Source organism: Algoriphagus yeomjeoni, assembly GCF_049821175.1.
In the GTDB taxonomy this organism is placed as follows: domain Bacteria; phylum Bacteroidota; class Bacteroidia; order Cytophagales; family Cyclobacteriaceae; genus Algoriphagus; species Algoriphagus yeomjeoni_A.
In genome coordinates, this window is the sequence record NZ_CP187512.1 from 4,106,049 (window position 1) to 4,163,719 (window position 57,671).

Consider the following 57,671-nt stretch of genomic DNA (forward strand, 5'->3'; position numbering starts at 1 on the left):
GTCGAATGTGTTGATCCCAAAAGGATCCATAATCTCCACCAGATTTTTATTTTCGATATCCTGAGCTAGGAAATTTGCCAGCAAGTAAATGATAAATACCACTATTCCACCGGAATAAATGGATTTGATATTTCTGGTAAAAACGATGAGCGCAAAGAACAAAGAACCAGCTAACCATAAGTTTGGAAGGGAAAGTGTAATCCAAGGATGTAGGTAATTGATGAGCAAATTTGGGCCATAGCGAAGCTCATCTGTGCCGAATAAAGGACCTAAAAGCGTACCTAAATAAAACCCGACAAGGCTACCTAATGAAATAAATATCAAAGTCACAAAAGAGCCCCAGAATCTCCCCATGAAATAGGCAAATTTGGAGATAGGGTAACTAAAGAGGAACGTGCCAGTTTTATGCTCCAGGTCACGATAGATGGGTACTCCCATCACAGCAGAGGCAATCAATATCCCGAAAATCGAAATCAATAACTGAAGATTTGCAATCACAATTGGCGCATTATGATATACTTTCTCAGAAGCGGGAGTATTCCCAAATCCCACCAAAAGTAATGGGACCACTAGTAGCATCAAGAAATAGATATAGGTCGCTGGGCGACTGAATCTGTATTTCAGTTCAAAAATGAAAATATCCAAAAACATAGCTAGAGATTATATCGTGATTGGATCCACCTTTTTTGAAATATGACTGAAGTAAACATCTTCCAAATCAGCTGGAACGGCTTCGAATCCATTTCCAGGATTTTCATCACTTTCAATACGTAAGCTCAATTTTCCTTCAAGAAGTTTGGTAGAGATCACGGAATAGTTCTCACGATATTCTCCCAGATCAGATTTCTCTATGGATTTCTTATAGATTTTTCCATTTACAGCTGCAATTCCCTCAGCAGGTTTTCCTTGCATCAGTACCTCTCCCTGACAGATGATGGCCATATTTGAGCAGAGCGTATTCACATCTTCAACAATGTGGGTTGACAAAATCACCACTGTGTTTTCACCGATTTCCGAAAGTAGGTTATAGAAACGATTTCGCTCAGAAGGGTCTAGTCCCGCAGTAGGCTCATCGACGATAATGAGGGAAGGACTGCCAACCAGGGCTTGAGCGATTCCAAATCGCTGACGCATACCACCAGAATAGGTTCCAAGCCCTTTTTTCCGATGGGTAAAAAGATTTACCTTTTGAAGTAAGCTTTCCACAAGTGCTTTTCTCTCCGATTTTTTTCCAATACCCTTCATTTGAGCGATGTGATCAAGCATTACTTCCGCGCTGATTCTAGGGTAAAGCCCAAAATCCTGTGGCAAATAACCTAATCGCTCGCGGACGGCTTGTTTTTCTTCTAATACATTAATGTTGTCGAGCATAACGCTACCAGAATCTGGATCCTGAAGTGTTGCTATGGTACGCATCAGGGTAGATTTTCCTGCTCCATTCGGACCAAGTAGTCCAAACATCCCTTGTGGGATGGTCAAAGAAATGTTGTTCAAAGCCTTAACTCCATTCGGATAAGTCTTTGAAAGATTAATGATGGTTAATTCCATAGTAAATGGGGTTTATGGGGTTGCTTATTCTAGGGCTGAAAAGTGGCCTCAATCAGAAAGAGCAATGGTTAAAAATTAATTAAGTAAATCACCTGTCTTAGACTTTCAAGAATATGCTGTTTGGATCAATTTATGAAAAGTCTAAACTCTTGATCTGCTTCAATATAAGTAATTGACTACAAATAATTTGTGGGTTTAAGTTAAAAATCAATTTTACCGCTGATCAAAGAGTTCCTTGTTGTGGGCTTTAATGGAGATGTGATTTTGAGGATTTAGGATCAAAAGATTTAATTTAAGGATTCACATTTCCTTTGAGTTATGAAATCGAGCCTGCCTGAAGTAGACAGGCATGACCCAAGCCGTACAAGTGGGTTGAAAGTTAACTATGCCAAATCCCATGTGACCTTTGAAAAGCAAATTATATGCAGCCGAAATCGAGCATGTCGAAAATGACACACCGAGGAATGATTATCTACGGTGCGAGATTCCATGTGACCATTAATAAACAATTATAAATACATGAAAAAAATTTATCTACTCCTGATTTTCTGCTTACTAGCAACTTTAGGCTTTTCAACCGAATTAGCCCAAACGATTCAGACCTATCAAGCCGATTATGGGGCATTGCGGAGGCTATATTCTAACTCACTGTCTGATGAATACTTCTCAAGAATACAGGAATTCAATCAAGAGTATTTGACAAATTTGGGTAAGGTGAATTACAATTCTCTTTCTGAAGATGGCAAAATAGATTTTGTGCTTTTCAGGAATTATTTGGAAAAGGAACTGGCAGAACTAGCCATAGAAAAAGGTTCTTTTGATGAAATAGCTGGGGTTTTGGCATTTTCCAAGCCACTTGAAGAATTCTATCAAGGAAGAAGGAGAGCGGAAAAGCCTGAGCCTCAAAAACTGGCTGCTTCTTGGAATGAAGTGTCAAAACAGGTAGATGACCAACTTAAGAATCTTGCTTCAACTCCCAAATACAACAGCTGGCAGAAAGCAGATCTAGCGGCTAGTGCTATAGAAGCGATGAATAGAGCGACTGGGGAAGCGTATAATTATTACTTCGACTATGACCCAATGTTCACCTGGTGGATGCCGGAGCCTTGGAAGAAGCTTGATGCGAGTATGAAAGCCTATGCAAAAGGCTTGCGTGAGCATTATACTAATTCGGTGAAAGATGATGGAAGTGGAATTATCGGGAGACCAATTGGTAGGGATGCTTTGGAAAAGCAGTTGGCATTCGAGATGATCGCTTATAGCCCCGAGGAGTTGATCGCCGAGGCTGAGAAGCAATTTGCTTGGTGTGAGAAAGAAATGCTGAAAGCATCCAATGAACTGGGTTTTGGTGATGACTGGAAGGCAGCGCTGGAAATGGTGAAAGAAGCGTATTTCCCGGCTGGAGAATGGCCGGCAGAAGTGATTCGCTTAGCTGAGGAAGCTACTGAATATGTTGAATCGAATGACTTGGTGACTGTACCTCCTTTGGCAAAGGAGACTTGGAGAACAGTGATGATCTCTGCTGAGCGTCAGCGGATAAGCCCATTCTTTTTGGGAGGAGAATCCATTCAGATTGCCTATCCAACTTCGGAAATGAGTCATGCCGATAAAATGATGAGTATGCGTGGAAATAACCCGCATTTTTCCAGAGCCACCGTGCAGCATGAGCTGATTCCGGGACATCATTTGCAGCAATTTATGAATCAGCGGAATATGACGCATAGAAGGATGTTTGGAACGCCGTTTTGGACGGAAGGCTGGGCGCTGTATTGGGAATTTGTGCTTTGGGATAAGGATTTTCCTCGCGATGCGAAAGATAAAGTAGGAATGCTTTTCTGGAGAATGCATCGTTGTGCACGAATTATTTTCTCCCTGAATTACCACCTGGAAAAGATGAGTCCACAAGAATGCATTGATCTTTTGGTAGACAAAGTAGGTCATGAGCGTGCCAATGCAGAGGCTGAAGTGAGAAGATCATTTGAAGGAAACTATGGTCCTTTATACCAAATAGCCTATATGATTGGTGCGTTGGAATTTTATGCGATGCGGGGAGAAATGGTAGATTCAGGCAAGATGACAGAGATGGAATTCCACGATTTGATCCTGAGCCAAAATGCGATGCCTGTAGAAATACTTAGAGCAAAAGTCACTGGAAATCCTCTGAAAAAAGAACATAAGGCGAGCTGGAGGTTTTTGGATTGAGCGGGTTTCAAGCATACAGAGATTTTAATATTTTTAGTAAAGTTTTAAAATAGTGAGATTTATGAAAAAGGACAAAGCCATAGAAGTCTTAAATGAGTTGCCTGGAGAGTTTGACATAGAGGTATTGATTGAGCGACTTATTTTTATTGAGAAGGTTGAAGCAGGCCTAGAGCAGATCAAGGAAGGCAAAATTATACTTCATGAGGCTGTCAAGGATATTTCCCAAAAGTGGTAAAGCTTATTTGGACTGAGCTTGCTATGGAGATAGCAAGAGACTCTGAAAAGTATGCTAAAAGACAGGTTGCAAAAATCATTAAAAAATCGGAGTAAGCCCAAAACCAACCCTTTTCTGGCAAGGTTGTGCCAGAATTCTCAGATCAAACTATACTAGAGTTACTTGAAGGTAATTGTAGGATTGTTTACAGGATTGCTGAAGAGGTAGTTTATATAGTCCGAATTCACCATTCAGCACGACTGTTACTAGAAATATAGGCAAAAAAGGAGCCTGAAACCGGACTCCTTTTTTCAAATATAAAACCATTAATCTTACTTTTTAGGGTCTTCTTTTAGCTTAATGACGATCACTCCATTTTTCCCTTTTTCTCCGAAGGTGTCGATGGCTGCTTTGTCTTTCAGCACGTTGATGCTCTCAATATCATTTGGATTGATGTTTTTGAAATCGGTGAATTCCTTCATTCCATCTTTTGTGTCCAGCATATAGAGTGGTGCGTTTTTTTGACTGGAGCCTACCGCCTTTAATACGATCTGAGGAGAAGGATTCGAGCTGCTTGATACTGATCCATAAAGAGGCTTGCCTACTCTATAATTGGGGGTAAATCTTGTTTTAGGATTTGTAGAACTGACTGAATTAACACCATACCCTACAATATTCACCCCATTTACTGTTTGCACCCGCTGGCCTTGCAGTATTTCTTGTTGCTCTAAATTCAATTCGTTTTTGATAGAGACCATCGTGCTTAGCTGTTGCTTTTTCAGGGAGTTCTCCAAAGCCAGCACTTTGTCCATTTGCTTTTGGATAGCCACTTCATCGATCTTGGTTTGATCCAGAAGTTCTTTGAGTTTCAGTGTGGCATCATCGAGATCCCATTTCATTGAGCTGAACTTACCGGCGTTTTCACTGTGAATTTTTTTGATCGTGGTGGCTTGCGCATCGGTCAATTCCAATTCTTTTCGTAGCTCCATCACTCTATCCGCGGAGTAGATGTTCTTTTGAAATAAATCCTGTGCATTTACAAAACCGGCATGTAGTATCAAGTATAAGATAAGTATGTTTTTCATTTTAGGGTAGTTTAATATTCTGTCAACAAGGAAGCAGTGGGCGATTCCCAGGTATCCAGGAATGTGCTTTCTTCAATGGTGAAATGTTGATTTTGATTTTCATCCTCAACTAGCGTTATAATTACTACTTCAGGAGTTGAACTTTCTATAGGTACTGGTTTTGGGATAAATAGAAATGCAAAAATGATAGACGCAGCTATCCCTGCTGGAATCCAAAAACTGAATTTACCTGTTTTGACTTCTGGGAAAGCTGGGGTTTCGATTTGCTCATCCTGCTTTTTCATCTGGTCAAAAAACCGTTCTAATTGTCCGTTATTTTCCATATTCTTCCTGGATTTGAACTTTAGTAATTAATTCCTTGAGTTTCTTTTTCCCGCGATCATAATGAGTTCTCGCAGTTCCTAAGCCGATTTGTAGGATTTCGGCACTTTGCGCGATGGTCAACTGATGATAGAAAACCATCAAAATCACTTCCCGCTGCATCTCTGGTAAGCGCTTGATTATCCCCTCATAATCAGTTGAGTCCACCTCTTCATGAATCTCTACCGGGTCATATGAATCAGCAAGAGAAACGATTTTTCCAGATTTCCTGTGTTCATCGATCGCCGTATATCTGATAATAGAAAAAAGCCATGTTTTAGCTTTTGATGCATCCTTTAGCTTTGCTTGTCCCTCCAGAATCTTCAAATACGTCTGCTGAAGCACATCCTTTGCCATCTCATCCTCAAAAGAGCAACATTGCCTAGCCCAGAGGTATGCATCCCTATGGTGGGCTTTTAAGATATGATCTAGCTGGTTGCGATTCATTTACATCCGTTAGTCGGGGGATGGGGGTAATATATGACAAGAGAGTTGGAAAGTTTTTAGTGGTAAGGTTGAAAAGTTGCGAACCTTACAACTTTGCTACTTTACAACACTCGAACTTTTCGAATCTTTAATTCTAAACAAATACGCTAACGTAAACTCCAGGTTGGTGGAGCTCATATCAAAAATCCTATTTTGACCTTCTGGATTGGTAAAGTCATAGGCAAATCGCACTTCTCCAGCCAAGGTGCTTTTACCGAAAAGTTTGGAAATTCCTGCACCTGCAGTTAGTCCATACATGATTTTTCGAGGTTTGTCATCTACATCTCCATAGGTTGGGATTTCCGGCGGACTAGCATCAGCATATTCTCTTCTGATGTCATTTGCTTGAAGCATGTAGCCAAGATGTGGACCTGCTTTGATCTGAAATCTTCCAGATCTGCCAATGAAAAAGCTGGAAAGAATAGGGATTTTCAGGTAATCAAACTGAGTTTCATTGACTAATGCAGGCTCTATATCTTCATCTGAAATCTGCGCGAATCCTAAGCGCAAAAACTGAAGATTGACTTCGATTCCTGCGTTTTTTGCGTTGAAATGTTCAAAAACCAAGGCAAAAGTAGTTGCTCCGATTCCTTCAACTGAAATCCCACGGGTGCTGGGGGTAGGCCGATAAGAATAGGTGGAAGTGGTATATCCACCACGGATGCCAACACTTGTCTGGCCTAGCGCTACAAAACTTGCAAAAATGAAAATGCCCGTGAGCAAAATTCTGTCCATGTCCAAAAGTAAGTAATTATAGATTTTGTCGGATTTTATTTAACGTTTTCTGAGATAATCATTCTTCATCAATGGTGTACTTACGAAAAGAGCTCCACAGGGGAGCTCTTTTAAATGAATAAGATCCTAAATCAGGAAGTTTTATTCTTTCTTATCAGATTTCAAATCATCTCTATCTTTTAGCTTTTTGTCTTCCACATTCTTGTTGAGAAACTCGTTGATTTTGTCAATAGAAAAGGAAGAGGAGATCTCGCCAAAGGAATTTATGTTCATTTTGAAGCCGTTTAAGTCTTCATGAACTTTAGGGTCTTCGTTTTTCTTTTTCTTCTTAGTCATAGCTTAGGTGTTTAGCTTATTACATCTAATGTTGCTAACGCAAATCTAATTCGCTTAGCCACATCTTCAGTCCCTAAAATAGCAAAAATCTCCATCAAATCCGGTCCTGCGCCTACTCCAGTTACAGCCAGACGGACGGCTTGCATGGATTTTCCTAATTTTAATTCCTTCGCTTCAGCAGTTTCTCCAAGCAAAGCTTTAGCTTTTTCGGCATCGAAATCACCAGTAAAACCTTCAAGCCTCTCTGCATACGCAGTAAGTATGGTCACGGCATCTGCATTCCATCTTTTACCCGCAATATCCTGGTCAAATTCCGTGGGAGCTTCGACCACAAATCTACTTCCTTGCCAAATTTCAGCAGGGAAAGTCACACGCTCTTTCATCAAAGATACTAGGGCTTCTGCTGTGTCCTGAATAATAGTCACTCCTTCGTTAGCCGCATCGGCGATCACATAAGGAGCTAATTCTGCATTTGATTTTGCTCTCAAATACTGCTCGTTGAACCACTTTGCTTTTGCGATATCAAACTTAGTTCCTGACTTGCCGATTCGCTCCATAGAGAATGCTTCGATCAATTCTTTCAATGAAAAAATTTCTCGATCATCACCAGGATTCCAGCCTAGGAATGCCAAGAAATTCAAAAAGGCATCTGACAAATAACCTTGCTCACGGAAGCCAGCTGCCGTATCGCCATCTACCTTGTTTTCCCAATTCAAAGGAAAAACCGGAAAGCCCAGCTTATCTCCGTCACGCTTAGAAAGCTTCCCGTTGCCGTCAGGCTTGAGTAAAAGTGGCAAATGCGCAAACTCAGGCATGGTATCTTCCCAGCCAAAGAATTTATACAGCAACACATGCAAAGGTGCTGAAGGAAGCCATTCCTCTCCACGGATCACGTGTGTAATATTCATCAGATGATCATCGACGATATTTGCCAGGTGGTAAGTTGGCATCCCGTCAGATTTCATTAATACTTTGTCATCTAGCGTAGCAGACTGCACCATCACCCAGCCACGGATCATGTCATTGAGTCGAACTTCCTCTTTACGTGGGATTTTCACCCGGATTACATAGGGCTCACCAGATTCCAGTCTTTCCTTCACTTCTTCTTCAGGAAGTGTCAGCGAGTTTTTCATCTGAGTTCTGGTGATGCTGTTGTATTGTGGCTGAACCACTCGCGCGGCAGTTAAGCGCTCACGCATGGCTTCCAGTTCTTCAGAAGTGTCAAAAGCATAGTATGCATGTCCAGCTTCTACCAAATCAAGTGCGTATTGCATATAGCTAGGCTTGCGCTCAGACTGGCGGTAAGGACCGCAGTCACCAGGATTCCATGGGCTTTCGTCTGGGGAAATGCCTAGCCAAGCCAAAGATTCCTGAATATAAGCTTCCGCTCCAGGCACGAAACGATTTTGGTCAGTATCCTCTATTCTTAGAAGGAATTTACCACCCATTTTGCGGGCAAAAAGGTAATTATAAAGCGCTGTACGCACACCGCCGATATGCAATGGCCCCGTCGGTGACGGAGCGAATCTTACGCGAACTTCTCTACTCATAGAATTATATGTCAATACCCTCCCTTTAAAGTTGAGGGCGTATTTTGATTTAATGATCGGGGCGCAAAGATAAGGAAATGTTTGTGTATGAAGGGAAGGGTTAAATGACCTATTAAACTATGCATGAAGGAAATTGAAGAGGATGCTTTTCTTAAATTTCGTGAATAACTTTCAGCTTAGCCGGGGAAATCTGCATATTAGATCAGTTAGAATTATTTGACTTACGGGTTTTTGAGGTGCGGCAAAGTGAGTTTTATAAGAATATATTTTGGAGTGGGTTTAACAATACTTTTGCTCAGATGAAGGCAATCAAGACAAATTTTCCAATTGCTTCGCCATATGATAAATATTACAAGGATTTTAAGTTAGCAGAATTATTAACTAAGAAATGTGGAAATTAATTTTATTCATGCCGCTGTGGTTTCTGCCTCAATCGCCTACTTCTGATTATGTAGTGTTGATTGTAAATGATTGCCAGCTTGCCGAAGCTGTAGAGAGAGGTGAAAATCCAAAAAGATTCTTTATTGCGCTGCATTATAAAGATGAAAGAGGCTTGGTTACTCTTGGTCATAACTATATATATCCTGAAGATAAGCCTGCCACTATGACTATGAGCTATCCCGAAATACTGCAGAGTAATCCGATATTTACTTCAGACATCAATGATTTATTATCATGGGCAAAACTGGCAATAAATCAAAGAAAGATATTTATCCTTCTCTCAAGTGACTATTGCTCCGGAATGCGTTTTGTATCAAATCAATCATTTACACTGTATGAAGTAAAGATTGGGCTAGAGCTTAATGAGTGATATTTGCAAAATCTCTTTTAATCTATGATTCGATTTCCCTTAGTATTGTTTGTGTTACTCTTTTCTTCCAGTGGGTATAGAAGGGCTGATGAAAGCAATGAAATGTCGGGTCAGCGATCAGCCGAAATATATATCGTTTTTAACCGATATCAAGCTGATACTGAGTTTATAGATAGATCTACACCTGAAAAGGAAAGTTTTCAATATTTGAGAGAGGGGTTTTATGATCCTAATCTACATATCAGAGTTTCTCATGATATTGACTTCCAAAAAAAGGTGATTACCCGTAAGGGTTTAGATAGCAAGGTCGTCTGGTTCGATCAAGAGATGGAATATACTGATTGGTTTCACCTAAGTAGTCTTGAGACTTACTATGTTATTTTTGAAGATGATTATCTAGTAAAAGGTTCATTGGATCCAGATCATGAATTTGAAGTTTATGAAGTTGGCATAAGTACTGGTGGAATAGAGTGATTACAAATAAATTTATTGTATGTCTAGTTTTGCAGCGATAAGTACATTGATTTTACTTCTAATTTCCTCATTGTTTTTCAAGGCAGAAAAAGAGAAGGTTTTTGTTATCATCGACGATTGTCAACAATGGGAAAAGCGTAGACCAATTGACGAGCAGTACTTCTCTATAACCAATAATAAAGTATGGCTTTCTTCTTCCTATTATTCTTATGATGAACAGGATACTTTGGCATCGGTTCACCTCTTTAATGGAAATATAGACCTGAATCCTCCTGAACTTTTGGAAATGTCTCTTGCTGAAATGTTAAATTCCGGTGTTCAGTTTTCGTCTGAAATTGGCGTCGAAGATTGGTGTACTTTTAATTCTGAAGGCTCAGAGCTTTATATTATTCTACCGGAGGATTTTTGTTCTGAAAAGGAATTCTTGCATTCCACTAATTTTACCCTTTATAAAACCAGAGTTAGAGTAGATTATCCCGGTCCTGAATGTGTTTTTATTGATGACCCCATGCGGTTTTTCCCTACAGATACAAGTCGGAGAAATAGGGGCTCTGACAAATGATTGGGTGCCTTTTCTGTACCAAAGCATTCATTCTGAACTCTTATTGACTTCAGATGTTAATTAGCAGGGAAAAGCAGCTAGAATCAATCGTTGGAATTCATAAAGCGCTAACTTTACCCCACCAACCTAGTATTAAAATCACAAGCTTTTGGATCGTCCCGATTTTCTTTCCATTTACCAATCAGACCCTATTTTTCAAACTATCGCTCATGAGATATCAAGTGGCGAAAAACTTACCTATCAGATAAAAGGGCTATCTGGAAGTTTGGATATGGTGTTGTTTTCTGCACTTTTTCAGGCTAAAGGAGGATTTCATCTTATCGTTGCGCAAGACAAAGAAGAGGCGGCTTATCTCAACTCAGATCTTCAGAATCTGATGAACAGCGAGGAGCATATGATCTTCCCTTCCAGTTTTAAGCGTGCATATCAGTACGAGGAAATAGACAATGCCAACGTTCTGATGAGATCGGAAATTCTAAATCTTGTATTAGAGGAGAAGGGAAAGTCACGAATTATCATCACTTATCCAGAAGCAATTTATGAGCGGGTGATCAATAAAAGATCACTTCTGGAGAACACCTTTTCTGCGAAAGTTGGGGAGCAAGTGGATATGGAGTTTGTCTCTGAAATCCTGGCTAGCTATGATTTTGAGCGTACAGAGTTTGTTTACGAGCCTGGTCAATATGCCATTCGAGGAGGAATTTTGGATGTTTTTTCATTTTCCAATGAGAACCCTTATCGATTGGAGCTTTTTGGTAAAGAGATAGAAAGCATCCGGACTTTTGATCCAGAAAGCCAACTTTCCATTGCAAGTGTAGATCAAATCTCATTGATTCCAAATGTCCAAACCAAGCTTTTACAAGAAGTGAGACAGTCATTTCTGGGCTTTTTGCCAGAGCAAACTATCGTATGGATCAAAGATTATCAGCTGACACTGGATGTGATGGACGAGTGCTTCCACAAGGCTTCACTTGCTTTTGACCAAATCGTCAAAAAGAGCAATAATACAAAAACAGTACTCGGCCCTTCTGATTTATTTGATAAAGGAGCTGACTTTGCGACTATGTCGGCTAATTTCTCTCGAGTGGAATTTGGTAAGCAGTTTTACCTGAAGAATGCCAAACAATCCACTTGGGAATCTCAGCCTCAAGCATCTTTCAATAAGAATTTTGACTTATTGGTTGCCCAGCTTTCGGAAAATGAAAAGAAGGGATTTGTCAATATTTTGACCGCAGAAAATGCGAAGCAAATCGATAGGCTACTGGGGATTTTCAAAGAATTAGACCCGACTTTGCAGGTGCAAAGTATGCTTCTTGGCTTGCGTGAGGGATTTGATGATAAGCAATCAAAAATAGCCTGCTTCACAGATCATCAGCTATTCGAGCGTTTTCATCGCTATAAAACCCGCGATAAAGCCAGTAAATCCAAAGCGCTGACGATCAAAGAACTGAAAGCTTTGCACCCAGGAGACTACATCGTCCACGTGGATTATGGCGTGGGTCGTTTTGCAGGATTGGAGAAAGTAGATGTGGCTGGCAAAATGCAAGAGGCTGTCAGATTGGTGTTTAGAGATGATGATTTGCTCTATGTGAACATTCACTCTCTGCACAAGATTTCGAAGTTTTCAGGCCAGGAAGGAACCGTTCCGTCTATGTCCAAACTGGGTTCTCCAGAATGGGAAAACAAGAAATCCAGAGCCAAGAAGCAGGTAAAAGACATTGCCAAAGATTTGATCGCGCTTTATGCAAAGCGAAGATCTGCTGCGGGTTTTGCTTTCAATCAGGATTCGGTACTGCAAATTGAGTTGGAGTCTTCCTTTATTTATGAGGATACACCGGATCAAGCTATAGCCACTCAGGATGTGAAATCTGATATGGAAAAGTCTTATCCTATGGATCGATTGGTCTGTGGTGATGTAGGCTTTGGAAAAACCGAAGTAGCAATCCGTGCAGCTTTCAAAGCGGTAAATGACAGAAAGCAAGTTGCCATATTGGTTCCGACGACCATTCTGGCTATGCAGCATTTTCATACTTTTAGTGAGCGATTGGAAAATTTTCCAGTGAAAGTCGAGTATATCAACCGTTTTCGCACTGCGAAAGAGATAAAGGAAATCATCGCTCAGGTGAAGACTGGAGAAATAGACATCCTCGTAGGTACACATAGAATTGTCAATAAGGACATTGAGTTTAGAGACTTAGGCTTATTGGTGATAGATGAGGAGCAGAAGTTTGGGGTGAAAGTGAAAGATCAGTTGAAGAATTTGCGTTTGAATGTGGATGTCTTGACGTTAACTGCCACGCCGATACCGAGGACCTTGCACTTTTCCCTAATGGGAGCAAGAGATTTGTCCGTGATAGCTACTCCTCCGCCAAACCGACAGCCGGTTACTACTGAAGTTCAGACCTTCCAAGAAGAAGTGATTCGGGATGCGGTTTCGTATGAGCTAAGAAGAGGAGGTCAAGTTTTCTTCGTTCATAATAGAGTGGGAGAAATTGACTCCATCGCCAATTTGATAATGAAATTGGTTCCAGACGCTCGTGTAGTAGGAGCTCATGGTCAGATGGATGGTAAAAAACTGGAGAAAGTCATGGTGGATTTTATCCATCACGAATACGATGTACTGGTTTCAACCAATATCATCGAATCTGGACTTGATATTCCAAATGCCAATACGATTATTATCAACCGAGCTCATATGTTTGGTATGAGTGATTTGCACCAGATGCGAGGTCGAGTTGGTAGAAGTAATAAGAAGGCATTTTGTTATTTGCTTACTCAGCCAATGTCTGGTTTGACAGCAGAAGCTAGAAAACGTATGCAGACACTTGAAGAATTCTCCGATTTGGGAGATGGTTTCAAAGTGGCTATGAAGGACTTGGATATTAGAGGAGCTGGTAACTTATTAGGTGCGGAGCAGAGCGGCTTCATCACAGATCTTGGTTTTGAGATGTATCACAAAATACTTGACGAAGCTGTTCAGGAATTGAAGGAAAACGAGTTTGCAGCTTTATTTGAAACCGATTTGACCGAGAAAGTCAAGGTGTTGGTTCAAGATTGTACAATAGAGACTGATTTGGAATTATTGATTCCTGAGGAATACGTAGGAAACATAAGCGAAAGGCTGGGGCTTTACTCTAAACTTGACGCTATTAAGAATGAAGAAGAGTTGACCAATTTTTCTCATATGCTATTGGACCGATTTGGGCCTTTACCTGAGTCTGTGGAAGACTTGATGGAAACTGTACGTCTGAGATGGAAAGCCGAAAAACTTGGCATTGAGAAACTTGTGTTGAAAGGGAACCTAATGAAGTGTCACTTACTCCCATCCACTCGTGATGATTATTATTCTTCAGATATTTTCCAAAAAGTGATGCGATTTGCGCAAATGAATAGTAAACTTTGCAAAATAAAGGAGTACAAGAATCGTTTGATTCTTACATTATCGAATGTTTCTACAATTTCTAAGGCCCAGATTAAGCTAAAAGAGATGAATGAAGCATGATTTTAAAAATAATTTAGTGGCATAAAAATTGCAGATTTGCATATCGATTTTGTTGAATTTCCGGGATTTTGGCTGTTTTTTGCCAAAAGGATTCCAAGGACTTCATCTTAAATCATTGCATGTGCTTGACATTGCAATTATATTAGCACATTGAAAAAGACCTTAAACAATTACAAATATGCGTCTGAGTAACAAATCTTGGGGAATGTGGGTAGCGGCTTTGGCGATAGTCGGAAGCTCTATTTTAACCTCTTGTAACAAAACTCCTGGCTATGGCAGAAGAACTGCAGAAAAGCCTGGTAAAAAAAGTGCTACGACCGGAGCAGAATTCAGTTTTGATGAAAATGATTCTACTAATTTTTTTGTAGCTAAAAATGCCGAGCAAATTCCAGGACCAAACTTGAAATTTATCCAAGGTGGTAGAGCTGTTCTAGGCTCTCAGGAAGAGGATGTAATGGCTTTCCGTGATAATCAGGAAAGAACTGTTACACTTTCAAACTTCTACCTCGATGAAACGGAAGTCACAAATAATGATTTTAGAGAATTTCTTTTCGATATGAAGAAAAAAGTGAGTGCAGATTCACTTCTGAAACTAGAACCAAAGGATAATGTATGGGCAGGTGGAGAGATGTCATTCAATGACATGTATCAGTCATACTACTTTAGATTCCCAGGTTTCAACTTCTATCCAGTTGCAGGTGTTTCTTGGGTTCAAGCTAATGCCTACTCCAAGTGGAGAACTGATTACGTTCAGGAGATTATTAGAAAAGAAAGAGAAATAGACTCAACTTTCACTAAAACTCAACTGATAGAAAGAGGAGTTGCTCTTGCAGATTATAGACTACCAACAGAAGCTGAGTGGGAATATGCGGCCAAAGCAATGATCGGAACGCAATACCTAGATGAAAATCAGGAATACGGTCGAATCTATCCTTGGGATGGAAGAGGAGTTCGTAACCCTTACAACGTAAAAAGGAAAGGTAAACAAGGTGATTTCCTTGCCAACTTCAAAAGAGGTAGAGGTGATTACGGTGGAATCTCAGGTGGTCAGAGAAATGATGGGGATATCATTCCTACAAACGTTTATGATATGGCTCCAAATGATTTTGGCCTGTATCACATGGCAGGAAACATGAACGAATGGACTCAGGATATTTACCGACCACTTTCTTACCAAGACTTTGATGACCTCAACCCAGTTAGAAGTAACGGGACAGGAGATGAAGAAGATACTTATATGACTTCTATGCTTACAGATGAGCTTAGAGTTTATAAAGGAGGTTCTTGGAGAGATGTAGCTTATTGGCTTGCTCCAGGTACAAGAAGATTTATGCATCAGGATTCTGCGACCAATCATATTGGTTTCAGATGTGCAATGATATCTATCGGAGAAAAGGGAAATTAAGAAACACTCAATCGTATTGAAGCCCCATCAAGTCATTTGTTGGGGCTTTTTTGTGTCAAATAGTTTCGTGCAGTGATTAAGTACAAAAAAAATATCAGGCTATAATTACTTCCTTTTCAAGTAATTACCCCCGGTTTTTTGTAACTTATAAGAGTACTTAAACCCAAAATGACATGAATACTTTATCAAAAATTGAATCGTGGGCAGATAGACATCATCCTCAATGGATCGATTTCCTCCGCATTGTGCTAGGACTATTTATTATGTACAAAGGAGTACTTTTTATTTCCGATACAGGTGCTCTGATGGATCTTATGAAAAATAAGGATCTTCAATTTTTTAACCTCGGATTAGCGCATTACGTTGCTTTTGCACATCTAGTTGGAGGTTTTCTTATTGCTTTAGGGTTAGTTACCCGATTTGCTATCCTATTTCAAATCCCAATCCTTTTGGTAGCTGTTTTCTTTGTAAATCTCGATTCAGGTTTTCTCTCTGTTTCGAATAATCTTGAATTCGAATTATCTCTTCTTGTGTTGATTTTATTAACTGTTTTCTTGATTTATGGATCAGGGAAATTTTCCTTGGATAATTACATGAAGGAGCACCCTAAGTGGTGATTTAATAGGAATGAATATGGGTGGAAATATTTTTCCGCCCATGTTTGTACTATTTACTTCATCATCACGCCTGCTTCTATTTCCAGAGGCAAATCATTTTCCTTGGGAGGAATTGGGCAGGCATATCCAGCTGAATAGGCGCAGAATGGATTGTAGGCTTTATTGAAGTCTAGCTCAATTGTATTTCCAGCTGGGATCCTTAAGTCCATATATCTTCCGCCTCCATAGGTTTCTTTTCCATTGGTAGGATCTGTAAAGGGAAGGAAAAGATAATCCTTGTATTTTTCTTCCGTTCTCAACTGATGACTTTGGTATATATTCAGTTGGTATTCTGCCCCATCCAGCGTGAACGTAGCAATACCATATATGTCATAGTCTTTGATAGAATTTGCCGTTGTCTTCATTTGAAAAAAGCTTTGTGGAGGCAGCTTTTCGAATTTGGCTATTACATGATATTTTTCATCTATTGGATAATAATCATGTCCTCTAAAGGTTATTTGTTCCTCTGGAGATAATGGAGATTCATCAGGATTTTTAAATTCTTCATTTAGTTTCTGCTGAAATTCTAAAATAGAGGCTTTATAATCATTTTGGGCATAAAGGTCATTTGAAAACCCAATAAGTGCTAATGAGAAAATAAGAAGTGCTTTCATAGGAGTTAAAATTGCTGAATTGAAATTAGTCAAAATTCTTTTTTAACTAATAACTCTTAAATCGTGGAAATCAGAATCTAAATTTTAGAAGAATTTTTTACTCTATCCGAATAAAAGCAATGTAAAATTATAATCTCTTCATTTTCAATGCTTAGGCAAATCTCATTAAATTGATAATCTGAATTTTAACTTTTAACCTATATAAATCATGGAAAGCAAAAATGGATTTTTGAAAATGAGCATTGCTGAATTTATCCCTTGGATTCATTCCCAGCGAATTGCTCGAACCATTATCACTATTCAACAGCATCATACCTGGAGTCCAAACTACACACACTTCAATGGTAGAAATCATTTTGACAGGCAATTAGCCATGAAAAACCATCATGTACGAAATAATGGTTGGAGTGATATTGGACAGCATTTTACGACTTTTCCAGATGGCACTATTGTTACCGGAAGGTCCTTGGAAGCCACTCCAGCATGTATTTTTGGAGCTAATCGTGATTCCATTTGTATCGAACACCTTGGCAATTTTGATAAAGATGGTGATGCCATGACAAATGAGCACAGAGACGCTATAATACAGATGACTGCAGTTCTTTGCGATAAATTTAGATTGCCTGTAAATACATTTAGTATCATTTATCATCACTGGTTTGAACTTAGTACTGGGAAAAGGAATAATGGAACCGGTGGCAATAAGTCTTGTCCGGGTTCAAATTTCTTTGGTGGAAATAAAGTAGAAGACTGTACGTCTTTTTTCCTTCCATTTGTAGAACAGGCGATTCAAGGGTCCCACCAAACCATTGCTCCACCTGCTATTGAAAAATATGTAGCAGTGACAGCTAATCTACTTAATGTACGAACCGCGCCAAATGGTTCTTCTTCCAAGGCTCCAGATCGAGAAGCTGCTCAACTTGGCTCTATTCTAAGAATATATGAGGAGTCAAATGGATGGCTAAAAATCTCAAATAGTCAGTCTCATTGGGTCTTTGGAAGATACACTTCTGAAGTAAAAAGAGCTACCGTCAATGCGAACGTACTTCGTGTGAGAAGTGGACCAGGAACTGAGTTTCATAGTGTAGATAATCTTATGAAATCTGAGGAAGTCTTCATTTCCAAGGAATTGAATGGTTGGTGCAAGATGAGTTTGGAGGAAAAATGGTTAAGCAAAAGTTATTTGGATTTCCAATAATCAGATGTAATCCTATGTCTGATTCTTCCCGATATGTGCGTTCATTTCTCATATCGTGGAACTTTCCCAATTGCTATTTATAGGAAAACCCGTCTATCTTACTCATAGACGGGTTTCTCTTTTTTGGAACATTGTTGGTTCTTATATAAGTGCTTCCAAACCGAAGCTACTTTCTATAAGAGGAAGTAATTGTCAACTTAACCAACTAGCATAATGAGTTTATTAAAAGATATAAGAGTAGCTATACTTGCTACAAATGGATTTGAAGAATCAGAACTGATGGAACCAAAGCGAACGCTTGAAAAAGAAGGTGCCGAGGTCTTAATAATATCTCCAGAGAATGACGAAATCAAAGGCTGGAAAAATGGAAACTGGAGTGAAGCAATAAAAGTTGATGCTCGGGTAGATCAAGTGAGTGCCACTGATTTTGATTCCTTACTAATTCCTGGTGGCGTGATCAATCCTGACTTGTTGAGGAGGGATATGACTTCAGTGAATTTTGTCAAGAGCTTTTTTGCAGATCACAAGCCGGTAGCAGCAATCTGCCATGGACCACAAATGCTCATAGAAGCTGAAGTAACCAATGGTCGTACGTTGACATCATTTGCATCGATAAGAAAAGACTTAGAAAATTCAGGAGCCCAATGGGTAGATGAAGAAGTGGTCGTGGATAGCGGCTTAGTCACATCAAGAAGCCCGAAAGATCTGCCTGCATTTAATAAAAAAATAGTAGAGGAATTCCGAGAAGGAAAACATGCTGGACAAACAGCTTAATAAGCATGAAGCCCGATTAATTAAATTAGTCGGGTTTTTTTTATGGTATTTTTTTATTTAACAAGAGCTACGTTGATTGTAGAATCTCGTTATTTTGAAATCTTAACTTTTGATAGTTGAACCCTGAATTTTATTTACCGTTAAATTTTTACTTATTTAATAGTTCGACCCTACAATTCATGCAAAGACTTCCGTTTATACTCACATTTTGTCTATTCTCCTTTTTTAGCTTTTCTCAAGAAATCAAAGAATCGACCTTTAAGTCAGAAATCAAAGAAGTTACGGTCTTCCTTTCAGGGGCGCAGATTTTTGAGACAGCCTCTGGGCAGCTTTCGGCTGGGGAGTCATTTATATTGATCAAGGGACTTTCTCCCTACGTGGATGAAAAAAGTATTCAGGTCAAAGGAATGGGAGATTTTACCATTCAGGCTGTAAATAAGCGCTTGGATTACCTCTCTGAGCAAAAAACTGGGGAGAAAGTGAAAATGCTACAGGATTCTATTTTGGCAATCCAAAGAAACCAAAGTATAGAAATGGGGCGCCTGGAAGTGCTAAAGGAAAAAACCAGTTTGCTAAATGCAAATAAGAATATCGGTGGAACTCAGAATGGAGCTAGTCTGACAGAATTGAAGCAGGCCATGGATTTTTATGATGCTGAGCTGATGAAAATCAAAGCTGAGGAATTGAAAATACAAGCGAATCTTCAGAAGGAAAATGAGGAGATGAATAAGCTCAGGAATCAAATTGCAGCAATGCAGGAATCCGGTAATGAATCAACCTCCGAAATCAGAATTAGAGTGAAAGCAGATCGAGCAGGAGCTGCCAATTTTGAAATCAATTACCTGGTTGCTAATGCTGGCTGGTACCCAAAATACGATGTGCGTGTAAAAGATGTGAGTTCTCCACTTTCCTTGACGTATAAGGCAGAAGTTTATCAAAATACCGGAGTTGACTGGAAGGAAGTGAAACTTAGATTTTCCAACGGTAACCCAAACCAAGGCGGACAAATCCCTGATTTAGAAAAATGGGAATTGAATTTTGCCAGATTGACCACTTTCAATCCTAGGACTCAAAACTTCGGGTCAGTTTCTGGGAAAGTTGTTGATGCAGGTGACGGAGAAGGGATTCCGGGTGCAACTGTGATGGTGCGGGGCACAACCATTGGAACAGTAACGGATATAGATGGCAATTACTCCCTAACCTTACCTTCTGGAGCTAGTCAATTAAGTGTTTCCTTTATTGGCTATCAGCCTAGGGATATAGCGATTAATTCCTCCAGAGTGAATGTATCACTTCAAGAAGATATTATGGCTTTGGAAGAGGTAGTTGTTACTGCATATGGAACTGCCAATAGGAAGGCCTTACAAGGCAGGGCACCAGGTATTACTATTAGAGGTAATAATTCCCTGCAGGCTGCACCAGCTCCAGTATTACAGACTACTGTAGTAGAAAACCAAACCACAGTAGAAATCGAAGTTGCTGAGCCTTATTCTATCAAATCAAATGGAGAGAAAACCTTGGTGGATTTGAAAAACTACGAAGTTGATGCTAACTACAGGTATTCGGTTGTCCCTAAACTTGATAATGATGCCTTCTTGATTGCTGAGATTGCCGATTGGAGTCAATACAGTTTGCTTGAAGGAGAAAGCAATCTATACTTCGAAGATGGTTTTGTAGGCAGGTCAATATTGAATGGATCTTCATTGCAAGATACCTTGGAAATTTCAATGGGGCGGGATAGAAGCATTGTCATTCAGCGTGAGAAAAATGATGAATTCTCCAAAAAGCGAGCTATTGGGTCAAATATCACCGAGAGTCGTGAGTATATCACAACCGTGAAAAATAATAAGTCTCAGGCAGTGACGATCAATGTAGAAGATCAGATTCCTGTCTCAGTGAATTCCGATATTTCTGTAGAAGCGTTGAATATTTCTGGAGGGAAATTGGATCCTGATACAGGAACAGTGATTTGGACGATTTCGTTGGCGCCTGGTGCTCAGCAAGAGCTCAATCTCCAATACGAAGTGAAATATCCAAAGCGGGAAAAAGTGATTTTGGATTAAGGTTGATGCTATGGTAAATAGCTAAAAAGAGGTTAAACATACTTGTTTAACCCCTTTTTTATGGTTAGAAATGAATGAGCACCTTATTTCACGAGCCAATAGTTCAGATAGCCAGAGGGAGTTTCCAGTACCACTTTGAATATATCCGACTGAGTTCCATTGAGGGAAAATGTTTTTTTCTCATCGTTTAAATCCACATCCCCAACTAACCAATAATTATCCAATTCGCCAGTCTTGAAATTGTTGGTTGTCGATACCCATACTCTTCCTTTTTCGCTGTCGGAAAGAGATTTCCAGCTCATTGAGATCTCGCCATTTTTCAATTCAGCTTTTAGGTCACTGGCATCCACCGGACCTATGAAAGGAGTGCCATCCAATTCCATTGCTATTTTCTTTGGAATGCTGAGCTCTAGATGGCTTGCCATAGAAGGTAGGATATCCACCATTTCTGGTGTTTCCTGGAAGTGTGAATTGGTGTTTTTTGAATTGGTGACTATCCATGTAGCACGCTCTCTGGCACTATGGCCGCCATGACCAAACCCATCATCAGTTCTACCGTGATCTGTGGTGATGACTATCAGCCAATCTTCGCCGAAGGTATCCTCTCTATATTGAATAGCGTCCCATACGCGTCCGATTTGAACATCCGCTTTTTTGACTCCGTCGATCATTTCAGGACTATTGCCAAAGCCATGTCCCATATCATCGGAATATTCCAGGTACATCCATGATAAATCTGGAGCTTCCGCAGAGATGTAACGGGCAGCTTCTTTGGATACTGCTTCATCGATTTTATGGATATAGATTCTGTCATCACCATGTGGGAAATTCAAGGTGTCCAGTTCCATACCATCAAAATAATAGTCGAAAACAAAGCTTTCAGTTTCCGGTAAATTTGCTCCAACCAGCTTTGTCCTATTGTCTAACCAGGTAGAGAAAATTGCCGTTTTTTTTGTTGGGTCAGCCTCTTTTAGCATCCTAAAAATAGTCCAGTAGTTATAATTCGGCGCCTTAATACTATTTCCCCAGACATTATGTTTGTTTGCCCAGACGCCTGTTAATAGTGAGTTATATCCAACTGCTGAAATAGTAGGCGTCTGCGAGTATCCACCTACTTCGCCTCCCATACTTGCTTTGGTGAACCCACCTATAGCGCTAATCTTATCTATATTTGGCGTAGGTACTGTGTCTAGCACATCTGCGGGAATTCCATCCAATATGACGAATAGTACCTTTTTGGTGTTTTTTTGAGTACATCCTTGAGCCACCAGTAGAATCAGTGAAGCGACGATTAGAATTCTTTTCATTCTTGATTTATATTTTTAATATATGTTTCCTACATATGAAAGTGGCCTGACTGTTAGAGTCAAGCCACCTTCGAATTTCAGAGTTGTAATTTAATTCCAGCCAAAAATCTGATTCAAATTTGGATTCAAAGTCACTTGCTGAATCGGAATTGGACGATAATAGTATTTTGGTTCCTCAAAAGTTCTGGCTTTTGTTTCAGTCACCATCATTCCGCCAGCTTCTCCATTCTCCAAGAACACATCAACATTCTCATCGATAGTACCTGCTTTGTAATAAACCAGAGTTACTCCGAGGCTATTTTTCTCCTTTTCATCTCCCACAGGGATATTCGTGTCTTTACTTACCAAGATCACATCTTCAATGCCATCGCCTGTCAAATCATACTTACCTAAGCCTGCGAAGTACATGCCCTGAGGAATATTTTCGAATAATTTGCCAGCTGACCATCTCATCAAGTCATCGTATCTATATCCTTCCACTGCAAACTCAATTCTTCTTTCTCTTCTAATTTCCAAAAGAACTCCAAGATTGGATCCTCCTACATTTGGATACTTTTGTACAAGAAATGGATCAGGAGACATATTTGCATCAGTCATAATCAAATCAGGCATTCCGGCTCTTTGTCTTAATACATTGACTGTCATATCGAGGTCAGCTTGAGTTAACTCATTCATCTCGACTTTAGCCTCTGCGTATGTTAGCAAAACTTCCGCATACCGATAAACAGGGAAATCTGCGCTTGATATCGCAATGTTGTCCGTTGTGTTTTGGTATCCTTTAATCTGGTGATATCCAGTAAAGTTCTTATTCAAATTTTGAATATAGGGAGTTGAATTTGGCTCACGAATCCAACCTGGATACACCAAAGTCTGCATCATTCGTGGATCTCGATCTTTAAATTCCTCTACAAACCCAAGCTGCATGTGATTAGGTACTGAGGAATAATACGAACCATCTTTCATCAAATAACTCATAACCAAATCTCTAGATGGAGATTGCTCATAGTCACCGAATACTCCTGTATTGACATTCGACCCACGATCTTTGTTTGCGTCATAAGGATTTACAAGTATCACTTCTGGGTTACCCATTAGATCCTGACTGGTGAACAATTTAGCGTAATCGTTTTCTGGGTTCCCCGTGGAGTAAATAGAAAACTTACCAGAATCCATCAGTTCCTTGGCGAGATCTCTGGCTTTTTGCAATAATGTAGAGGAAGAGGCTTCTAACCCTAACTCACTGTGATATTTTCTATAGGTTCCTTCGTAAAGTGCCAGACGAGAATAAAAGGCTTTTACTGCCGATAGGCTAGGTGTTCCTGTAGGGACAGACTCCCTTACATGGCTTACTGCATAATCCAAATCTGCCATTACATTTGTCATCACCATTTCTCTGGAATCACGACCCTTGTAAAGTTGCTCTTGGTCACTTGGATCCAGGGTATTCTCATACCATGGTACATCAGAGTACCTTTTTACCATACCGAAGTAAAACATAGCTCGGTAATATCTGGCTAAGCCTACGTAGTGTGCAATAGCCTCTTCAGAAGCCTGTGCTTTCTCATAATTATCAAGGAAATAATTGATGTTTCTCAATGTGCCCCAATTCCATCCCCCCGTAATTGTTTGGGAGGTTGGATTTCCAGTAATGATGTTTTTGATTTCCACGGCGCCGGTAGTTGCCATGTTATCACTGCTTTGATCACTCTGGTAGCTGCCAGGTCCAGGCATGCTAAGCAGACCATTTACATAGAGTTCAAGATCTTCTTCAGACTTGAAAAACTCTTCAGGGGCCACGGATGTCTGTGGATATCTATCTAGAAAATCATCGTTGCAGGATGACAAAGCCATGACTGCACCTATTAAAACGATATATTTTTTCATGTGTTTATTATTGAATTTTTTGATCACATGAAATCTCGCATAGTTGACAATCAGGTCTCTGTGAGATGTTTTTGTCGTGCTTGATTTCATGATTCTCTTCATTTCTTAATTACAAATCAACATTAACTCCAAATGAGAATTTTCTCTGGAATGGGTAAGCCCATCCGTATCCGTCATTGATTGCTTCAGGATCTACAAAATTCTTGATTGGTGAGAATTCAAAAATATTCTCACCAGATACGAATAGTCTGATTCTGCTAACCTTCAATTTTTCCAATACAGGAGCAGGGAAAGTGTAGCCCAGGGTGATGTTTTTTACTCGCAGGTAAGCTGCATTCTGAAGGTATCTTGTCTGGGAAATATCCAAACCTGAACCGTAGTTGTTGTCTGCAAGCCAAGCCTGAAGAACAGGGTACTCGGCATCTAGATTTTGTTCAGCTAATCCAGCATCAATATAAGACTGGGAATGCTGAGCCATCAATGCATCGCTATCGGCTGAGCCTCTATAGAAGTCCAGGTTCCAAGGATAGACGTTAGCATAAGGTTGTTGATAAGGTCCCCAGAAGAGGTAGTGTCTTGGGTAATAATCTCGTTTGCCCACACCTTGAAGGAATACTGAAAGGTCAAAGCCACTGAAGCTCATATCAAGATTGAAACCATAGCGGTATCTCGCACTGGTGTTGCCTATCAGAGTCAAATCTTTTGGGTCCTCAGCAGTTTGTCCACGCTCTATTTTACCATCTCCATTAAGATCTTTATACTTTGGCCAGCCTGGAACTACGGAAATTGCTCCCCAGGGAACAATTGCTGACTGGTCCAAGGCAGCGATTTGATCTTCGTTTTCCATGATCCCATCATTTACTAGTCCCCAAATCTCACCGATTTGCTGACCAACTCTGTAATTTGAGAACAGTTGGTTTTCGTTTTGGAAACTGGTGATGAAAGATTTGGAGTCAGAAAGGATTGCTCTTATTCCAAACTTCACTGGATTCGATGCGTTTCCAATTTGGTCTCTGTATCCCAAAGAAAGCTCAAAGCCTTTTGTTCTCAGATCAGCTGCATTTTGCTTTGGAGGGCTGGTTCCAAGTACAGCCGGCAATTCCACTGGATCAGTTAGCATCCCTTTAGTATCTCTAATGAAATAATCTACAGTTCCGCTCACTCGATCCCCTAGCATCCCGAAATCCAAACCGACATTGTTTGTAATTACTTTTTCCCAGGTATAATTAGTAGGATCAACTGCCAAAGAAGGTGATGAGGTGATTACTGTTTGTCGGTTTCCATTGATCAGGTAGCTAGAAAGTCCTGTCGGCAGACTCTGGATGTAGCCAAAATTGGATACATTTTGGTTTCCTAGGCTACCGTAGGATGCCCTAACTTTAAACGTAGAAACCACACTGGTCAAACCTGAGAAAAAATCCTCATCCATTACCAGCCATGAGCCTGATACAGATGGAAAGAAGCCCCAGCGATTATCACTTGGGAATCTTGAAGAGCCGTCATATCTACCGTTGATTTCAAGAATATATCGGTTTTTGAATGAGTAATTAATTCTTCCAAAACCACTTCGTAAAGCGTATGTGCTATAAGATGGAGTGACAAACGCGTCTCCTGTTGTCAAGCCAATGTAAGGGAGAGAGGATGAAATGAGGACTCTTCTTTCCGCCTGAATGGTTGAGTATTCATAATTTTCCTGATTAAAACCTGCCAGTAGATCAAATTTATGATCTCCTAGAGTTTTGGAATACTTACCGAAAAGATCGAAAATCGTACCGATAAGTGTTCCATTTCTTTCGATCACAGAGCCTGCTCCTCCTTCAGTTCTGACGTCATCTGGTCCAAATCCAATATTAAATTTTCTCTGATCCCAGTGATACTTCCACTGCTCTCTTTTGAAACTACCTCGACCTGTAAAAGTCAAGTCACCATCCATAAAGGAGGCTGTTGCCTGAATGATATTCTGAAAACCAATCATGTCTTCCTGATTTCTACCTCCGTCTACTAGTCTAGCCGCCAATCGTCCTGCACTAGTGTTTGCCCAAGTTTCATCTGGGTTGACAGCAACATCAGTAGGTTGTAAATAATAGATGTCTGTAATATCTGTAGAAGGATCCGCACGTTCGGTTTGGTAGATATTCAAGTTGTTGTCAACAGTCAGCCATGGCATTGGCTTCATATTTATCTTTGCTCGGAGGGAATAGCGATCCCAGTAATCAGGAGCAAGTTTATTCAGGCCATTTTCTTTGGTGTAATCGCCAGAAACATAATATCCAATTGGCATTTTACCAGAAGATTTACCACTGATAGAAAGACTTTGATTAGTCGAAAAACTAGAAGGGTTGAAAAAGTATTCATTCCAATTGTTGCTACCCATGTAAGCCCACAGATCAGGGTTGATAGGGTCTAGCCTAGTGTCTTCGATACTTGGATCTTCTGAGCGTTCTTTAGCCCATTGGTATTGCGCATCTGTGTAGTTCACGTAGTCCCAAGGAGTGTTGTTGGTAGATGTTTCCAGCACTCGTGAATAAATGTATGGATCAGTCACTGGCTCAGGTAGAACGGAAGGTTTTCCCCAAGCAAAAAAGCTATTGTAGGAAATTTTTTGATTGCCTTCAGTACCATTCTTTGTTGTGATCAGTATCACACCAAAGGCAGCTCTTGCTCCGTAGATAGCTGCAGATGCTGCATCTCTCAATACGGAGTAAGACTCTATATCAGAAGGGCTTAGTCTTAATAAATCGCTTTCATTTCCTGGAATCCCATCGATGACAATTAGTGGTCCACCACCATTGATGGAAGTAAAACCTCTAATATTAATATTTGGGACTGTACCGGGCTTTCCTCCTTGATAGGTGATATTCAGGCCTGGGCTCATGCCCTGAAGACCCTGGACTACATTTGCAATTGGACGCTTAGCAATATCTTCTCCTGCTAGTTGATCTACAGCCCCAGTGACGTTTACTTTTTTCTGAGTACCATATCCGACGACTACGACCTGCTCAAGTAGTGTGTCCGATTCTTTCATCTCTATATCTATTACTGATAATCCAGCAACAGGTCTTTCTATGGATTCGTATCCGATGAATGAATAAACTAAAACGGCGTCTTCAGAAGTAACAACTATGCTATAAGATCCATCCAGATCTGTAATAGTTCCTTTTTGTGTTCCCTTTACCAGTACTGAAACTCCGGGCATGCCCAGACCTGACCTGTCGGTCACTTTTCCTTTCACTTCCCCTTGAGCAAGTGATTCAAAACAGATGGCAAAGACCATCAGAACTAGCAGTCCTAACCCTTTGCTTAGCCTGTTCCAAAATGCAGACGTTTGTAAAATTTCTCTCATAAAATAGTGAATTGAGTAAGGTTTATTCAGTTATAATTCTCTTTCAAAATCAATTGAAAGTACAAAATTTTATTGAACATTCATTCAATATTAAATATTGATTTCTTTCAATCAAAGGAATTTTATTCCTAATAATCATATTATAATACTTGATTAACACTGAAACCCTAATATTCACATTTACGAAAAGCTACAATAACACGAAGAGTGATTTGGAATTGGAGAGGATTATAGCATGATGTTGGGCCGCATATAGTTATATATTATCTACCCAAAACACTATATTTTGGTATGCACACATTGAGAGTTCTTCAAATTATGTAGATGGTTATTTTTGGCATGCAAAGGATAGAAAGGAAAAGCCACCATAAAGTTGGTGGCTCTTGGCAGACATAGAAATACATAGGTGTTACACCATCGGGAAATATTTATTTTCTATAGTTCCATCCGAATAAAGTTTGAGAATAGCGAAACCCGGAGGAGTCTCCAAATAGTATTGCTTTCCAGCAGACTGATCATCTCCGTCACCCCACCAAAAACCACTCAAAGCACCATTGCAGAAATAGTGTACGTCGTTGTACCAGGCCCTGTCTAACAGGTGCTGATGACCGCTAAGGCAGACACGTACTTTGTCTTTGTGCTTGTAGAAAAGAGTTTTCAATTCCTTATGGTCACTATGCTGCCCGCCTACCAAAGCATTGGTAATAGACGTAATGGGGAAATGCGACATGATAAGCGTCGGGGTATTGCTAGGCAAACTGGCAAGGTCATCTTCTAACCATTTCATCTGCACTCCACCCAAGCTAATCCCTTCATGATTACCATCCAGGATAATAAAATGCCAGCCTTTTTCATCAAAACTGTAATAGGGAGCAGGTATATTCAACCGCTTTACTACATAGGGTTTACCATACATTTCATCTTCTTTTGCCGGAGCATCCCACCAGGGATCATGATTTCCGATGCAGCTATAGACTTTCGAATCTTTGATCTCCGCTCTAAACTGATCCCATGCTTCCCATTGCTCTAGTGTCCGCTCGCGCGATACCTCGTCATACGATGCATCGTGTATGCTATCACCACCATTTAAATAAAAATCTGGCTTATGGTTCTTAACTACCCTGAGCCAATCAATTGCTCTGTTGGGAATATTTTCTTCTGGTCGGATGTGAACGTCTGTGATATGCGCAATCGTGAGTATTGGAGATCTTGAAGTGGCTTTTTCGGAGGCTTTCGCTGCTGCTATTGGAGCGGTGACTCCTATAGCAAGAGTGGCTCCACGGGCTAAAAACTTTCTTCTTTTCATTTGAGTGCTTTATTTGGAACGGATATTTGGGGGCTTTAAGCTGCCTCCAAATTTTAACTCGAGCTATTAAACATTTAAAAGATTATTTTTACAATTGATTTTAAAAGCATAAATTGAACGCTCATTCAATATTATATATTGATTTTTGGGTTTCCAACGAATTTTACAACTATATTAGTCCTATTAACTTTCTTTTAACACTTTATTAATATGAGTAACAAGATTTCGGATGAAAGAAAGAAAGAGATAATTGGTGGGTTTTATGAGTTATCAAAACAAAATGGGCTGGAAAACACGTCGATTGCTAAAATAGGAAAGCACCTCGGCATGCCACCTAGTTTGATCATGCATTACTTTCCTACTCGTGAGATTCTGATTTCAAATTTGATTTCATTCATCTTGGAACAAATGCTGATGATCTATCAGCCCATGCTTGAGGAACTTGAAATTCAAAATTATGCTGATCCACACACCTTTGTCGATCGGCTTTTCTCCAGAGATTGGAATTTGCTTTTAGACGATGGTGTCTTCTACAGTTGTTTCAGCTTGATCTTTAGAAATAAGAGAATCAAAGATGAGTATCGTGTCCTGCATGAAAAATTGAGAGAAAATCTGAAAGCCATACTCGATAGAGACGAAACTTTACACGGGAAGGATACCGAACTTCTAGCCGAGCAGATTTTCGTGGTTGTAGAGGGGGCATATTATTACCTCTCCATGTTTGATGATCCAGAAGTGTACGAGGAGAAAGTAACAATATTCAAGAATCAGGTTTATGATTTGCTAAGGAAATACGAAGTCCAGCATTTGTAACCTTCTTAATTTCAATCCTTAGAAAGCTTAGTTTATTTGCCTAACGGGATAGAGATTAAAATGAATTTATAAAGCCATCTTGAACAATAAAAGGGAGCCTTTTCGATGGACAATAATTATGTGGCATCATTCAAGACCAAAAAAAGGGAGTACTCATAGGGTTCATTTTAAATGCTTTACAAAGTCTTCGAACTAATGATCTCTTATCTCACCATTTAACAAACGTACCCGAGCTCGGTATTCGAGTTAGGGGCACAATCTATTAGAATAAATTTACATTTGGAGCTGAGTTGATTTCTTCTGAAGTGATGCCCGCAAGATACATTTGGGATACTTATTCACTCCTCCATTCTAATCCATAGACCTTATTCATGCATAGCATTCCATTATTTATTGGCAACACGCCATTTCCAGGTTCAGGCAAAAAGTTTAATAACTACAATCCCGCTACTGGGAAAGTTCTAAATGAAGTGAGCAGTGCCTCTGCTGAGGATTTTGAGAAAACTATAGAATCCGCTAAGCAAGGATTTGAGGTTTGGTCTGTCATGTCCCCAACCGAGCGCGGAAGGATTTTACATAAGGCTTCTCGCCTTTTACGTGAAAAAAATGATGAATTGGCCCTACTTGAATCACAGGATGCAGGTAAGCCGATTCGTGAAGCGCTAGAAGTAGATGTGGTTTCAGGGGCAGATTGTCTGGAATATTATGCAGGAATAGCCTCTTCCATGCACGGTGAGCATATAGAATTGGGGGGTGATTTTGCGTACACCCGTAGAGAGCCGCTGGGTATTTGTGCAGGCATCGGAGCTTGGAATTACCCACTTCAGATTGCTTGTTGGAAATCTGCCCCTGCCTTAGCTTGTGGAAATGTGATGATATTCAAGCCTGCAGAACTTACACCAGTCACTGCATATAAGTTGGCTGAAGTTTTCAAAGAAGCTGGATTGCCTGATGGTGTTTTCAATGTTGTGCAAGGTGACGGTGAGGTAGGGCAAATGATGACCTCACATCCTGATATTGCTAAAGTATCCATTACTGGAGAAGTAGGAACTGGCAAGAAAGTGATGGCGGCTGCGGCAGCTACTCTAAAGCATGTCACGTTGGAGCTAGGTGGCAAATCCCCAATAATTGTATTTGAAGATGCAGATCTTGAGGAAGCAGTAAATGGCGTTTTACTGGGTAATTTTTATACACAGGGTGAGATTTGCAGTAATGGAACCCGCGTATTTGTGCATTCTTCCATTCGTGAAAAATTCCTTGAAATACTGGTAGCACGGACCAAAAAACTAAAAGTTGGAGATACAGCTGATCCTGCTACGCATATAGGTGCGATGATCAATAAGAATCATTTTGAGAAAGTAATGAGTTATATCTCATTAGGAAAGGAACAAGGAGCGGAGCTGATTTGCGGTGGGAATCAAGTTGAGGTTGCAGGTTGTGAAGGTGGCTATTTTATAGCGCCTACTATTTTTGCCAGCCCAAAAGATGAGTTAAGAATAGTGGAGGAAGAAATCTTCGGTCCTGTGATGTCTATTTTGACTTTTTCAGATGAAAAAGATGTTTTAGCACGTGCTAATAATACGCCTTTCGGTCTTGCGGCAGGCGTTTATACAAATGATTTGAGAAGGGCTCATCGAATGGTGGCGAAATTGCAGGCAGGGATATGTTGGGTAAATACATTTAATATCACTCCTGTGGAAATTCCCTTTGGCGGATATAAACAATCAGGAATTGGTCGTGAAAATGGATTGGCGGCAATCGAACATTATTCCCAACTCAAAACAGTTTATATCGCCATGAAAGACTTGGGAAACCCTTTCTAATTGCATTTCTAAGACAAGTAATTGTCTGAAAATCAACATTTAAAATTTAATTATGAAATATGATTTTATAGTAGTCGGCGGAGGTTCTGCCGGGGTGATCACTGCTTATCGCCTAGCTGAGCATAAGGCCGGTAACGTACTACTAATAGAGGCAGGTATCTCAGATGAAAAGCGTGAAGATGTGCTTCAGCTTGATCGGTGGCAATCACTATTGGAAGGAGAGTTGGATTATGACTTTACCATCCAACCACAGAAAAATGGAAATTCCAATATGAGACATAGCCGTGCCAAGGTAATGGGAGGGTGTAGCTCCCATAACTCGGCAATTGCTTTTCAGGCACCAGATTATGATTTTCAGGTTTGGACTGATTTGGGATTAGAGGGTTGGGCTCCTCAAGATGTCAAACCATTCTTCGATAAGGTTTTCGAAAAAGTGAATCTCGAAGTTTCCAATTCGGGAAATGCCTGTGGCAAAGCCGTGATAGAGGCCAGTGAGGAATTTGGCGTGCCTAAAGGTGATTTTATTAAAGGTGAATACAAGGAATCGGTAGGTTGGTTTTCCCTGAATAAGAAAGGAAATATCAGACATTCCAGCTCTGTAGCCTACTTGCACCCCTACGACCAACTTCCAGAAAATCTCACCATACTCACTGAGACATTTGCTTATCGCCTGATTTTAGATTCCGACAAAAATGTGATTGGCTTAGAAACTAGCAAAGGTGATTTCTACGCAGAAAAAGAAGTTATACTTTCTGGAGGCGCATTTCAGACTCCACAACTTTTGATGCTTTCTGGTATAGGGCCGGCAGAGCATCTCAGAGAAATGGGTATTCCGTTAGTGGAGGATTTGCCGGGAGTGGGAAGCCATTTGGTCGACCATCCAGAAGGTGTGATTATATGGGAGTCTGCTCAACCAGTTCCAACTGAAACAGCTCAGAAATATGAAATAGGCATTTTCTGTAAGTCTGATCCTAATTTGCCAATTTCTGATATTATGTTTCATTTAGGAACGGAAGCGTTTGATATGCATACTGTCCCTGCTGGATTTCCTACGGCGAAACAGGCATTTTCGCTGACGCCAAATGTGATGCAGGCAAAAAGTGAGGGAACTGTACGATTACAATCCAAAGATCCTGAAGCAGCACCAATAATAGATCCAAAATACTTTACAGATCCAGAAGGGTATGATATAAAAGTTATGCTGGAAAGTATAAAAATCGCTCGTAAGATAGCGGATCAACCAGCTCTTAAGCCCTGGATAAAAAGAGAACTTGCTCCTGGATCAGCTATACAAACTGACGAGGAAATTGTTGATTATATCTATAAAACGCACAATACGGTCTATCATCCAGCAGGAACTTGCAAAATGGCTGGTGATCACGACACCAATCAGGTGGTTAACAGCAGGTTACAGGTAAATGGAATAGGCAATCTTCGTATCGCTGATGCTTCCGTGTTTCCTACTATCACCAGTGTAAATCCTAACATGACTGTAATGATGATCGGAGAGCGTTGCGCTGATTTTATAATCAAGGATCATTCTTGAAGATACTTATCCACCTTTAGTCAATGTTTGTTGACTAAAGGTGGAACATTAATTTATCCCATTTTTTTGAGCTCTGTTGGAGGGCAACTTTTTTGCGTTAGCCTAGAGACGACTAAAATACTGATCATACCACAGGCCATAGCTAGTGTTCTGAATGGGAAAAGAACCGTTCCATCCACTTGAGTCATTGGATATGGAATAATAGCTTCAATTCCCAATGTAGGTTCTCCCCCACCAAATCGTAAAATCACAGACACAAGTAATCCTGCTATTGCACCATAGCGATTAGCTTTTTTATCGAAGAGTGCACAAACCAACTGTGGGAACAGAATACAGTACACAAAATCACTACATAAGAACCAAAGTGCATAGACGCTTTTAACCTGCAGAGCAATCAATGTGGCACTTATCCCTATTATCCAGATCACTTTTTTGATGACTTTGGCAAGAGATTTTGAATCTATAGTTGGCTTCATGAGCTTTCGATATAGATTCCAAGATGCCATGGAGGAAGCTGAGAGGATAGAAGAATCTACCGAGGACATCACAGCAGCCGCAATGGCCCCGAGACCGATTGTCGCTACGACAGGATTGGTCAAATATCTTACTACATAGGGTAGAGTAAGTGCCGCTTCCTCTGGAGGAGCTATTCCCAAGGCATTCCAATCTACCACATTGCCTATTACTCCTATCATTATAGCTGGAACCGCGGCTATCATACATACGAAACCAGCAATGATCGAAAGTCGCATGGCTACTTTCTCATTTTTGGAAGCCAATACTCGTTGGAAATAAACCTGCCAAGGAATTCCGCCAAAGATTAAAAGAAGGGCTGAATCCCACCAGTTCCAATAGCTGTCTCCCCAAAGGTCACTTTTCCATCCGTCGATAGGAGGAAACAGGTTGGCATAAATTCCTTTATTTTCCTGATAGGTAGCCCAAGCGTAGTCCCATCCCCCTACTTTTTCCAGCGCAAAAGGAATAACAAGAATAAGTCCAACGAACAATAGAATCATCTGTAAAACATCGGTAAAAGCTACAGCCCACAATCCGCCTAAGGCCGTATATGCGATGGCGATGGCTGCAGATAGGATGATGGAAGGAACGAAGTCCATCCCTAAAACGGTGCCGAAAGTGGTGCCAAGTGCGGTAAGGATAGCAGATGTCCAAAATAGTTCTCCTGTAATAGCTGGTAGGCTTAAAGCTGCAGCTACATTTTTACCAAATCGCTGCTCCAAGGGATCGATCATGGTTTTAAACTCATATCTTCTCATTTTTCGCGCAAAAAATAAGCCTCCAATTATGAGGCTTAGTGCATATCCCCAGGGTGCTTGAACCCAGGCAATACCCGAAGAATTAGTGTACTCGGCTGTTCCGTTGATATAGCCTCCTCCTACCCAAGTAGCACTCATGGTAAATATGGCGACACCCAGTGGAAGGGATCGTCCAGCGAGCATGACACTATCCTCCGTATCCTGTCCTTTCATATTGGCAGCATAAGTGCCTATGTAGAAAATAGCTGCATAGAAAAACATCATTGCAATGAATCCTGGCCAGTAGACAGGTCTTCCTAACCAATGCATGATGGCACCGGCTAACAATAACACAAGCATGATTAATAAAGAGGGAAGTAATTTTTTAAGCATTGGGAGATTAACTTTTCAACCTTAGAAAATGACTTGCCGATTGGCGTTAGACTTTAAGATGATTCTGAATCCAACAGAAAATATATGTGGCAAGGGGTGATTAGAGACTCGCAAGCTACTATTTTTAATTAGAAGAGCTTTCAGTAATCAGCGTTTTCGTGAGAATTAGGCTGTATCTTAATCTTAGTTTATTGGGGTTTAGGTATAATTCTGAAAGGTTTCTGAACCTTGCATTTCACTCTTTTTTCTCCAGTGTCATCTCCAAAAATGTATACCAAGTATCACCTTGGTTGAATTCGCCGATTTCAAACCATTGCCCTTTCTCATTTATTTTGATGATGTACCTGACAGATTCCGCAGGATACCAATAATATACATCCTCTTTCAAATCAGATTTGAAGGTCCCCTTTTGTCCAGATGAAAGAAATGATTGAAAATCATATTGATTTTCTTCTCCGGAAGATGTGATGATGGCTAGAGCATTGTGGACAATTTTTCCATCTGATTTACCTAACCCTTCTATTAGAATTGCTGTAGAATCTAGTTTGAACTGAATTTTTTCAGTTTGCTCAAATGTGTGCTTAACTCTATCCTGGCCAACCATCCAACCGGATCCCGACCACTCACCAACTAGGAAGGAAAGCTTTTTTACTTCAGCTTGGGAAGTTTTATTGATTTCACCGTTTTGGGCAACTACCATGCTTGAAATGACTGAAAGGGTAAGAATTAGAATAGTTAATTTTTTCATGATTTCTATAAATTTGTTTATTCCGTAAACTTAATGTTCAAATTTTTTTAGGTGATGTAATTTTTAAGATTCTCCACATATCTCTCGAAAGACTTAATGCCTTTTTGGGTTATAGAGCAGGTAGTTAGCGGACGTTTGCCTTTGAAAGATTTGGTGATTTTGATGTAGTCAGCCTTATCTAGTTTATCTAGCTGCACGCTCAGGTTTCCAGCTGTGGATTCAGTTTTCTCTTTGAGAAATGTGAATTCCGCAGACTCCACGCTGATCAATATAGACATGATGGCAAGGCGTAATTGTGAATGTAAAAGAGGGTCTAATGGCTTAAACTCGCTCACGATAAGTGTTTTTTAAGTAATAACCAGGCGCAAGATATCCCAAAACCATTGCAATTCCAGCAACTAAATATTGATCAGGAACTGAAACTAGGAACGCTATAATTGCGGCTATGGCTAACACCAAACTGCCAATTTTCACTGCTGTAGCCCTAATTATACTTCCTGTTGCAAACATTCCTACTGCTGCCAAAATCAAAATTACCGGATTATGATTGTATCCTAGAACTGGCATAAAGGCCAAAACAATTAGGATCGCTATAAATATTCCTATCCAGATTTGATCAAGGATTTGATCTAGGTGGGTCTTAATTTTTGCTTTAATCCTCTTGTTATAACTCCAGTAAAAACTGAATAAGGAAGCTGGAATTACAAGGATCCAGATGTAATAGGGATGTTCATAATTTGCTTTCTCCAGCGCATAATATCCAAAATTGCATATAGCAATTACCCATCCCCACAGTAGCAGGTGGAAACTTCCATCTCCTGCAGCTTCTTTTTTGACCTTAGCGATCATATCAGTAATGATCGCTAAGGACTCACTACTTGATAATTCTTTTTCCATGATTTTAAGTGTTAAGTGTTTGATATGATAAATGTAAATAAGTTTATATTATAAACCAAAATAATTTAATTGACTGATTATAAAAGTTTTAAAAGTCAGTTTGTCGTATTTGGTCTCGACAAGAAAAATGGAACCCTTCTGGAATTCGTTTTTGAGTTCATTTTCTTAACTTGAATCTTAAACCTTTTTGATGCCAAGTCATGAAAAATATTTTTCATCCCCAGATCGTTCAGGAATTGATCGACAGAATAAATGAGCTAACTCCAGAGACCACTCCTAGGTGGGGGATCATGCGGGTAGATCAAATGATGGCTCATTGCTGTGTTGCTTATGAAATGGCCCTTACCGATAAGCATCCAAAGCCAAATGCATTTATGCGGTTCTTGTTAAAAGCCTTCGTAAAGAAGGGTGTTGTTAATGATAAACCATATCCGAAAAATTCTCGAACTGCTCCAGCTTTCATTATTGCTGAGCGAAGGGATTTTGAGACAGAAAAAGCACGTTTGATTGGCTTTTTAGAAAAAACCCGAGACCTTGGCATCCCATATTTTGAGGGAAAGGAATCTCTTTCCTTTGGTCCGCTAACTGCTGAGGAATGGAATACCCTTTTTTATAAACATCTCGATCACCATCTGACACAATTCGGCGTATGATACACCCAGCCAAATCTATTAGAACCTTTATTGGTTCAAAAAGCTATAATGAGAGCATTCGCTTTTACCAAGTGCTGGGTTTTGAGGTGAAGTCTCTTGACACCAAAATGTCTTTAGTAAATGTGACAGATTCTCTAGCCTTCTATTTACAGGATGCTTATGAGAAATCCTGGTGTGAAAACTCCATGATTTTTCTAGAGGTCGAAGATGATCTTGAGTCCTATTGGGAAGCGATAAAAGTTCTAGGTTTACCAGATAAATTTCCTGGCACTAAACTAAGTAGTATAAAATATAAGGACTGGGGAAATGAGTTTTTTCTCCATGATCCTGCTGGTGTGCTTTGGCACTTTGGTGTTTTCAACTAGTAAGGGCTGTTAAAAAAAATAGCTAATCTTCATTAGTGATTTTAACATCTTGATAGTATTGCTCCAAATAATTGCTCTAAGTTTTTACCACCTCATTCAAAAGAATGTGAAATTCCTATGAAATGACTCTTTCGGTCTAATTCTTGATCTTTCTTCGCAAAATTGATCGATTAAATATGAACAAAAATCTGATCCTACTAGGACTTTTTGCTTCCTTGGCACTGACTACTTCCTGCTCCAATTCCCAATCAACATCTGAAAATGAGGAAGAAATCATAGCCTCAGACCAATACTTGTATGAAGGAGATAATTCCGCCACCGCATTAGATTGGAATGGAACTTACAAAGGCACTGTTCCCTGTGCCAGTTGTGAGGGGATAGAAACCACACTTACGCTCAATACTGATCGCACTTATAAGCTGTCAACGCACTATTTTGGTAGAAATGACGCACTAGAAGAGGATGATATGGGCATATTTACGTGGGACGAAACAGGATCGATTATCACGCTGGAGCGGGTAAGCAACGGGCCGAGGCAGTATAAAGTTGGTGAAAATCGCCTTTGGCAACTCGACATGAAGGGAAATATGATCACCGGAGATCTTGCAGATCATTATATACTAACCAAGCAATAAATCTTATTTAAACCTCACTATTTTCCCATGAGCTTTAGAGGTCATTTTCTGAGGAATGGAATCTGTGATTTCTTTGTATAGCAGTTCCACGAGCTTTTGCTTGAGGAAACTTCGGTTTAATATAATACTTACTTCCCGGGTAGGTGACTCCCCGTCAAACGGTCTTAATCGCGTTTTTTCCTCATCAGAAAGTTCTAAGGTTGCTAATTCTGGTAATAGTGTAACTCCTTTGTATCGGTTCACCATATTCTTTAGTCCTTCGAGTGAACCGCTTTCATAGTGAAAATTCTTTGGCCCGCTCAGGCTTTGATCACATAGATTAATTACCTGGTCTCGGAAGCAATGGCCTTGTTGAAGTACCCAAAAATCCTCTTTCTGTACTTTTTCTGGATGGAAAACTGACTCTTTTAATAAGGGATGTTCCTTTGATAAATAGGCAAAAAACTTTTCATAAAACATCGGTTTCTCTACTATTCCTGCCTCCTCCAAGGGGGTCACAATAATGCCTAGATCCAACTCGTCATTTTTTAATTTTTTCACCACCTCTTCAGTAACCATTTCCTGCACTTCGAGCTTCACATATGGATATTTCTCCAAAAATCTTCTGATAAAAAGATGCAATAGGTACGGTGCCAACGTAGGAATGATACCCAACTTAATCACACCCGAAACATCTCCCTTCAAGTCAGCTACCAATTCAAAAATTCCTTTACTTTCTGATACTACCTTTTTAGCTTGCCTGATTATTTGCACACCCATTTCAGTAGGGATCACTGGCATTTTACTTCGATCAAAAAGAATAACCCCCAAATCCCTTTCTAACTTACTAAGCTGCGCACTCAGTGTGGGTTGAGTTACAAAACAACTTTCCGCAGCGTTGCCAAAATGCCTGTGTTTATCGACTGCAATTAGGTATTCTAGTTGTTGTATCGTCATAGCTTTATTCTTCTCCATTTCAAAAGTATAAATTTCCCAAAAGAGTTTCTTCTTCAAATAGAGATAGCAAGAACCTTTAATCAAATAGCCATTTTAATATTTTTCAGTACCTCAGAAAATCAGTACTTTATTGCCTAATTATCACATGACCCATTTAATAACTCAATCTCCCTTGCAATGAGCAAATCAAATTTTTCCCGAAGGAAGTTTTTAAGCGCTTCTGTTCTAAGTACCGTCGGACTAGGTGTGATCCCAAACCTAAGTTTTGGTAAGACTTCTGATGCATTCGCAGACTCATCCAAAATCCGACTTGGATTCATTGGTGTAGGAAGGCAAGCTATGGGATTGCTGAGCAACATGATGAAAAACCCAATTGTAGATGTCGTCGCTGGTGCAGATGTCTATGAAATTAAGTTGGAACGATTCAAAGAGCGTGTAGCAAAGCATTATAAGGATGAAAAAAGAGAGGCACCAGCACTGAAAGTCTATGTTGACTATAAAGCATTATTAGCCAATCCTGAGGTAGATGCGGTCGTGATCGCTTCGCCGGATCATTGGCATGCGATGATGGCCATTGATGCCTGCCATACGGGAAAAGATATTTACTTGGAAAAGCCACTGACGTTCACCATACATGAAGGCCAAGAATTAGTTAAAGCAGTGCGCTCCAACGGGACCGTACTGGCGGTAGGCAGCATGCAGCGATCGGGGGCTAATTTTCAGCATGCAGTCCGGATGGTTCAAAAAGGAATGCTGGGAAACATCAAGGAGGTTTTGGTAAATGTAGGGACTCCACCACATCCGAAGCCTTATGATTTGCCTATTCAGCCAGTGCCCGCAGGATTAGATTGGAAGTCATGGGTTGGCCCACTCCCAGATATCCATTACAACGAAGAATTAAATCCTCCCATTAGCCTGAATCCTGAGCAAAATGAGAAGGTATGGGGAGCTTGGAGATGGTATGAAGAAACGGGAGGTGGATTAATGACAGATTGGGGAGCGCACATGATTGACATTGCTCAGTGGGGATTGGGAATGGATAGAAATGGTCCGGTAGAAGTGATGCCTGGTACAGATTCTACACCGCTGAAATACATTTATTCAAATGGTGTGCCCATGATTATTGAGCCTTTTGACGAAGGAAGGCAGGGAGTGAAGTTTATAGGTGAAAAGGGCTGGATTAAGGTTTCGAGAGGTAATTACGACACAGATGTTCTAGCCTGTGAGCGCAAATTCGAGAAAGATGAGTTTGGATTTGGTGATCATCACCTAGATTTTATTGATTGTATAGTTAAGCGAAAAGATCCTGTAGTCCCCGTTGAAATCGGTCATAGCTCTTGTACAGCTTGCACCATCGGAAATATCGCTCATCAATTAGGGCGCCCGCTGAAATGGGATCCGATTGCACAAGTATTTCTAGATGATTGGGAAGCCAATACCAAGCTTCATTATACCTACCAAAATGGCTATTCCCTTGGTTAAAAAGTGGTTAATTGATGAGATAATACTTTTAAGGGGGATAGATTTTTAAGATTATACAGTTAGATTGTATAAAATCTTATTTCTCTCCTATGCTTCCAATCCATCAGCTTTCGCTCTCTCTTTATTCAAGTTCCAGATTACTTATTCAGTTTATTCAAAGCAGTTTGAATGAATTGAATTTGACCTATCCACAGTTTCTTGTGCTCTCGGTTTTGTGGGAGGAAGATGGGTTGAAGGTAAATGAAATAGGAAAACGTCTTTTCCTGGATTCAGGTACCTTGACCCCCTTGCTGAAAAAGCTGGAAGCCATCAATTACGTGAAAAGGCAACGTGGCGAAGCAGACGAACGAACTGTCCATGTAGAATTAACCTACCCTGGTAAATCCCTTCAATCCAAAGTCATGGAAGTACTGGAACCATTGAATGAAAAATTTATCCAGAGCACCGAATTAAATATACCAGATCTAAACTATTCACTTTTAAATATGTTAGAGCATATCCAAAATATTAAAAAACTCTAACTAAATGAAAAAGCTGAATATTGATTATACCGCAGTAGCAGTAAATACTGGGGGAAGAAAAGGCCATGTGAAAACTGAGGATGGATTGTTGGATTTTGATGTCGCCATGCCAAAAGAGATCGGGGGACAAGGAGGCAAAACTAATCCAGAGCAACTTTTTGCTGCGGGCTATGCCGCTTGTTTTGGAGGTGCGCTAGGGGCTGTGGCAGGTAAAACTAGCTTGCGGGATTCTGAAATTACTGCCAAAGTTCATCTGGGAAATTATGGTCCAGGTGATTTCGGTCTGGGAGTAGATATTTTTGTAAAAATACCTCATGCTGAGTCATTGGAAGAGGCTCAGAAATTGGCTGATGCAGCTCATGAAGTTTGTCCCTACTCTAAAGCTACCCAAGGAAATATAGAAGTAAATGTGAAAGCTATATCTTAACTTGAAGTGTGTACAGACTTCCGAGAAAGGTTAGTCTGTACGCTCTTTTTGAAGTTGGCTAATAGTAAAATATCCTTACTACTCCTTTTTTATAGTGGCCTCTATCCTGAATACCCAGTAAAGCTTTTTTTGCATTACCCAATCCATATTCTTCAACTTCATGCCCAGTTACCTTAGCTTCTAGTATCCACTTATACAGTTGATTCATATTTCTCCTGTTTTGTTCAGCTTCTACTTTAGAAAAGTTTCCCCAAAAAACACCGACAATAGAACATCCTTTGAGCAAGGGTAGATTCATGGGGATCTTTGGAATTTCTCCATTAGCAAACCCCACGATAAGGTGCCTTCCTTTCCAAGCCATTCCTCGTAAAGCTGGATCAGTATATTTCCCGCCCACAGGATCTAAAATCACATTGACTCCTTTTCCATCTGTCAACTCTTTAATTCGGTTTTTCAGATCTTCCGATTCATAATTGATAGTCTCATCGGCTCCTTTACTTGTACAATAAACTAGCTTTTCGTCCGAGGATGCTGCAGCTATAACTTTGGCTCCCATTGCTTTTCCGAGTTCTATGGCGGCAATTCCAATTGCGCCTGAAGCCCCAAGTACAAGCAAGGTTTCTCCTGTTTGAAGATCTGCCCGGTCTTTCAAGCCATAGTAAGCTGTGCTCAGAGAATAGAGAGAGCTGGCTGCTATTTGTGAAGAAATTCCATCAGGAAGTACAAAAACCCGATCACTATCCACAGCCACTTTTTCTGCAAATCCTCCCCAACGACAAAGTGCTAGGACACGATCGCCAATTTTCAGTTCCTTCACATGCTCTCCAACCTTTGTGATTTTCCCAACCACTTCTCCACCCGGAGAAAATGGTAGCTCAGGTTTAAACTGATATTTATTTTGAAGAATAAGCAAATCAGGATAGCTCACTCCACACACTTCTACTTGGATCAAAACTTGATTTTCTTTCGGTCTAGGATCAGGTAATTCTCCGATTTTTAAGTTTCCAGGTAAACCAAATTTCTCACAAAAAACTGCTTTCATATTGATGTTATTTTTTCACCGCAAAGAATTAAAGATCTTTAAAGCTATGTTTTCTATGATTCTATGTGGTTGATTATTTTAACCATATAGAAACATAGGTTTCAAAGCCTAGAATTCGTACTCGATCTTCATGGCCGAGCAAACCTAACTTTGATGACTTAGTGGTAAATATTCTTTGACTACAAAGTAGCAAAGCGAACAAAGTTTGATGATATGTTTTCAATGTTTCAATGCGCATCATTTTTTTGTCACTAATCAGCTTCTCTCGTTCATACGGTCTTCGCTACTGACAATTACATTTTTAAAATAGGCATTTCAGGCTGAAAAGGATAATTTTGGGGCTTTACTAAATAATCCCCAGATATATGGCTGTTAATGATTTTATCCGTGACAATAAAGATCGCTTTCTCAATGAATTGTTGGATTTGCTCAGAATTCCTTCAGTAAGTGCTGATCCCAAATTTAAAGATGATGTTTTTGCAGCAGCTAATTTTGTAAAGGAAAGTCTGGAAAAAGCGGGCGCAGACTTGGTGGAAATCTGTCAAACTAAAGGCTATCCGATTGTTTATGGTGAAAAAATCATTGATCCTGCCTTGCCGACAGTCTTAGTGTATGGGCATTATGATGTGCAGCCAGCGGATCCTTACGAACTTTGGGATTCTCCGCCTTTTGAGCCAGTGATCAAAAAGACAAAAATTCATCCTGAGGGGGCAATTTTCGCCCGTGGTTCGGCGGATGACAAAGGACAATTTTACATGTATGTGAAAGCTTTTGAAGCGATGATGGCATCCGGTGATTTGCCTTGCAATGTCAAATTCATGATCGAAGGAGAAGAGGAAGTTGGCTCTGACAATCTGGACAAATTCGTCATCGAGAATAAAGAGAAACTGAAAGCAGATGTCATTTTGATTTCTGATACGCACATGATTTCCATGCAGGATCCATCCATCACGGTTGGTCTTCGCGGCATGGCCTATATGGAAGTGGAAGTTACCGGTTCCAATCGTGATCTTCACTCAGGTACTTACGGTGGAGCTGTTGCTAATCCGATCAATGTGCTTTGCGATATGATTGCCTCTATGCAGGATGAAAATAAGCACATCACGATTCCAGGTTTCTACGACAAAGTGCAGGAGTTGACTGCTGCGCAAAGAGAAAGACTGAATGAGGCTCCTTTTGATCTTAATGAGTACAAAGAGAAATTGGACATTGATGATGTTCATGGTGAAAATGGTTTCACGACTATCGAGCGAGTAGGGATCCGTCCTACGCTGGATGTCAATGGAATCTGGGGTGGATATATCGGCGAAGGAGCAAAAACTGTTTTGCCATCAAAAGCTCATGCAAAGATTTCCATGCGTTTAGTGCCTGATCAGGACTGGAGAGAAATCGCTGAGCTATTTGAAAATTACTTTAAATCCATGGCTCCAAAATCTGTGAAGGTAAAAGTGAAAGCTCATCATGGCGGAGCTCCAGCAGTTGTTTCCGATTCATCCGTTGGATACAAGGCGGCTGAAGCAGCAATGGAGGAGACTTTTGGTAAAAGACCAATTCCTACGCGTGAAGGTGGATCTATTCCTATCGTTGCTTTGTTCCAAAAGGAACTAGGTTCTGATCCGATATTGTTTGGTTTTGGACTGGACACCGATGCGCTGCATTCGCCGAATGAGCATTATGGCGTGAAAAATTACTTCATTGGAATAGAAACTATCGCGGCATTCTTCCGTCAGTTTAGAAAACTCTCCGACAAATAAATCCACCTTTTGCCCCAATTCTCAATTCATTTCTTTTCCAACTTCATGACTAAAGCCAAAGGAAAATCAGGAAAACTACTGCTACTGGCATTGCTTTTCTTCAGTTTCTATGCTCAAGCACAGATTATCGCTCCACCAAAATGGACGATTTCAGTTGAACCAAAAAGTCTAGTGCAAGGTGAAGAAGCTACTTTGGTGCTTGAAGCCCAAATTCCAATTGGCTGGTATATCTATGCTAATGATTTTGATCCGAATCTAGGGCCAATTTTGGCGACCTTGAAACTGGATAATCCAGCCGGATATGAATTAATAGGTGATTTCACAGCCATTGATTCTAAAACAAAGTACGAGGATATCTGGGAAGGTGACGTTAAATACTTTGTAGGAAAAGGAAGGTTTGAGCAAACTTTTATTCCTAGATCTACTTCAGGAAAAATCTCAGGAACATTAGAATATCAGATGTGCTCTGACGTAACTGGTCAGTGTGTCAATTATGATCTCGATATAGAACAAAGTTTTGAGGCAAGTGAAATTATCACGACCACTAGTGAAGGAGCTGAGTTCGAAGAAGATTCGTCATTGCGAGAAGGAGGAACGACGACGAAGCAATCTGACTCAGTCGAAGAGATTGCCACGCCTCGTGCCTCGGCTCGCAATGACGACCAACTGTTTGATGAGGTTCCTGTTGCAGAGGCCGATTCATCCATTGAAATCGAACCAATCCAGGAAAATGAATCTCTCTTTGGATTTATGATTTTAGCATTCCTGGCTGGGCTTGCTGCGTTGTTGACTCCATGTGTGTTCCCAATGATTCCTATGACCGTGAGCTTTTTCACTGGCAGAGCAGGAAACAAGGCAACAGGAATAAGAAATGCGATCATTTATGGTTTGTCAATCATTGCTATTTACACGATTGCGGGCACGGCAGTTGCAGCTATCCAAGGACCAGAGTTTGCGAATTGGCTTGCTACACACTGGCTTCCAAATCTATTTTTCTTCGGAATTTTTATCTTTTTCGCCTTGGCTTTTCTCGGGATGTTCGAGATTACCTTGCCTTCAGGATTTGTCAATAAAGTAGATGAAAAAGCTGAAAAAGGTGGTCTTACGGGTATTTTCTTTATGGCTTTCACCCTAGTGTTAGTGTCGTTTTCCTGTACTGGCCCGATCGTAGGATCAATTTTGATTTCTTCGGCAGGAGGGGAATTGTTAAAACCTATTTTGGGAATGTTTGCTTTTTCTCTGGCATTCGCTATTCCTTTTACGCTGTTTGCTATTTTCCCAGAGTGGATGAACAGACTTCCGAAATCCGGCAGTTGGTTAAATTCTGTGAAAGTAGTTTTGGGCTTTTTGGAACTCGCATTAGCATTCAAATTCCTTTCTATAGCTGATCTGGTTTATCATTGGGGAATACTGGATCGGGATATTTTCCTGATTATCTGGATTGTGATATTTAGCGGATTAGGTCTTTACCTCCTGGGTAAAATCCGCCTTCCACACGATTCGCCAGCAGATACCATTGGAGTTCCGCGGTTGCTTCTGGCATTGGCAACTTTCATGTTTGTTCTCTACATGATTCCAGGTTTGTTTGGTGCTCCTCTAAAATATCTAAGCGGATATCTTCCACCTATGTCCACTCAGCAATTTAAAATGACTGTAGGCTTGAGTACTGAAGCTGGAGAAAACATCCTTGGTGAACCTGTCAAATACGCCGATATCCCACTGGAGATTCCTCACGGAATTCAAGGATATTTCGATTATGAGCAGGCGATGCGCGCTGCCAAAAAAGCTAATAAACCTCTCCTCATTGACTTCACTGGACATGGCTGTGTGAATTGTCGTAAGATGGAAGAAAATGTCTGGGTAGATCCTCAGGTTTTGAGGCGTCTGAAAGAAGACTTCGTGATGGTGGCACTTTATATCGATGAGCGATTGGAGCTTCCTGAAAGTGAATGGTACACCTCTGAATACGACAATAAGGTTAAGAAAACACTGGGAAAGCAAAACGCAGATTTTCAGATCACCCGCTTCCAAAATAATGCGCAACCTTACTACGTGATCCTAGATCATAGTGAAAATCTCCTCGCTCAGCCTAAAGGGTATGAAACAGATATTCAGGAATTTGTTGAGTTTTTAGACGGAGCGAAAGAGAGGTTTAAGCAAGTTAATTAATCTTGTTTCGATTTATAAGTCAACAACCTTGGATTCACAATCAGCTGTACCCAGCCCCAATTGTTGGTGTTTTCTGAACTCGATCCACCTTTCACAGCACTCATACTTTCCGTGGCAAAAAGCTGAGAGTAGCCAATATTCATTTTTACATATTTCCCAAGAGTGTTTCCATAAACCAAGTCAAGCTCTGTACCTAGATTTTGTTCCAGCTCATCAGCCATTTTTCCATTTGCAAAAAAACCATGGACATTAAGTCCAATAGTTGATTTCTCACCTGTTGGCAGCGAGATCTTTCCATAGACATCATTCAGTCCTACGTTATTGGCATGATTTCCTACATAGAAATAATCCATGTAGCCATTGAATTTGTGGTTTGTACCATAAAGTGGGAAGAAAGACTTATTCTTATCCTCACCAGCTTGGTCTGTCCCACTAAGAGACTCAAAGCCCGCGATCAAAGTCACTTTTCCAACTTTATATTTTGCTTCAAGCATATACTGGTATGCGCTCAGATCAGTGGTGGCATTTGCCATTCCCGTCTGCAAATAAGCTGAACCCGTAATAGTGAGAGCAGAAAGAGGAAAGGTAAAGTATGTTCCTGTAGTCTGGCGATTATAAAGTCCGTCTGTTAGCGGGACAGGATCACTAGTGTATTTCTGGAAACCATTATTCATAAAGAGAAAGCTAAACGATGCCTTATCCCAAGTTTTCGTTAGGTGAGCCATCTGCATGGTTTTATAGGAGAAAAAACCAGTAATGGTGTAATCGCTTCCCAATGTTTTTTGATTCTCCTGATTGTAAGCAAAAGCTAAATCTAGCTTGAACTTATCCTTCGAATACTGGATCATAGCAGCATCATGAAACCTTCCCTGCATAGCCCAATCCAATCCACCGAGAATCCGCTGATCATCATAGGAGATGACTTGCCGACCTAACTTGAGCGCCCAGTTGGGAGTAAATGAGTAACGAAGCCAAGCCTGAAAGAGCCCAAAAGAATCATTGCCATCTGCAGCACTGAGTTGCTGCGTATCGCCCCAGATACTTACGTCTTGTACACTTAAAAGGAGGCTTAGCTTTTCGTCCTGAAAACCCATGTTGAGTCTGGATCGCTGTGTCACAAATGCAGCTGCTTTGGCATCCGTTGGGAAAAGGTTTCCAAATCCGTGTCTGTATTCAAATCGAGGACGTATATCCGCATCCAACGTGAATTCCTGAGCAATTGCAACTTGATAGTATGCTACTGAGGAAAGTATTAGCGTAAAAAGCTTTTTCATAGTTCGAGTGTTAGTGGTTAAATCTCGAACCAAATATAAGTATAAATACTTATTAAATTCTAAATAAAATACGTATAAAAACTAAGTATTTTAAATCTTGTAATTTCTAAAATCTATTCTCGATTCATACTGAGACTGGATATTGATCACTGTCAACTTCTTAATCCACCTGCTTTTCAAAAGTCTTTTTCACAAACTTCAATTTAGGAGCTTCGCAAAGAGAACAGTGATAGTCTGCAGGCAAATCCTCAAATGGTGTCAATGGAGCAATGTTTTGAACCAAATCTCCAAATACAGGATCATAAACCGTCAGACAATCGGAGCACTGATAGGCTTCAGTTTTCACAGTTTCTTTTGGAGTAGCCATTTTTTTGGAGCCCTCCGGTTTTTTTCCCAACTGCTCGAAGTACATCTTGCTCAGCTCGATCAAAAGTCCCGGAAGTTCTACCTTATCCACTTCCTGTACGTAGACGATGTATTGCTGTGTGTTTGGATCAAAGTTTTTGGCATAAAGCAAATTGTACGTATTTCGGATTTTGATGCCTTTCAATTCTGCTGGTGGCTGATTCTTCTCTATGATAATGGAGGTGAAATAATAAGCTTTCCTCGTATAATCAGTGATTCCAAAAGTAAGTCCGTAAGTACTGATGTCCCTCTTGTCGAAGTTGTCAACCAGATATTCCTTGAGCTTGAGTGCAGATTTATTATTGACGGGAAGGTGCCAATTCAGTTCAAGCATGGAGTGACGCACATTTATACCGTAGCGTCCAAGTAGTCTTTCCCATTCGATCTTTGTATTTTCAGGTATGCCCTTGATGATGATGGATTTCCAAGGTGTAATGGATATTTTCCCGATTTTACTGTCTGCGCAGAGATCGCAAAGTACCTTCAAAAAGTCGGTATAGTATCTATTATTTCTCCAATACAATCCCAGCCAGTAGCGATCATTTCCTACTCGATTGATGCCTTCATAGTATGGAAACGGGTAAAATGGCACTTCCAACGGACTATCTACTGTCCGGTTGTTGGAGTCCACCGCTTCATTGACCAACTCAAAAAGGAATTCCACATCCGCTGGTTCCTCCTTCAAAATATCCTCAATTGCAGCAGCCACTTTTGCCATATCCCAGCTGTAAATAAGCGCTGGATACATTAGGGTTTCTTCCCATTCAGGCAAGCGAGCATACAGGTACCAGTAGTCTTCATGCTCTGAGGCAATGAAATTTAAGTGACCTGTAAACAATGGTACTAAGCGTTGCTTTGGATCAGTGATGTTTATCTTCAGATTTGGTTGGACTCTGAATTGTTCTAAAATGTACAAGTACCGATCGCTGGTCAGCCATGGAGTATTTGGGAAAATGTCAGCGGACACATAGGAAGAAACAATATTTTCTGCCCCTATTTCTTCGGGTGATACCAGCTGAAATTTATTTTGAGGATCAATTTCTAGTGAATCGTCTTCTTTGATGAAAAGAATGTCTTGACGAGAGCCCAGAGAAATCGTGTCCAAACCAGCACTTTCTGCCAGTTCCAAAATCTGTTTTAATTCAGCGGGTGAAAGCACTCCGCCTCGCACGACTACTCTAGAATAATTTTGTTTCATGCTAGTACTTTTGATTGATGAAGAATTTCTCTCACTTCCGTTTTGCAACTTCCACAGCCCAATCCAGCTCCAGTTTGCTGACATAATGCTGTGAAATCTGAACATCCTTCGGCTATTGCTTCCTTGATGTTCCCCTCACCCACACGGCTACAGCTACATACTAATTTACCGATAACTGGTCGAGTGTCTGAAGATCCCATTAATAGGGATTTCCTTTTTTCAGAAAGTTCAATTTTGTTTTCGATAAGGGATTTGAATTCAGCAAATTCATTTTTATCTCCCATCAATACTGCGCCTATAAGCAAATCATCCTTTACGATACATTTCTTATAGTAACGACGCTTCATGTCTGTAAAAATGATTTCCTCGTAGCTATCATCATTTTCTGGAAAGATGATATCACCTATACTACACAGTTCCAAATCCTTGAATTTTAGAATATTCATCAGTACGGATCCGCCATAAATACTGCTGACATCTCCGGCAATGTAATTGGCTAAAACCATGGCTTGCTCTTCAGCTGCTGAGGTAATACCAAACAACTGATTCTCGAATTCCGCGATCTCGCCAATTGCGAAAATGTTTGGATAATTAGTTTGTAAATGCTGATTCACTTTGATTCCACGTCCGCATAGGATGCCATTATCTCGTGCAATTTTGATATTTGGCTGCGTTCCAATTGCGTAAACAACCGCATTGGCATAAATGATTTTTCCACTTTTCAGCGTGATGGAAAGTGATTTTTGTTCCTCATCGTCGAATACTGTGCTCACTTCATTGTCGAAATAGACGTGGATTCCGCGCTCCTGCACATCCAGAGAAAGTAACTTACTGGAAACTTCATCCAGTTGCCTTTCCATCAGTCGGGAGGCACGCTGCACAATGGTTACTTTCACACGATTATGCTGTAAAGCTGCAGCTAGCTCCAGACCCAGCAATCCACCACCTATAATCACCACATGTTGATTTTCAGGAGGTAATTTGGTAGAGTCTAGGTATTCTTTGAATCGATCCGCATCGATTTTGCTTCGCATGGTAAATCGACCAGGCAGGTCCAGCTGAGCATCTTTTGGGATAAAAGCTCTGCTTCCTGTAGCTAGAATCAGTTTGTCGAAAGGATATTCTTTTCCATTATCGTCAACTACCACTTGCTTCTCAGGGTCGATCTTATCTATCGATAGTCCGGTATGAAGAGAGATTTTCAGTTTTTGGAGCTCATATTCCTTGATCTTCTGAAGTTGCTCCCAAGTCAATTCTTCTGTTACATATTCCGGCAAAAGCACCCGATTGTAAAATGGATGCGGTTCTTTGGAGAATACATGAATCTGGTCGGAATCATTGTGTTCTCTATAATTTTGGATAAAGCGGAAGGCTGCCGCTCCGGCACCGACGACTACGATTTTCTCTGGGGCTTTTTTGTACTTGGAAACGGATACGGTAGTGAATTTAAAATCCGGTTCTTTGGACTGAGGATCGACTACGGTTTTGGTTAGGTTATTCGCTCGATTGAGATCACTTTGAAGTTGCTTGCCCCAATGCATTGGGAGAAAAACTACACCTTCTCGTATGCTATTAGATAATTTCGCTTTAACTCTGACTATTCCATTTTTACTTTTTACTTCCACCACATCTCCATCTTTTACCTTGTCCAAGTAAGCGTCGATGGGATTGATTTCCAGTACTGGACTTGGGTAATGCGTTCGAAGCCTCGAAACTTTTCCTGTCTTAGTCATCGTATGCCATTGATCACGGACCCGGCCAGTTGTGAGAATTAATGGATATTCCTTGCTCGTTTTTTCGGAAGTGTTCTCGATTTGAGCGGGGATATTAAAGATCGCTTTTTGAGTAGGTGTGTAGAATTTATTATCTGCAAAAAGCCGGGGAGTGCCTAGGTGTCTGTATTCTGGAACAGGCCATTGGAAAGTTCCTTCACTTTTCAATCGATCGTAATTCAAGAAAGATATATCGATGTTTGTGCCTTTGGTCATCGCACAATATTCCTCGTAGATTTCTTCGGTATTGTTGAAATTGAAACCTCGGAAACCCATTCTGCGAGCAAAATCACAAAGAATCTCCACGTCTGGTCTAGCTTGTCCAGGAGGATTGATGCCTTTATTCAGATAAGAGATACGACGCTCGGAATTCGTCATGGTGCCTTCCTTTTCCAGCCAGCCTGCAGCTGGAAGTACTAGGTCGGCATATTCTAGCGTATCGGCTTTGTGAGAAATATCTTGAACAACCACGAATTTGGCATTTTTCATGGCCTTCTCGATCCTCTTGGAATTTGGCAAACTTACCATAGGATTGGTGCATATAATCCAAACGGCTTTCATCTCGCCACTTTCCAGTGCGTCAAACATCTCTGTAGCCGAGTATCCTGGCTCAGGCGAAATTTCATTTACTCCCCAGAAATTTGCTACTTCTTGACGATGAATAGGATTATTCAGGTCTTTGTGAACAGCCAGTAAATTTGCCATTCCGCCTACCTCACGTCCACCCATGGCGTTCGGTTGACCTGTGAGTGAGAAAGGTCCATTTCCTGGCTTGCCAACTCTGCCAGTTACAAGTGAAAGATTCAATAGAGAAAAGTTCTTATCCGTACCGATAGCGCTTTGGTTGAGTCCCATCGCCCACATGCTGATAAAGCCTTTTGATTCTCCGATGATTTCGGCTACTTTTTTAATGTCATCCACTGATATTCCACAAAGCTTGGATGCTTCTTTCAACGAAGTTGCCATCACTTGCTTACGGTATTTCAGGTAATTCTCCGTGTGTTTTTCTATAAATTCCTTATCTGCCAATCCTATATCTATAATTCTTTTGCCAATGGCATTGTAAAGAATAATGTCAGTGCCGGGGATTATTTGCAGGTGGATATCTGCGAAAGAAGCGGAGTCCGTCTTACGGGGATCCACTACTATGATTTTCACATTCGGGTTTTTCTCCTTATGCTTTTCCAGTCTGCGAAAAAGGATAGGGTGGCACCAAGCTGGATTTGCGCCAGCAATTAAAAAAGCATCTGCCAATTCTATGTCCTCGTAGGAAATAGGAACTGAATCCTCACCAAACGTTTTTTTGTAGGCGACTACCGCCGAACTCATGCACAAGCGACTGTTTGTATCGATGTTATTTGTTCCCAAAAAGCCTTTTGTGAGCTTATTGGCGATGTAATATTCCTCTGTCAGACACTGGCCTGAAATGTAAAAGCCTACGCTGTTGGGACCGTATTTTTGAATCAAAGACTTGAAAACTCCCGCTGCCCTATCGAGACCATCGTCCCAACTTACCCGCTCTCGAGGATGTGACCTACTCCATCGCATTTCGGGATAAAGAATTCTATCCGAAGTGTCATTGACTACGTAGTGGAGGTTCATGCCTTTGGAGCAAAGCAAACCCTGATTTACAGGATGATCTTGATCGCCTTGGACTTGCACCTTGTTTTGAGCATCTACGCCAGCGACTATTCCACAGCCAACGCCGCAATAAGAACAGGTGGTTTTGATTTTTTTATCTTGGATCACTACTCAAGAGTTTCAATTTGGAAATAGGTTTAGAACAAAATAGCTCGTCCGCAGAACAAATGGTCAATTGCAGAGGAGCTATTTTGGGACTGATGCTACAAGTTAATTATCTAGTCGCACTAATTCAGGCTGCAGCTTGCTTAATTCTACTTCTGCAACTTTTTCATCTTCCGTGCTGAATCGGATGGCGAGAGCTACTAAACCCGAAATGACAATCATACCACCTATGATCAAATATCCTGCTGAGACGGCATTTGCAGCGGCGGCGGATTGTGCAGCGGCGGCAGCTGCTGAACCTAACCCTTCGCTTGCCAGAATTGCGGACTTTTCTGCTACTGCAGATTTTGAGCTTAAGAATAGCGCAGCTAAAAAAGCGCCGAAATTCCCGCCTGCTCCCACGATTCCTGAGATAGAGCCGATTGCTTTTCTATTCACAAAAGGTACAACCGAGAAGGTAGCTCCTTCCGCCATTTGTACAGATAAGCTAAAAGCAATCAAAAGAGCAAATCCTACAAAAAGTCCAGTGGCCAATGAGAACATGCTAAGCATCAATCCTTCTACAATTAATATCGCTGCAAGGAACCAAACCCTTCCTTTCAGACCTCTCATTTTTCCAAATTTATCACCAAAATACCCGCCGAGCGTACGGGCAAAAATGTTCATCAGCGCGAAGGAAAGCACAATGTTTCCTGCAGTGATTCTTTCGAGTTGAAAAGTGTTTTGCAGGTAATCGTCCATGGTGCCATAGACCGTCAATTCGATCCCGAAACAAGCAGCGTAGACGACAAAAAGTAACCAAACCCGGTAATCTTTGATAGCTTCTAGAAATCCGACTTTGTCTTTCTTGGTGTTTGGTACCTTCATTCCTCTTGCTTCCAATTCCTTGAAATTACCCTCAGGAGTGTCTTTGGTGAAGAAATAGTAAACCAAACCCATCGTAAAACAAACGATTCCTGCGATCACCATGGAATATCTCCAGGCATCTGCCTGAGCGACTCCAGCTCCAATTACGATAGCAGCGATTATTGGCATTCCCAGTCTATTTGCTCCGCCGCCAAGATTTCCCCAGCCTGCAGATGTAGCATTGGCTGTCCCAACTACATTGGAAGCAAACATAAGAGATGTGTGGACTTGTGTGATGACAAATGATGCACCGATGAATCCAGTCAAAAGTCTGCAAATCATAAACTGCATCGGTGTCTGTACCAATCCGCTCAAAACTACAGGAATGGATCCCAAGACCAAAAGCCAAGTGTAACACAGTCTTGGTCCGTATTTGTCGCAGAGTTTACCGATTAATAATCTTGCGAAAACTGTTCCCGCAACAGCCAGAACTGTGGCGTTCCATTTTTGCGAAGGAGTGAGTCCAAGATCTTTTACTACATCGGGCATGAACGGAACTATCCCGAACCATGCGAAAAAGCAGATGAAGAATGCGATAGAGGTGATCCAAAAAGTTCGGATCGGAACGGATTTAAAGTCTAGAAGATTTAACCGTGTTGCTTTGTGTGTAAGTAGTGATTCCATAATACTTAATTTTATCTAGCGTAAAAGTAAGTATAAATACGTAATTTCAATACTGAATACGTAATAAATTTAAGTAAAAAATAAAAAATCCACTTAGAATAGCTCTAAGTGGATTGCTGACTACGTATAAAATTGAATATTTTTTTCTAATTCCTTTTTAACCGCAAAGGACTCGGAGTTTTTCGAAGAGAGCGCAGTATCAATTTATTTTTCTTATCTCACCAAACAAGGGCTATTATTTCTGAGACTGCGACTGATCACTGATCTCTATAGCCCCCATCCCGACTTAATAAGTACTGCTAAATTAAATTCAGCTCTCTGGATTTTGTCGTCAACTCTACCAGGTTTTTGACATTCATCTTTTTCATCAAATTAAAGCGGTGAACTTCCGCAGTTCTCTTGCTGATCTCCAGTGCATCGGCGATCTCAGTATTTCCTTTGCCTTCCAAGATGAGTTCGAGAATCTGTTTTTCCCGGTTGGTTAGATTTGCTAATTCCTCCGGAATTACATCCGATTTGGAAGGCGTTTTGGTATTTCCATTGACAAAATTATTGATAATGTAGGCTGAAACATCTCCTGCGAAGAATTTCCCGCCGTTTGAAATTGTATGCAAAGCCTTCAGAAACTCACTTTTCGAAGATCCCTTCAGTAAATATCCATCCGCACCAGCTTGGATAGCTTCGACTACATATTCTTCAGAATCATGCATTGAAAGCACCAGTTTTTTGATTTTTGGAAATGATTTGGTCATTTCTTTCACTACTTCTAAGCCGTTCATTCTAGGCATGCGAATGTCAACAATGAGTAAATCGGGGTTTTGAACGGCGATTACTTCCAGTGCCTCTTTTCCATCTGAAGCTTCAGCGACTACATGAAATTCCTTTTCACTTTCTAATAAAGATTTGATTCCATCACGGACCAGTTCATGGTCATCAGCTAAAACTATCTTGATTGGGTTCATATGCTATTAAGTAAATACGTAGTAAAGTAACAGAATTTACGTATAAAAATCTAGAAAATCTACGTCAAAGGAATGTTGAGTGTGACTTTGGTTCCTTCGTTAGGAGAGGAATTGATGAATAATCTTCCGTTGATGTATTTCACACGCTCACGCATAAACGTGAGCCCCATTCCTCCTTCTTCGTCCGGCTTAGCTTTCAGTTTTGACTTGTCAAAGCCTTTACCATTATCATCGACGATGATGCTCAGAATATTCTGACTGTGAGAGACAGTGACAATAATATGTGATGATTCTGCATATTTTATTGCGTTATTGATTGCTTCTTGCGTGATGCGGTACAGGTTGATTTCTACCAAAGAATCCAGTCGTTGGGAGAATTCTGTTTTGTTGAAAAGCACGATGTCTTTTCCGGTAAGTTTGGAAAGTTCCTGAGTTAATTCTGCCAGTGCAGGGACAATTCCATAGTCTTTCAATTCTGGAGGAGTAAGGTTGAACGTAGCTGTACGCACACCTTTGATAATATTCGAGGTTAGTTCTTTGAGTTTGATGATTTTTACTTCAGCTTTTTCCGGATCAGTCGTATCCACACTTTCAAGTAAGTATTTCAGTCCAGTGAGCATTTGGCCGATTCCATCATGAATATCCTTTGCGATGCGATTTTGTTCGTTCTCCTGGTTTTCGATGATTTGTCTTGAGATCACCTTTTGCTGATGCATTTTTTCCTCAAAACTCTCCTTCGTAAGTTGCTCCACCTGATGCATGAATTCTTTGCGCTTAGTGATATCCAGGCAAATCAGAATCAGTTCTGATTTGTCCTCGGAAGAGTTGAAAGGAATCATGGACACATCCAGCCAGATATCTTCGCCGGTTTGAGAAGTCGTCTTGAATTCACCTTCCCAACCCGCTTTTTTATTTTCGGCAATGATTCGATCTATAGTCAGTTGTTCGTTTTCTTGGGTGGAAAGCACATCAGAAATCTTCGCGTTGACGTTGAATTTTTGAGCTTTATAAAGCCTACTGAAGCGCTCGCCAATATGGGTGATGTATCCTTCAGGGGTTATTCTGGCGAAAAGCAATATCTGATCCATTGCTTTGCTGAGCGCCTGTAATTCCCGAACTGATTTTTCCTTGGATTGACTGAGAATATCTGCATTCTTGGCCATTTGGATGGCTTTTTTCTCTGCATCCATCAGTTCGTGAATACTCGCCTTCATGGCTTTGGCCGAAGGCCAAAAGATGATCAAAAACTCACCAACTAATACTAAAAGCGTAAAGATGGTAATGAGTAACTCCAGCTGCTTTAAGCTCGCAACCTTTGCTTTAGCTTCAGAGTCGTATTGATTTACGATCTCGTCCATTTTGATGAGAAAGCTATTCGCATTGGTTTCGATAATCTTCAACTGCTCAGCGATGGCAGTAGAATCCTCGGGATTACCAGATTTTAGAAAGATGAAGTTTTGCGTAGCGTCTGTAACTTGGTTGAAATAAGGATTAATCTCCTCAAACATTCGGGCTACCTCTAGACTATTGTTTACGCTAAAATCCTGTGATTCATCACCAAGTTGAAGAATTTGATGTGCGTTTTCCCATCTATCCATGGTGTGTTGGATGCTGTCTGAAAGCGAAGTTGTGGCTTCAAGAGTTTTTGCCATGGAAAGTAAGAGTACTTCCTTGTTTAGCTTTTGGCTTAGCATACGTTGTCGACCAGCTACATTGACCAGTCGGCTATCATTTTCCTGATCATTCAGATATTGTCTGATTAGAATCTGGCTCGCGATCAGGGAGATGGCAATTGCTCCCAAGGCAATGATGTAAAGTCTGCGGAGACGATTAAAAGTATCTTGATCCAGCGATCGCGGTGTACCGGTCATTTGTTTACGTAATGGCTTCTTTGACTAATTCTAAACTCGATGGGGAAAGTGGTAATTGAAGTGCGGCTCTGTGCCCTTTTTCAGACATCTTTGCCCAGGTTTTTTGAAGGATATCGATCACCTTTTCATTCTCATGCTTGGCAGCGAATTCTTCAAAATAATATTCCAGAAAAACGAGACAAATCACATCTTCCATGGTTTGGGTATCAGGATCAGTCTTCAGTTGTTTTTTTCGGATCAGGAATTTCGTTCGGTCAATAATCTCTTGATTGTAGCCAGATTTCTCGAGAATTTCAGCCGCCATATCAGCATGCATTTTCTTCAATTCCTCTCTCCATTTCAGATACCCCACTCTGTCCATTGGATATTCAGATCTTGGGATTTTCCATCTGGCAATATGCTGCGCTCGCACAGCCAGCATCATAGCCTCTGAGCAATCTGGCTCGAAATGAGCAAGTTTATCTGTCATCCGCATGGAATACAGAAGTTCTTTTGCGTATTCCTTTCCTTCGAAGATTTCTTTGGTGGGATCTTGAGCATTAATCTCATCGATTAATGAGATTGCTTTCTGGAATTTGTTCATGTGTCAATTGGATTAATCTGCGAATCCAATATATACATTTCCCTCCTGAATCCTGACCGGGTAGGTCGCAATACTATATTCTTCTCCGTTCAAATTGCTGCCATCTTCCAACGAAAAGGTCTTCTTATGAAGGGGACAGGCAACTTTTGGAATTCCCTGAGAATCCCCAGTCATGCCACGAGAAAGCACCATTTCCATCTTGTGTGGACATAGATTCTGACAGGCATACCAGGAATTTGTTCTGGTGAAATGGAAAACGGCAATTTGCTTGGTATTGTATTTCACACAGGCTCCAGCATTCTCCGGAAAGTCACCTGTCTGGCCTACTTTGATCCAATGGATCGCATGCTGTTCGGCTACAGTTTGATAGTTTTTTAATAATTCTTCCATGATTTTATACTTTTCGGATTACCAAGGTCTAGGCATTTTCTGTTCTCTCATTGGGACAAAAACCAAGC

The 57,671-nt window shown here is 40.6% G+C and carries 50 protein-coding genes and 1 pseudogene (2 of these 51 cut by a window edge); 23 read left to right on the top strand and 28 right to left on the bottom strand.

The window, feature by feature from the left end:
• Both ACPUEN_RS16725 and ACPUEN_RS16730 read right to left on the bottom strand, forming a co-directional pair.
• Nucleotides 1-651, bottom strand: partial view of a M1 family aminopeptidase gene (locus ACPUEN_RS16725; RefSeq protein WP_425637050.1) — the 5' portion only. It extends 2,994 nt beyond the left edge of the window; only the first 651 of its 3,645 coding nucleotides appear in the window; its start codon is at nucleotides 649-651; its stop codon lies beyond the left edge, outside the window.
• Nucleotides 652-660: 9 nt separating this feature from the next.
• Nucleotides 661-1,548, bottom strand: a complete 888-nt coding sequence (locus ACPUEN_RS16730; protein WP_425637051.1) for an ABC transporter ATP-binding protein — start codon at nucleotides 1,546-1,548, stop codon at nucleotides 661-663.
• Between the two features lie 519 nt (nucleotides 1,549-2,067).
• Here ACPUEN_RS16730 and ACPUEN_RS16735 point away from each other — a divergent pair.
• The 3 genes and pseudogenes from ACPUEN_RS16735 to ACPUEN_RS16745 all read left to right on the top strand — a co-directional run.
• On the top strand, nucleotides 2,068-3,750 hold the full coding sequence (locus ACPUEN_RS16735) for a DUF885 family protein (protein ID WP_425637052.1): 1,683 nt from the start codon (nucleotides 2,068-2,070) through the stop codon (nucleotides 3,748-3,750).
• A 61-nt stretch (nucleotides 3,751-3,811) separates the two neighbouring features.
• Nucleotides 3,812-3,985 carry a hypothetical protein gene (locus tag ACPUEN_RS16740; RefSeq protein ID WP_425637053.1) on the top strand — a complete coding sequence of 58 codons (174 nt, stop codon included), beginning with the start codon at nucleotides 3,812-3,814 and terminating at the stop codon, nucleotides 3,983-3,985.
• A 113-nt stretch (nucleotides 3,986-4,098) separates the two neighbouring features.
• Nucleotides 4,099-4,242, top strand: a pseudogene (locus tag ACPUEN_RS16745) (type II toxin-antitoxin system RelE/ParE family toxin); the annotation flags it as partial.
• Nucleotides 4,243-4,296: 54 nt separating this feature from the next.
• Here the strand turns inward: ACPUEN_RS16745 and ACPUEN_RS16750 are convergent.
• The 6 genes from ACPUEN_RS16750 to gltX all read right to left on the bottom strand — a co-directional run bounded on the left by ACPUEN_RS16750 (nucleotide 4,297) and on the right by gltX (nucleotide 8,516).
• Nucleotides 4,297-5,049, bottom strand: coding sequence for a hypothetical protein (locus ACPUEN_RS16750; RefSeq protein ID WP_425637054.1), 753 nt, complete (start codon nucleotides 5,047-5,049; stop codon nucleotides 4,297-4,299).
• An 11-nt stretch (nucleotides 5,050-5,060) separates the two neighbouring features.
• Complete coding sequence (locus ACPUEN_RS16755) at nucleotides 5,061-5,372, bottom strand: hypothetical protein (RefSeq protein ID WP_425637055.1); 312 nt, start codon at nucleotides 5,370-5,372, stop codon at nucleotides 5,061-5,063.
• Nucleotides 5,362-5,856 (bottom strand): RNA polymerase sigma factor, encoded by a 495-nt coding sequence (locus ACPUEN_RS16760; protein WP_425637056.1) that lies wholly within the window; start codon nucleotides 5,854-5,856, stop codon nucleotides 5,362-5,364. Before ACPUEN_RS16760 ends, ACPUEN_RS16755 begins: the two co-directional genes overlap by 11 nt.
• 96 nt (nucleotides 5,857-5,952) lie before the next feature.
• On the bottom strand, nucleotides 5,953-6,630 hold the full coding sequence (locus ACPUEN_RS16765; RefSeq protein ID WP_425637057.1) for an outer membrane beta-barrel protein: 678 nt from the start codon (nucleotides 6,628-6,630) through the stop codon (nucleotides 5,953-5,955).
• A gap of 141 nt (nucleotides 6,631-6,771) precedes the next feature.
• Nucleotides 6,772-6,966, bottom strand: a complete 195-nt coding sequence (locus tag ACPUEN_RS16770; protein ID WP_111610008.1) for a hypothetical protein — start codon at nucleotides 6,964-6,966, stop codon at nucleotides 6,772-6,774.
• A gap of 11 nt (nucleotides 6,967-6,977) precedes the next feature.
• A complete protein-coding gene (gene gltX, locus ACPUEN_RS16775) occupies nucleotides 6,978-8,516 on the bottom strand; it encodes a glutamate--tRNA ligase (RefSeq protein ID WP_425637058.1) in 1,539 nt (512 codons plus the stop codon).
• A 388-nt stretch (nucleotides 8,517-8,904) separates the two neighbouring features.
• Here gltX and ACPUEN_RS16780 point away from each other — a divergent pair, with 388 nt between their 5' ends.
• The 6 genes from ACPUEN_RS16780 to ACPUEN_RS16805 all read left to right on the top strand — a co-directional run bounded on the left by ACPUEN_RS16780 (nucleotide 8,905) and on the right by ACPUEN_RS16805 (nucleotide 15,887).
• Nucleotides 8,905-9,327, top strand: coding sequence for a hypothetical protein (locus tag ACPUEN_RS16780; protein WP_425637059.1), 423 nt, complete (start codon nucleotides 8,905-8,907; stop codon nucleotides 9,325-9,327).
• A gap of 24 nt (nucleotides 9,328-9,351) precedes the next feature.
• Nucleotides 9,352-9,801 carry a hypothetical protein gene (locus tag ACPUEN_RS16785; RefSeq protein ID WP_425637060.1) on the top strand — a complete coding sequence of 150 codons (450 nt, stop codon included), beginning with the start codon at nucleotides 9,352-9,354 and terminating at the stop codon, nucleotides 9,799-9,801.
• A gap of 19 nt (nucleotides 9,802-9,820) precedes the next feature.
• Nucleotides 9,821-10,363 carry a hypothetical protein gene (locus tag ACPUEN_RS16790; RefSeq protein WP_425637061.1) on the top strand — a complete coding sequence of 181 codons (543 nt, stop codon included), beginning with the start codon at nucleotides 9,821-9,823 and terminating at the stop codon, nucleotides 10,361-10,363.
• A 148-nt stretch (nucleotides 10,364-10,511) separates the two neighbouring features.
• Nucleotides 10,512-13,865, top strand: coding sequence for a transcription-repair coupling factor (gene mfd / locus ACPUEN_RS16795; RefSeq protein ID WP_425637062.1), 3,354 nt, complete (start codon nucleotides 10,512-10,514; stop codon nucleotides 13,863-13,865).
• A gap of 178 nt (nucleotides 13,866-14,043) precedes the next feature.
• Complete coding sequence (gene gldJ / locus ACPUEN_RS16800) at nucleotides 14,044-15,270, top strand: gliding motility lipoprotein GldJ (RefSeq protein ID WP_111610015.1); 1,227 nt, start codon at nucleotides 14,044-14,046, stop codon at nucleotides 15,268-15,270.
• Between the two features lie 173 nt (nucleotides 15,271-15,443).
• Entirely contained in the window at nucleotides 15,444-15,887 is a 444-nt protein-coding gene (locus ACPUEN_RS16805; RefSeq protein ID WP_425637063.1) for a DoxX family protein, read from the top strand.
• Nucleotides 15,888-15,940: 53 nt separating this feature from the next.
• Here ACPUEN_RS16805 and ACPUEN_RS16810 read toward each other — a convergent pair whose 3' ends face one another.
• Nucleotides 15,941-16,540 carry a DUF1684 domain-containing protein gene (locus ACPUEN_RS16810; protein WP_425637064.1) on the bottom strand — a complete coding sequence of 200 codons (600 nt, stop codon included), beginning with the start codon at nucleotides 16,538-16,540 and terminating at the stop codon, nucleotides 15,941-15,943.
• A gap of 208 nt (nucleotides 16,541-16,748) precedes the next feature.
• Here ACPUEN_RS16810 and ACPUEN_RS16815 point away from each other — a divergent pair, with 208 nt between their 5' ends.
• The 3 genes from ACPUEN_RS16815 (at nucleotide 16,749) to ACPUEN_RS16825 (ending at nucleotide 20,575) form a co-directional block, all read left to right on the top strand.
• The gene (locus tag ACPUEN_RS16815; protein ID WP_425637065.1) at nucleotides 16,749-17,738 is read left to right on the top strand and encodes an N-acetylmuramoyl-L-alanine amidase; all 990 of its coding nucleotides are present in this window, start codon (nucleotides 16,749-16,751) and stop codon (nucleotides 17,736-17,738) included.
• A gap of 213 nt (nucleotides 17,739-17,951) precedes the next feature.
• Nucleotides 17,952-18,512: a type 1 glutamine amidotransferase domain-containing protein gene (locus ACPUEN_RS16820; protein WP_425637066.1), complete on the top strand. Its 561-nt coding sequence runs from the start codon at nucleotides 17,952-17,954 to the stop codon at nucleotides 18,510-18,512.
• A gap of 179 nt (nucleotides 18,513-18,691) precedes the next feature.
• Complete coding sequence (locus ACPUEN_RS16825; protein ID WP_425637067.1) at nucleotides 18,692-20,575, top strand: mucoidy inhibitor MuiA family protein; 1,884 nt, start codon at nucleotides 18,692-18,694, stop codon at nucleotides 20,573-20,575.
• Between the two features lie 83 nt (nucleotides 20,576-20,658).
• On the opposite strand, the gene ACPUEN_RS16830 is transcribed toward ACPUEN_RS16825, so the two are convergent.
• The 4 genes from ACPUEN_RS16830 to ACPUEN_RS16845 all read right to left on the bottom strand — a co-directional run bounded on the left by ACPUEN_RS16830 (nucleotide 20,659) and on the right by ACPUEN_RS16845 (nucleotide 28,415).
• The gene (locus tag ACPUEN_RS16830; RefSeq protein ID WP_425637069.1) at nucleotides 20,659-21,882 is read right to left on the bottom strand and encodes an alkaline phosphatase family protein; all 1,224 of its coding nucleotides are present in this window, start codon (nucleotides 21,880-21,882) and stop codon (nucleotides 20,659-20,661) included.
• A 90-nt stretch (nucleotides 21,883-21,972) separates the two neighbouring features.
• On the bottom strand, nucleotides 21,973-23,766 hold the full coding sequence (locus tag ACPUEN_RS16835) for a RagB/SusD family nutrient uptake outer membrane protein (protein WP_425637070.1): 1,794 nt from the start codon (nucleotides 23,764-23,766) through the stop codon (nucleotides 21,973-21,975).
• A gap of 109 nt (nucleotides 23,767-23,875) precedes the next feature.
• On the bottom strand, nucleotides 23,876-27,109 hold the full coding sequence (locus ACPUEN_RS16840) for a SusC/RagA family TonB-linked outer membrane protein (RefSeq protein ID WP_425637072.1): 3,234 nt from the start codon (nucleotides 27,107-27,109) through the stop codon (nucleotides 23,876-23,878).
• Nucleotides 27,110-27,518: 409 nt separating this feature from the next.
• Nucleotides 27,519-28,415 carry a metallophosphoesterase family protein gene (locus tag ACPUEN_RS16845; protein ID WP_425637074.1) on the bottom strand — a complete coding sequence of 299 codons (897 nt, stop codon included), beginning with the start codon at nucleotides 28,413-28,415 and terminating at the stop codon, nucleotides 27,519-27,521.
• 210 nt (nucleotides 28,416-28,625) lie between these two features.
• Here ACPUEN_RS16845 and ACPUEN_RS16850 point away from each other — a divergent pair, with 210 nt between their 5' ends.
• From ACPUEN_RS16850 to ACPUEN_RS16860, 3 genes are all read left to right on the top strand, one after another.
• A complete protein-coding gene (locus ACPUEN_RS16850) occupies nucleotides 28,626-29,228 on the top strand; it encodes a TetR family transcriptional regulator (protein WP_111610024.1) in 603 nt (200 codons plus the stop codon).
• Nucleotides 29,229-29,599: 371 nt separating this feature from the next.
• The gene (gene betB, locus ACPUEN_RS16855) at nucleotides 29,600-31,051 is read left to right on the top strand and encodes a betaine-aldehyde dehydrogenase (RefSeq protein WP_425637075.1); all 1,452 of its coding nucleotides are present in this window, start codon (nucleotides 29,600-29,602) and stop codon (nucleotides 31,049-31,051) included.
• Nucleotides 31,052-31,103: 52 nt separating this feature from the next.
• Entirely contained in the window at nucleotides 31,104-32,597 is a 1,494-nt protein-coding gene (locus ACPUEN_RS16860; protein WP_425637076.1) for a GMC family oxidoreductase, read from the top strand.
• Between the two features lie 53 nt (nucleotides 32,598-32,650).
• On the opposite strand, the gene ACPUEN_RS16865 is transcribed toward ACPUEN_RS16860, so the two are convergent.
• The 4 genes from ACPUEN_RS16865 to ACPUEN_RS16880 all read right to left on the bottom strand — a co-directional run bounded on the left by ACPUEN_RS16865 (nucleotide 32,651) and on the right by ACPUEN_RS16880 (nucleotide 35,888).
• On the bottom strand, nucleotides 32,651-34,243 hold the full coding sequence (locus tag ACPUEN_RS16865; protein WP_425637077.1) for a sodium:solute symporter family protein: 1,593 nt from the start codon (nucleotides 34,241-34,243) through the stop codon (nucleotides 32,651-32,653).
• 235 nt (nucleotides 34,244-34,478) lie between these two features.
• The gene (locus ACPUEN_RS16870; protein ID WP_425637078.1) at nucleotides 34,479-34,991 is read right to left on the bottom strand and encodes a hypothetical protein; all 513 of its coding nucleotides are present in this window, start codon (nucleotides 34,989-34,991) and stop codon (nucleotides 34,479-34,481) included.
• A 47-nt stretch (nucleotides 34,992-35,038) separates the two neighbouring features.
• Nucleotides 35,039-35,326 carry a winged helix-turn-helix domain-containing protein gene (locus tag ACPUEN_RS16875; protein WP_425637079.1) on the bottom strand — a complete coding sequence of 96 codons (288 nt, stop codon included), beginning with the start codon at nucleotides 35,324-35,326 and terminating at the stop codon, nucleotides 35,039-35,041.
• Nucleotides 35,313-35,888: a hypothetical protein gene (locus ACPUEN_RS16880; protein WP_425637080.1), complete on the bottom strand. Its 576-nt coding sequence runs from the start codon at nucleotides 35,886-35,888 to the stop codon at nucleotides 35,313-35,315. The genes ACPUEN_RS16875 and ACPUEN_RS16880 overlap by 14 nt, the downstream gene beginning before the upstream one ends.
• A gap of 200 nt (nucleotides 35,889-36,088) precedes the next feature.
• Here ACPUEN_RS16880 and ACPUEN_RS16885 point away from each other — a divergent pair, with 200 nt between their 5' ends.
• The 3 genes from ACPUEN_RS16885 (at nucleotide 36,089) to ACPUEN_RS16895 (ending at nucleotide 37,541) form a co-directional block, all read left to right on the top strand.
• Nucleotides 36,089-36,541: a DUF1569 domain-containing protein gene (locus tag ACPUEN_RS16885; protein WP_425637081.1), complete on the top strand. Its 453-nt coding sequence runs from the start codon at nucleotides 36,089-36,091 to the stop codon at nucleotides 36,539-36,541.
• Nucleotides 36,538-36,906 carry a glyoxalase gene (locus ACPUEN_RS16890; protein ID WP_425637082.1) on the top strand — a complete coding sequence of 123 codons (369 nt, stop codon included), beginning with the start codon at nucleotides 36,538-36,540 and terminating at the stop codon, nucleotides 36,904-36,906. The genes ACPUEN_RS16885 and ACPUEN_RS16890 overlap by 4 nt, the downstream gene beginning before the upstream one ends.
• Nucleotides 36,907-37,082: 176 nt before the next feature.
• Nucleotides 37,083-37,541 carry a copper resistance protein NlpE gene (locus ACPUEN_RS16895; RefSeq protein ID WP_425637084.1) on the top strand — a complete coding sequence of 153 codons (459 nt, stop codon included), beginning with the start codon at nucleotides 37,083-37,085 and terminating at the stop codon, nucleotides 37,539-37,541.
• Between the two features lie 3 nt (nucleotides 37,542-37,544).
• Here ACPUEN_RS16895 and ACPUEN_RS16900 read toward each other — a convergent pair whose 3' ends face one another.
• Entirely contained in the window at nucleotides 37,545-38,477 is a 933-nt protein-coding gene (locus ACPUEN_RS16900; RefSeq protein ID WP_425640207.1) for a hydrogen peroxide-inducible genes activator, read from the bottom strand.
• Between the two features lie 177 nt (nucleotides 38,478-38,654).
• Here ACPUEN_RS16900 and ACPUEN_RS16905 point away from each other — a divergent pair, with 177 nt between their 5' ends.
• The 3 genes from ACPUEN_RS16905 (at nucleotide 38,655) to ACPUEN_RS16915 (ending at nucleotide 40,907) form a co-directional block, all read left to right on the top strand.
• Nucleotides 38,655-39,959, top strand: a complete 1,305-nt coding sequence (locus ACPUEN_RS16905; protein WP_425637085.1) for a Gfo/Idh/MocA family protein — start codon at nucleotides 38,655-38,657, stop codon at nucleotides 39,957-39,959.
• Nucleotides 39,960-40,048: 89 nt separating this feature from the next.
• Nucleotides 40,049-40,480 carry a MarR family winged helix-turn-helix transcriptional regulator gene (locus ACPUEN_RS16910; protein WP_425637086.1) on the top strand — a complete coding sequence of 144 codons (432 nt, stop codon included), beginning with the start codon at nucleotides 40,049-40,051 and terminating at the stop codon, nucleotides 40,478-40,480.
• 4 nt (nucleotides 40,481-40,484) lie between these two features.
• Nucleotides 40,485-40,907, top strand: a complete 423-nt coding sequence (locus ACPUEN_RS16915) for an organic hydroperoxide resistance protein (RefSeq protein WP_425637088.1) — start codon at nucleotides 40,485-40,487, stop codon at nucleotides 40,905-40,907.
• 58 nt (nucleotides 40,908-40,965) lie between these two features.
• On the opposite strand, the gene ACPUEN_RS16920 is transcribed toward ACPUEN_RS16915, so the two are convergent.
• Nucleotides 40,966-41,949, bottom strand: coding sequence for an NADPH:quinone oxidoreductase family protein (locus tag ACPUEN_RS16920; protein ID WP_425637090.1), 984 nt, complete (start codon nucleotides 41,947-41,949; stop codon nucleotides 40,966-40,968).
• A 365-nt stretch (nucleotides 41,950-42,314) separates the two neighbouring features.
• Between ACPUEN_RS16920 and ACPUEN_RS16925 the strand changes: the two genes are divergently transcribed.
• Nucleotides 42,315-43,703 (top strand): dipeptidase, encoded by a 1,389-nt coding sequence (locus tag ACPUEN_RS16925; protein WP_425637091.1) that lies wholly within the window; start codon nucleotides 42,315-42,317, stop codon nucleotides 43,701-43,703.
• Between the two features lie 45 nt (nucleotides 43,704-43,748).
• On the top strand, nucleotides 43,749-45,872 hold the full coding sequence (locus tag ACPUEN_RS16930; RefSeq protein ID WP_425637092.1) for a cytochrome c biogenesis protein CcdA: 2,124 nt from the start codon (nucleotides 43,749-43,751) through the stop codon (nucleotides 45,870-45,872).
• Here ACPUEN_RS16930 and ACPUEN_RS16935 read toward each other — a convergent pair.
• The 9 genes from ACPUEN_RS16935 to nirB form a co-directional block, all read right to left on the bottom strand.
• Complete coding sequence (locus ACPUEN_RS16935; protein ID WP_425637094.1) at nucleotides 45,869-47,146, bottom strand: alginate export family protein; 1,278 nt, start codon at nucleotides 47,144-47,146, stop codon at nucleotides 45,869-45,871. The two genes, ACPUEN_RS16930 and ACPUEN_RS16935, sit on opposite strands and share 4 nt — an antisense overlap.
• 160 nt (nucleotides 47,147-47,306) lie before the next feature.
• The gene (locus ACPUEN_RS16940; protein WP_425637096.1) at nucleotides 47,307-48,749 is read right to left on the bottom strand and encodes a rubredoxin; all 1,443 of its coding nucleotides are present in this window, start codon (nucleotides 48,747-48,749) and stop codon (nucleotides 47,307-47,309) included.
• Nucleotides 48,746-52,270 (bottom strand): molybdopterin-dependent oxidoreductase, encoded by a 3,525-nt coding sequence (locus ACPUEN_RS16945; RefSeq protein ID WP_425637097.1) that lies wholly within the window; start codon nucleotides 52,268-52,270, stop codon nucleotides 48,746-48,748. The genes ACPUEN_RS16940 and ACPUEN_RS16945 overlap by 4 nt, the downstream gene beginning before the upstream one ends.
• A 102-nt stretch (nucleotides 52,271-52,372) precedes the next feature.
• Nucleotides 52,373-53,797 (bottom strand): MFS transporter, encoded by a 1,425-nt coding sequence (locus ACPUEN_RS16950; protein WP_425637099.1) that lies wholly within the window; start codon nucleotides 53,795-53,797, stop codon nucleotides 52,373-52,375.
• Nucleotides 53,798-54,096: 299 nt separating this feature from the next.
• Complete coding sequence (locus ACPUEN_RS16955) at nucleotides 54,097-54,759, bottom strand: response regulator (protein ID WP_425637101.1); 663 nt, start codon at nucleotides 54,757-54,759, stop codon at nucleotides 54,097-54,099.
• A 59-nt stretch (nucleotides 54,760-54,818) separates the two neighbouring features.
• Nucleotides 54,819-56,630 carry an ATP-binding protein gene (locus tag ACPUEN_RS16960; protein ID WP_425637103.1) on the bottom strand — a complete coding sequence of 604 codons (1,812 nt, stop codon included), beginning with the start codon at nucleotides 56,628-56,630 and terminating at the stop codon, nucleotides 54,819-54,821.
• Between the two features lie 4 nt (nucleotides 56,631-56,634).
• Nucleotides 56,635-57,213 (bottom strand): DUF4202 domain-containing protein, encoded by a 579-nt coding sequence (locus tag ACPUEN_RS16965; RefSeq protein WP_425637105.1) that lies wholly within the window; start codon nucleotides 57,211-57,213, stop codon nucleotides 56,635-56,637.
• Nucleotides 57,214-57,225: 12 nt separating this feature from the next.
• Entirely contained in the window at nucleotides 57,226-57,603 is a 378-nt protein-coding gene (nirD, locus tag ACPUEN_RS16970; protein WP_425637107.1) for a nitrite reductase small subunit NirD, read from the bottom strand.
• Between the two features lie 18 nt (nucleotides 57,604-57,621).
• On the bottom strand, nucleotides 57,622-57,671 hold the 3' end of the coding sequence (gene nirB, locus ACPUEN_RS16975; protein ID WP_425637109.1) for a nitrite reductase large subunit NirB. It continues 2,461 nt past the right edge of the window; 50 of the gene's 2,511 nt are visible here — the last part of the coding sequence; its start codon lies off the right edge, out of view; the stop codon is at nucleotides 57,622-57,624.

Excerpts from the sequence above, each read along its gene's own strand:
- ACPUEN_RS16730 (WP_425637051.1), bottom strand. The coding sequence starts at position 1,548 with ATGGAATTAACCATCATTAATCTTTCAAAGACTTATCCGAATGGAGTT.
- ACPUEN_RS16735 (WP_425637052.1), top strand. The coding sequence starts at position 2,068 with ATGAAAAAAATTTATCTACTCCTGATTTTCTGCTTACTAGCAACTTTA.
- ACPUEN_RS16740 (WP_425637053.1), top strand. The coding sequence starts at position 3,812 with ATGAAAAAGGACAAAGCCATAGAAGTCTTAAATGAGTTGCCTGGAGAG.
- ACPUEN_RS16750 (WP_425637054.1), bottom strand. The coding sequence starts at position 5,049 with ATGAAAAACATACTTATCTTATACTTGATACTACATGCCGGTTTTGTA.
- ACPUEN_RS16755 (WP_425637055.1), bottom strand. The coding sequence starts at position 5,372 with ATGGAAAATAACGGACAATTAGAACGGTTTTTTGACCAGATGAAAAAG.
- ACPUEN_RS16760 (WP_425637056.1), bottom strand. The coding sequence starts at position 5,856 with ATGAATCGCAACCAGCTAGATCATATCTTAAAAGCCCACCATAGGGAT.
- ACPUEN_RS16765 (WP_425637057.1), bottom strand. The coding sequence starts at position 6,630 with ATGGACAGAATTTTGCTCACGGGCATTTTCATTTTTGCAAGTTTTGTA.
- ACPUEN_RS16770 (WP_111610008.1), bottom strand. The coding sequence starts at position 6,966 with ATGACTAAGAAGAAAAAGAAAAACGAAGACCCTAAAGTTCATGAAGAC.
- gltX (WP_425637058.1), bottom strand. The coding sequence starts at position 8,516 with ATGAGTAGAGAAGTTCGCGTAAGATTCGCTCCGTCACCGACGGGGCCA.
- ACPUEN_RS16780 (WP_425637059.1), top strand. The coding sequence starts at position 8,905 with ATGTGGAAATTAATTTTATTCATGCCGCTGTGGTTTCTGCCTCAATCG.
- ACPUEN_RS16785 (WP_425637060.1), top strand. The coding sequence starts at position 9,352 with ATGATTCGATTTCCCTTAGTATTGTTTGTGTTACTCTTTTCTTCCAGT.
- ACPUEN_RS16790 (WP_425637061.1), top strand. The coding sequence starts at position 9,821 with ATGTCTAGTTTTGCAGCGATAAGTACATTGATTTTACTTCTAATTTCC.
- gldJ (WP_111610015.1), top strand. The coding sequence starts at position 14,044 with ATGCGTCTGAGTAACAAATCTTGGGGAATGTGGGTAGCGGCTTTGGCG.
- ACPUEN_RS16805 (WP_425637063.1), top strand. The coding sequence starts at position 15,444 with ATGAATACTTTATCAAAAATTGAATCGTGGGCAGATAGACATCATCCT.
- ACPUEN_RS16810 (WP_425637064.1), bottom strand. The coding sequence starts at position 16,540 with ATGAAAGCACTTCTTATTTTCTCATTAGCACTTATTGGGTTTTCAAAT.
- ACPUEN_RS16815 (WP_425637065.1), top strand. The coding sequence starts at position 16,749 with ATGGAAAGCAAAAATGGATTTTTGAAAATGAGCATTGCTGAATTTATC.
- ACPUEN_RS16820 (WP_425637066.1), top strand. The coding sequence starts at position 17,952 with ATGAGTTTATTAAAAGATATAAGAGTAGCTATACTTGCTACAAATGGA.
- ACPUEN_RS16825 (WP_425637067.1), top strand. The coding sequence starts at position 18,692 with ATGCAAAGACTTCCGTTTATACTCACATTTTGTCTATTCTCCTTTTTT.
- ACPUEN_RS16830 (WP_425637069.1), bottom strand. The coding sequence starts at position 21,882 with ATGAAAAGAATTCTAATCGTCGCTTCACTGATTCTACTGGTGGCTCAA.
- ACPUEN_RS16835 (WP_425637070.1), bottom strand. The coding sequence starts at position 23,766 with ATGAAAAAATATATCGTTTTAATAGGTGCAGTCATGGCTTTGTCATCC.
- ACPUEN_RS16840 (WP_425637072.1), bottom strand. The coding sequence starts at position 27,109 with ATGAGAGAAATTTTACAAACGTCTGCATTTTGGAACAGGCTAAGCAAA.
- ACPUEN_RS16845 (WP_425637074.1), bottom strand. The coding sequence starts at position 28,415 with ATGAAAAGAAGAAAGTTTTTAGCCCGTGGAGCCACTCTTGCTATAGGA.
- ACPUEN_RS16850 (WP_111610024.1), top strand. The coding sequence starts at position 28,626 with ATGAGTAACAAGATTTCGGATGAAAGAAAGAAAGAGATAATTGGTGGG.
- betB (WP_425637075.1), top strand. The coding sequence starts at position 29,600 with ATGCATAGCATTCCATTATTTATTGGCAACACGCCATTTCCAGGTTCA.
- ACPUEN_RS16860 (WP_425637076.1), top strand. The coding sequence starts at position 31,104 with ATGAAATATGATTTTATAGTAGTCGGCGGAGGTTCTGCCGGGGTGATC.
- ACPUEN_RS16865 (WP_425637077.1), bottom strand. The coding sequence starts at position 34,243 with ATGCTTAAAAAATTACTTCCCTCTTTATTAATCATGCTTGTGTTATTG.
- ACPUEN_RS16870 (WP_425637078.1), bottom strand. The coding sequence starts at position 34,991 with ATGAAAAAATTAACTATTCTAATTCTTACCCTTTCAGTCATTTCAAGC.
- ACPUEN_RS16880 (WP_425637080.1), bottom strand. The coding sequence starts at position 35,888 with ATGGAAAAAGAATTATCAAGTAGTGAGTCCTTAGCGATCATTACTGAT.
- ACPUEN_RS16885 (WP_425637081.1), top strand. The coding sequence starts at position 36,089 with ATGAAAAATATTTTTCATCCCCAGATCGTTCAGGAATTGATCGACAGA.
- ACPUEN_RS16890 (WP_425637082.1), top strand. The coding sequence starts at position 36,538 with ATGATACACCCAGCCAAATCTATTAGAACCTTTATTGGTTCAAAAAGC.
- ACPUEN_RS16895 (WP_425637084.1), top strand. The coding sequence starts at position 37,083 with ATGAACAAAAATCTGATCCTACTAGGACTTTTTGCTTCCTTGGCACTG.
- ACPUEN_RS16900 (WP_425640207.1), bottom strand. The coding sequence starts at position 38,477 with ATGACGATACAACAACTAGAATACCTAATTGCAGTCGATAAACACAGG.
- ACPUEN_RS16905 (WP_425637085.1), top strand. The coding sequence starts at position 38,655 with ATGAGCAAATCAAATTTTTCCCGAAGGAAGTTTTTAAGCGCTTCTGTT.
- ACPUEN_RS16910 (WP_425637086.1), top strand. The coding sequence starts at position 40,049 with ATGCTTCCAATCCATCAGCTTTCGCTCTCTCTTTATTCAAGTTCCAGA.
- ACPUEN_RS16915 (WP_425637088.1), top strand. The coding sequence starts at position 40,485 with ATGAAAAAGCTGAATATTGATTATACCGCAGTAGCAGTAAATACTGGG.
- ACPUEN_RS16920 (WP_425637090.1), bottom strand. The coding sequence starts at position 41,949 with ATGAAAGCAGTTTTTTGTGAGAAATTTGGTTTACCTGGAAACTTAAAA.
- ACPUEN_RS16925 (WP_425637091.1), top strand. The coding sequence starts at position 42,315 with ATGGCTGTTAATGATTTTATCCGTGACAATAAAGATCGCTTTCTCAAT.
- ACPUEN_RS16930 (WP_425637092.1), top strand. The coding sequence starts at position 43,749 with ATGACTAAAGCCAAAGGAAAATCAGGAAAACTACTGCTACTGGCATTG.
- ACPUEN_RS16935 (WP_425637094.1), bottom strand. The coding sequence starts at position 47,146 with ATGAAAAAGCTTTTTACGCTAATACTTTCCTCAGTAGCATACTATCAA.
- ACPUEN_RS16940 (WP_425637096.1), bottom strand. The coding sequence starts at position 48,749 with ATGAAACAAAATTATTCTAGAGTAGTCGTGCGAGGCGGAGTGCTTTCA.
- ACPUEN_RS16950 (WP_425637099.1), bottom strand. The coding sequence starts at position 53,797 with ATGGAATCACTACTTACACACAAAGCAACACGGTTAAATCTTCTAGAC.
- ACPUEN_RS16955 (WP_425637101.1), bottom strand. The coding sequence starts at position 54,759 with ATGAACCCAATCAAGATAGTTTTAGCTGATGACCATGAACTGGTCCGT.
- ACPUEN_RS16960 (WP_425637103.1), bottom strand. The coding sequence starts at position 56,630 with ATGACCGGTACACCGCGATCGCTGGATCAAGATACTTTTAATCGTCTC.
- ACPUEN_RS16965 (WP_425637105.1), bottom strand. The coding sequence starts at position 57,213 with ATGAACAAATTCCAGAAAGCAATCTCATTAATCGATGAGATTAATGCT.
- nirD (WP_425637107.1), bottom strand. The coding sequence starts at position 57,603 with ATGGAAGAATTATTAAAAAACTATCAAACTGTAGCCGAACAGCATGCG.